Origin of the sequence: Paenibacillus sp. FSL R5-0766 (genome assembly GCF_037971845.1) — a bacterium.
In the GTDB taxonomy this organism is placed as follows: Bacteria; Bacillota; Bacilli; order Paenibacillales; family Paenibacillaceae; genus Paenibacillus.
The window spans coordinates 6,401,176-6,458,846 of sequence record NZ_CP150227.1 but is presented as its reverse complement, the minus strand read 5'-3'; the positions used below and the strand labels follow the sequence as shown (position 1 = coordinate 6,458,846).

Annotated in this window: 37 protein-coding genes (1 of these 37 running past the window's edge); 32 read left to right on the top strand and 5 right to left on the bottom strand. The window is 48.7% G+C overall.

All coding sequences use genetic code 11. The features are described 5' to 3' along the window. The 11 genes from MKY66_RS27885 to MKY66_RS27835 form a co-directional block, all read left to right on the top strand. A protein-coding gene (locus MKY66_RS27885; protein ID WP_076209717.1) for a Ger(x)C family spore germination protein crosses the window boundary here: on the top strand, positions 1-127 show its 3' end. Its footprint begins 1,073 nt before the window's first position; 127 of the gene's 1,200 nt are visible here — the last part of the coding sequence; its start codon lies beyond the left edge, outside the window; its stop codon occupies positions 125-127. After that, a complete protein-coding gene (locus MKY66_RS27880) occupies positions 120-341 on the top strand; it encodes a hypothetical protein (RefSeq protein ID WP_076209718.1) in 222 nt (73 codons plus the stop codon). The genes MKY66_RS27885 and MKY66_RS27880 overlap by 8 nt, the downstream gene beginning before the upstream one ends. Positions 342-395: 54 nt before the next feature. Further along, entirely contained in the window at positions 396-1,598 is a 1,203-nt protein-coding gene (locus MKY66_RS27875) for an endospore germination permease (RefSeq protein WP_076209719.1), read from the top strand. 131 nt (positions 1,599-1,729) lie between these two features. Next, positions 1,730-2,560 carry a uroporphyrinogen-III synthase gene (locus MKY66_RS27870; protein ID WP_076209720.1) on the top strand — a complete coding sequence of 277 codons (831 nt, stop codon included), beginning with the start codon at positions 1,730-1,732 and terminating at the stop codon, positions 2,558-2,560. A 168-nt stretch (positions 2,561-2,728) separates the two neighbouring features. Continuing rightward, positions 2,729-4,234, top strand: coding sequence for a cobyrinate a,c-diamide synthase (locus MKY66_RS27865; protein ID WP_076209721.1), 1,506 nt, complete (start codon positions 2,729-2,731; stop codon positions 4,232-4,234). A 178-nt stretch (positions 4,235-4,412) separates the two neighbouring features. Beyond that, positions 4,413-5,135 carry an SDR family oxidoreductase gene (locus tag MKY66_RS27860; protein WP_237177319.1) on the top strand — a complete coding sequence of 241 codons (723 nt, stop codon included), beginning with the start codon at positions 4,413-4,415 and terminating at the stop codon, positions 5,133-5,135. A gap of 42 nt (positions 5,136-5,177) precedes the next feature. Beyond that, positions 5,178-5,816 (top strand): ThuA domain-containing protein, encoded by a 639-nt coding sequence (locus MKY66_RS27855; protein ID WP_076209723.1) that lies wholly within the window; start codon positions 5,178-5,180, stop codon positions 5,814-5,816. A gap of 72 nt (positions 5,817-5,888) precedes the next feature. After that, positions 5,889-6,269, top strand: coding sequence for a phasin family protein (locus MKY66_RS27850; protein ID WP_076209724.1), 381 nt, complete (start codon positions 5,889-5,891; stop codon positions 6,267-6,269). Further along, positions 6,270-7,940 carry an AarF/UbiB family protein gene (locus MKY66_RS27845; RefSeq protein WP_076209725.1) on the top strand — a complete coding sequence of 557 codons (1,671 nt, stop codon included), beginning with the start codon at positions 6,270-6,272 and terminating at the stop codon, positions 7,938-7,940. Between the two features lie 520 nt (positions 7,941-8,460). Then, a complete protein-coding gene (locus MKY66_RS27840; RefSeq protein WP_076209726.1) occupies positions 8,461-9,912 on the top strand; it encodes a SulP family inorganic anion transporter in 1,452 nt (483 codons plus the stop codon). Positions 9,913-10,319: 407 nt separating this feature from the next. Beyond that, positions 10,320-11,927 (top strand): DEAD/DEAH box helicase, encoded by a 1,608-nt coding sequence (locus MKY66_RS27835; RefSeq protein WP_074092592.1) that lies wholly within the window; start codon positions 10,320-10,322, stop codon positions 11,925-11,927. A gap of 492 nt (positions 11,928-12,419) precedes the next feature. Here the strand turns inward: MKY66_RS27835 and MKY66_RS27830 are convergent, their stop codons facing one another. Then, positions 12,420-13,352 carry a hypothetical protein gene (locus MKY66_RS27830; protein ID WP_076209727.1) on the bottom strand — a complete coding sequence of 311 codons (933 nt, stop codon included), beginning with the start codon at positions 13,350-13,352 and terminating at the stop codon, positions 12,420-12,422. A gap of 408 nt (positions 13,353-13,760) precedes the next feature. Here MKY66_RS27830 and MKY66_RS27825 point away from each other — a divergent pair, with 408 nt between their 5' ends. The 19 genes from MKY66_RS27825 (at position 13,761) to MKY66_RS27735 (ending at position 46,072) form a co-directional block, all read left to right on the top strand. Continuing rightward, entirely contained in the window at positions 13,761-15,554 is a 1,794-nt protein-coding gene (locus MKY66_RS27825) for a vWA domain-containing protein (protein WP_076209728.1), read from the top strand. 224 nt (positions 15,555-15,778) lie between these two features. Next, on the top strand, positions 15,779-19,168 hold the full coding sequence (locus MKY66_RS27820) for a tubulin-like doman-containing protein (RefSeq protein WP_076209729.1): 3,390 nt from the start codon (positions 15,779-15,781) through the stop codon (positions 19,166-19,168). Position 19,169: 1 nt separating this feature from the next. Continuing rightward, positions 19,170-21,617 carry a transcription initiation factor TFIID gene (locus tag MKY66_RS27815; RefSeq protein ID WP_083656966.1) on the top strand — a complete coding sequence of 816 codons (2,448 nt, stop codon included), beginning with the start codon at positions 19,170-19,172 and terminating at the stop codon, positions 21,615-21,617. Positions 21,618-21,702: 85 nt separating this feature from the next. Further along, a complete protein-coding gene (locus MKY66_RS27810) occupies positions 21,703-22,986 on the top strand; it encodes a vWA domain-containing protein (protein WP_076209730.1) in 1,284 nt (427 codons plus the stop codon). 19 nt (positions 22,987-23,005) lie between these two features. Continuing rightward, positions 23,006-23,653: a beta-mannanase gene (locus tag MKY66_RS27805; RefSeq protein ID WP_076209731.1), complete on the top strand. Its 648-nt coding sequence runs from the start codon at positions 23,006-23,008 to the stop codon at positions 23,651-23,653. A gap of 90 nt (positions 23,654-23,743) precedes the next feature. After that, positions 23,744-25,003, top strand: a complete 1,260-nt coding sequence (locus tag MKY66_RS27800) for a hypothetical protein (protein ID WP_024632789.1) — start codon at positions 23,744-23,746, stop codon at positions 25,001-25,003. Beyond that, positions 25,000-28,218, top strand: coding sequence for a hypothetical protein (locus tag MKY66_RS27795; protein WP_076209732.1), 3,219 nt, complete (start codon positions 25,000-25,002; stop codon positions 28,216-28,218). The genes MKY66_RS27800 and MKY66_RS27795 overlap by 4 nt, the downstream gene beginning before the upstream one ends. A gap of 494 nt (positions 28,219-28,712) precedes the next feature. Beyond that, positions 28,713-29,597 (top strand): ABC transporter ATP-binding protein, encoded by an 885-nt coding sequence (locus tag MKY66_RS27790; protein WP_036667819.1) that lies wholly within the window; start codon positions 28,713-28,715, stop codon positions 29,595-29,597. Between the two features lie 239 nt (positions 29,598-29,836). After that, entirely contained in the window at positions 29,837-30,316 is a 480-nt protein-coding gene (locus tag MKY66_RS27785) for a glutathione peroxidase (protein WP_047840764.1), read from the top strand. Positions 30,317-30,723: 407 nt separating this feature from the next. After that, complete coding sequence (locus tag MKY66_RS27780) at positions 30,724-32,085, top strand: FAD-dependent oxidoreductase (protein WP_076209733.1); 1,362 nt, start codon at positions 30,724-30,726, stop codon at positions 32,083-32,085. A gap of 290 nt (positions 32,086-32,375) precedes the next feature. Further along, positions 32,376-33,227, top strand: a complete 852-nt coding sequence (locus tag MKY66_RS27775; protein WP_076209734.1) for a formate/nitrite transporter family protein — start codon at positions 32,376-32,378, stop codon at positions 33,225-33,227. 425 nt (positions 33,228-33,652) lie between these two features. Then, complete coding sequence (locus MKY66_RS27770) at positions 33,653-35,716, top strand: molybdopterin oxidoreductase family protein (RefSeq protein ID WP_143760285.1); 2,064 nt, start codon at positions 33,653-33,655, stop codon at positions 35,714-35,716. A 192-nt stretch (positions 35,717-35,908) separates the two neighbouring features. After that, positions 35,909-37,132 (top strand): MFS transporter, encoded by a 1,224-nt coding sequence (locus tag MKY66_RS27765; RefSeq protein ID WP_076209886.1) that lies wholly within the window; start codon positions 35,909-35,911, stop codon positions 37,130-37,132. A 288-nt stretch (positions 37,133-37,420) separates the two neighbouring features. Next, the gene (locus MKY66_RS27760; protein WP_076209736.1) at positions 37,421-38,968 is read left to right on the top strand and encodes a response regulator; all 1,548 of its coding nucleotides are present in this window, start codon (positions 37,421-37,423) and stop codon (positions 38,966-38,968) included. Between the two features lie 443 nt (positions 38,969-39,411). Further along, positions 39,412-40,377, top strand: a complete 966-nt coding sequence (locus tag MKY66_RS27755; RefSeq protein WP_017691858.1) for an ABC transporter permease subunit — start codon at positions 39,412-39,414, stop codon at positions 40,375-40,377. 15 nt (positions 40,378-40,392) lie between these two features. Continuing rightward, complete coding sequence (locus tag MKY66_RS27750) at positions 40,393-41,262, top strand: carbohydrate ABC transporter permease (RefSeq protein WP_076209737.1); 870 nt, start codon at positions 40,393-40,395, stop codon at positions 41,260-41,262. Between the two features lie 27 nt (positions 41,263-41,289). Then, complete coding sequence (locus MKY66_RS27745; RefSeq protein ID WP_076209738.1) at positions 41,290-42,939, top strand: extracellular solute-binding protein; 1,650 nt, start codon at positions 41,290-41,292, stop codon at positions 42,937-42,939. A gap of 92 nt (positions 42,940-43,031) precedes the next feature. Then, positions 43,032-44,807 (top strand): sensor histidine kinase, encoded by a 1,776-nt coding sequence (locus MKY66_RS27740; RefSeq protein ID WP_076209739.1) that lies wholly within the window; start codon positions 43,032-43,034, stop codon positions 44,805-44,807. Continuing rightward, a complete protein-coding gene (locus MKY66_RS27735; protein WP_076209740.1) occupies positions 44,786-46,072 on the top strand; it encodes an ABC transporter substrate-binding protein in 1,287 nt (428 codons plus the stop codon). Before MKY66_RS27740 ends, MKY66_RS27735 begins: the two co-directional genes overlap by 22 nt. A gap of 349 nt (positions 46,073-46,421) precedes the next feature. On the opposite strand, the gene MKY66_RS27730 is transcribed toward MKY66_RS27735, so the two are convergent. From MKY66_RS27730 to MKY66_RS27720, 3 genes are all read right to left on the bottom strand, one after another. Continuing rightward, on the bottom strand, positions 46,422-48,134 hold the full coding sequence (locus tag MKY66_RS27730) for an ABC transporter ATP-binding protein (protein ID WP_076209741.1): 1,713 nt from the start codon (positions 48,132-48,134) through the stop codon (positions 46,422-46,424). Positions 48,135-48,212: 78 nt separating this feature from the next. Then, on the bottom strand, positions 48,213-49,241 hold the full coding sequence (locus tag MKY66_RS27725; protein WP_076209742.1) for an ABC transporter substrate-binding protein: 1,029 nt from the start codon (positions 49,239-49,241) through the stop codon (positions 48,213-48,215). Positions 49,242-49,351: 110 nt separating this feature from the next. Continuing rightward, positions 49,352-50,998 carry an AraC family transcriptional regulator gene (locus tag MKY66_RS27720; RefSeq protein ID WP_076209743.1) on the bottom strand — a complete coding sequence of 549 codons (1,647 nt, stop codon included), beginning with the start codon at positions 50,996-50,998 and terminating at the stop codon, positions 49,352-49,354. A gap of 721 nt (positions 50,999-51,719) precedes the next feature. Between MKY66_RS27720 and MKY66_RS27715 the strand changes: the two genes are divergently transcribed. Together MKY66_RS27715 and MKY66_RS27710 are read left to right on the top strand one after the other, a co-directional pair. Then, positions 51,720-52,709, top strand: a complete 990-nt coding sequence (locus tag MKY66_RS27715; protein WP_076209744.1) for a LacI family DNA-binding transcriptional regulator — start codon at positions 51,720-51,722, stop codon at positions 52,707-52,709. A gap of 161 nt (positions 52,710-52,870) precedes the next feature. Beyond that, positions 52,871-56,263: a cellobiose phosphorylase gene (locus tag MKY66_RS27710; protein WP_076209745.1), complete on the top strand. Its 3,393-nt coding sequence runs from the start codon at positions 52,871-52,873 to the stop codon at positions 56,261-56,263. 81 nt (positions 56,264-56,344) lie between these two features. Here MKY66_RS27710 and MKY66_RS27705 read toward each other — a convergent pair whose 3' ends face one another. Next, a complete protein-coding gene (locus MKY66_RS27705) occupies positions 56,345-57,544 on the bottom strand; it encodes a methyltransferase domain-containing protein (RefSeq protein ID WP_076209746.1) in 1,200 nt (399 codons plus the stop codon). Between the last annotated feature and the right edge of the window lie 127 nt (positions 57,545-57,671).

Sequence of the window (57,671 nt, the reverse complement as noted above, 5' to 3'; positions counted from 1 at the left end):
AAAGGATCGCTGGGACGCCATATACCCTGATGTTGAGGTGGAAGTCATCCCCCATGTCATTATTGAAAATGTAGGGGTAGTCAACAAACCAATTGGTGTTGCAGAGGAGGATATTGTCCATGATTAAGCCGCTTATGTTTACCTACCTGGGAATGGTCATCGTAGTGATTTTGATGGATTTCAGACATATGAAGCAAGCAGCAGCCATTAATCGCTGGCTATCCTATGGTTTCATTGCAGTAGGGACAGGCATCTGGATCTACGTGACACACTTGAGTAAAACATTCTACGTTTCTGTGTGGATAAGTCACGTCGTTCAGCGATTATTACCACTTCCCTAGATTCTGTATCAGAGGACAGGTGATTGCTGTTATGCGCTCGGAAGGAGGCAGGTTATGAATCAGAAAGTGACCCATCGGCAGATGGTGCTTCTTATACTGATGCTCAGCATTACAGGAACGTTGATCCAGCCTCATGCGCAAGCTATTTTTTACGCGGAGCAGCACGCGTATCTCTCCTATGTGCCTGTTGTGCTTGTGATGACTGCATCGCTGTGGATGTTGAGCCGGGTTCAGCGGCGATTTCCTGAGAAGGATCTGTTCGAGTCGCTCATCGGACGATTCCCCTTACTGGGAAGATTAATGGGGTTTTTGTATATTCTGTTTTTTTTCTTTGTGTTTGCAAGAGATATCCGGTTAACAGGTGACTATATCAGTATCACATTGCTGGAGACGACACCGATCTCTATCATTGTGATGTCACTGATGATTATGGGCGTTTTTATCGTCCGAGGGGGATTGGGCTCCTTAATTGGAATGACAGAATTATATGTTACTTTGTTCCTGCTGAACTCGGTTATTTTACCTTTCATGCTCATTCAACAGATCGACATGGACAACCTGATGCCGTATTTTCATGTCGATGTTGCAGGCGTAGGTAAAGGGAGCTGGTACATATTTTCATTTTATGGCGAGATGATTGCATTGCCCTTTGTTATCAAGGGTAGTGATTTCCGTTTTAAGTCTGCGCTATGGGGAATTCTCATCTCTGGCGTTCTGATGATGCTAATTGTGGTGGAGACAATTACGTCCATAGGTGTTCCGATTGCTTCAAGACTGGTATACCCTTCTTATGAACTGGCAAGACAGCTGCAAATTAGTGACTTTCTGGACCGGTTTGACCTGGCACTGGCAGCAGCGACTTTGCCTACAATGATCACGAAGATTGCTTTTGACCTGTACTTTGTCTGCTGGGGACTGAAGCGGATGATTCCGAAAGTGTCGGGAAAGATGATGACAGGCCCGGTGGCCTTGGTTGGATTCGTATGTGCTTTCTGGTTCTTCCGAAACGCGATTCAGCTTAATCGTTTTACCCGGGAATGGACATGGATCGCCATTGTTTTCGAAGCGCTGTTCCCCATTGTGCTGTTCCTTTTTCTTCGTCCTCGCAAAAAGGATAAAAAAGAATCTACCCAACAGAGATCGAGAGACCAGTCAACGAAAGAGAAGCATGAACAGGGACATGAATCCTCTGATTCGGAGAAGAACGGAGAGAAAAGAGGGCAGGATTCCCATGGTGGGGAACTCCAGCCTTCCTGATGCATTCCATCAAAAATCCTTATAGATGAACGGGCAAAAAGAGGGGAAACACAGTTTCCCTTCACAGAAGTACCCTGTATACTGTAGTCAGACTGATGAACATTCGGCTGAACTAACGGGGGGGAACATGAATGGCTCAACATTTGGCAGGTGTGCGTGTAGCATTGACAGGACCACGAAAATCGAAAGAAATGTCCATACTGGTTGAAAAAATGGGTGGAATCCCGCTTGTGCGACCGGCACAGGGGACCGTATTCCTGGATGACCGGAGTATCAGGGACGGGCTGGTATCCTGGATCTCAGACCCGCCAGATTGGGCGGTATTAACGACGGGTATGGGATTGGATGCATTGTTTGAAATGGCTGAGGATATGGAAGTGGCGGGAAAATTACTGGATGTATTATCGCAATCCTCAATTGCGGCAAGGGGATACAAGACGGTGAATGCGCTCAAAAAGCGCAAGTTAACACCATTGGTACGAGATGATGACGGTAGCACGGATGGGCTCATTCGAGAATTCGCCCCACATGATCTCGCAGGGAAAAAGGTTATGTTGCAGCTTCATGGGGAGACAGCTCCCAAACTTGTCGCATGGTTGGAAGAACAAGGCGCACTCGTCAGACAAGTGCTTCCTTACCGCCATGTACCGCCAGAAGAGACAGAGCTGGAACAGTTAATGAATGAAATTCTAAAGTTCGAAGTAGATGCTGTTGCGTTCACAAGTGGACCACAGGTCAGATTTCTGACCCAATATGCAGCCTCCCAGGACAAGCTTGAGCCGATGCTTGCAGCCTTCAGACAAGGTGTAATTCCTGCGTCTGTAGGTAAAGTTACAGCAAACTCCATGCGTGAAGAAGGCATTGAGGCACTGGTCATTCCGGAGGAAGAGAAGATGGGAGCACTCATCGTTGAGCTTGGACGTTACTTTGCAGCAGGGCGTGCGGCCAAGATTAGAGATTAGTGGCCTGCTTTTAGATCAGTTCGACAAAAAGCTTTTGGCGTCGCTTCATGAATAAAGGGTGTGCATTAACTTAACCGCATCGCTATATGATGCGGTTTTGTTTAGATTATAGAATTTATACGTTTTCAGCGGAGCTGAAGGATTCGATAATCGCAAGAAAAGGTGGATATGACGATGACCATTGCAGATCGTAACGCGAGACCCCGACTGATCATTGCAGGCACCGGAAGTGGTGCAGGAAAAACGACAGTAACCTTGGGGCTAATGAGAGCACTCGCCCAGCGTGGTTTGAGTGTACAGGGGTTCAAATGCGGCCCGGACTATATTGATCCGACATACCATACCGCCGTCACGGGCAGACCGTCACGTAATCTGGATGCATGGATGACATCGGCTGAGTATGTGAGAGATACGTTCGAGAAGGCATCGGCGGGACATGATATTTCCATTATTGAAGGCGTTATGGGCCTCTACGATGGCAAAGATCCGCTTAGCAATACAGGCTCAACTGCAGAGATTGCTCTGGTCACGCAGACCCCTGTGATCCTGGTCGTGGATGTACGCAGCATGGCTCGCAGTGCGGCCGCGATTGTCCTGGGTTTTCAACAATTGGAACCTGAATTAAATATTGCCGGAGTAATCGTCAACCGTTGTGGAAGTGAGGGTCATTATACCATTGTGAAAAAAGCCATTGAGCAGATGTGCGGCATTCCGGTGGTTGGCTGGCTGAAGCGTGACGAGGACATGTCCATTCCGGAGAGACATCTGGGACTGGTACCTGCGATCGAGCGCGGTGAACTGGAGCCATTATTTCAGCGGGCTGCCGATGTGTTAATGGAAGGCACCGATCTGGACCTTCTGCTGGAACTGGCGGCAAGCGCCCCGCCGTTAAATGCAGAAGAAATGAGTCCTGCCATGACTGCCCACACGGATTCGGCTAATGCTGAATCAGGCTCTTATTCCGACCGAAATTTCAATTCAGTGATTCACGTTAATAATCGACATGTATCTTATGCGGTGCAGCCTGTCATTGCCATTGCGCGCGATGCGGCCTTTAATTTCTATTATTCTGATAATCTGGAATTGCTCGAAGCAGCCGGGGCACGATTACAATACTTCAGTCCACTCGCTGGTGAAGGTATTCCAACGGATGTGGATGGCATCTATTTGGGCGGTGGATTTCCAGAGGAATTTGCAGCAGAGATTGCGGGTAACCAGGGGTTCTTGGAAGGACTTCGACAGGCAGCACACTCCAACATGCCTTTATTTGCCGAGTGTGGTGGTTACATGGTGCTCGGGGAAACGTTGACCGACCGTGAAGGATTTAGTTTCGACATGGCGGGGATTATCCCCGCAAAGGTGCAGATGCAGAAGAAGCGAGCTGCGCTTGGCTATCGTGAAGCGAGTAGCGTTCAGGATTCCTTTTTGCTAAAAAAGGGTGAAGTACTTCGAGGTCATGAATTTCATTATTCGACAATGACCTATCGTGATGAAGAAACGATTCCTTATGCGTATGAGACCAAGGGGATGCGTGGCTTGAAGCAAGAGGGATATGCCGCAGGTAACATCGTGGCGGGGTATACGCACGTTCATCTGGGCTCTTATCCGGCAGCCGCTCGAAGATGGGTGGAGCACTGTCTAGCCTATCGGCAGGAGCGATATATGCAGAGATAATAGCAGCTTTTTATAGCTCAAATAGATAGCTGAATTCAATAAGCAAAATGGCTCTAATCTCGCTTTTACCTCATGAGTCTTTGGTCGTGAAGTTGGCGATCCCATTCTGAATTAAAGGTTTTCAGATGAATATGTGGAATGAATAAAAGACAGAATCATTATGCGAGGGAGGGACATCATGATGAGAACCGTATGTGTAACAGGAGCTGCTCGGGGATTGGGATTGGCTTTGACGGCACAGATGCTGAAGAGAGGGTATCTCGTGTATGCGGCCGGACTGGACGTGGAAGATTCCGAGGGAATTCGTATGCTTGCAGAAGGATATCCGGACCATCTGCGCGCCATCGAACTGGATATCGCGGACGACCTGTCGGTAGCTCTGTTCACGGAGACATTGAAGCTGGATACGAATCATCTGGATATGCTGATCAATAATGCGGCTATACTAGGGAGTATTACGGATCATATCCGCGGGCCGTTGAATATGGCGGAGATGGCTGAAGTATTTAATGTGAACACCTTAGGTACACTGCGTGTGACTCATTCCCTGTTACCCCTCCTTCTTCAAGGACAGGTCAAGCTGATTGTTGATATCTCTTCCGAGGCTGGAAGTATAGAGCAATGCAGTCGGGATGGGTGGTATGCCTATTGTATGTCCAAAGCTGCTTTGAACATGCAGGCCCGTCTTGTGCACAATGGTCTGAAGGATGAAGGCGGACAAGTGATGCTTGTGCATCCCGGTTGGGTACAGAGTTATATGAGGGGCGAATTGGATGTTTCTGCGGATCTCACGCCCGAGCAATCTGCACAGCATATCGCAGTACTTATCGACCGCCATGAACAGTTTAAAGGAGATCAACCCGCATATGTGGACTACAAGGGCAAGAAGCTCCCCTGGTAGTTGATTGATACAGTGAGGTGAACAAGAAAGGAGATTGATTGAATGGATCATCGTAAAAAAGCATTACTACTTGGCGATTATACACATCCGGATTGGCACCCGCTTCAAGGTGTGGATGCGGAGATTAGCCGAATTTTCCATGATACTATGACTGTGCAGTGCAGTGAGAATCGGAATATGCTGCTGCAAGAAAATATAACCGGGTTTGATGTATGTATCTCATACATGGACGATTGGAAGGGGAAAGTCTCTCCACAGCAGACAGCAGGTTTGTTGTCCTATGTAAGTAATGGAGGTGGACTGGTCATTATACATAACGGCATCTCGCTCCAAAATCGTTATGAGCTCAAACAGATGATCGGTGCCAAGTTCCTGCATCATCCGGCATATGCACCGCTTGAATTTACTGTAACGGCGGAAAGCCATCCCGTGACGGAGGGCATTTCGAGTTTCACAATGGAAGAAGAGCCGTATCAGTTCGAATTTGGTTCTTTTGCTGAAACGAAGATATTGCTGGAATATCAATCCGAAGATGGACCAAAACCTGCGGTTTGGGCGCATCGATATGGTGTTGGACGTATTGTTTATCTGATGCCGGGTCACCATGTGCCGTCTTTTGCACACGAAACGTACCGCAAGTTACTTCTGCAAGCAGGCAAATGGGCTGCACGTTACGTCTGATCGGACAGGCAACTTTGCATGCAGAGTATAAGGGGTATAATATAGAGATCAACGAAGAGGAGGATGACAAAAATGAGCGATTTGTTCAAAAAGGCGATCTCGTTAGGGCTTGGTCTTACTGTTGTAAGCAAAGAAAAAATTGAGAAAACCGTGGATGATTTGGTCAAGCGCGGGGAACTTGCGCCCGGTGAATCCAAAGCTTTGGTTGAACGTCTGCTGGAACGGGGCGATGAAGAGCAGGGTCAGTTCAAGAGAATGATTCAGGAGCAGGTCAAGCGAGTGCTTCAGGAAGCGGGTGTGGCATCCGAAAGTGATGTAACCAGTCTGGAACAGCGCGTTGCTGTTCTGGAGAAAAAACTTGCCGAACTGGGCCAATCACCACAGCTCCACCCTGATGAATCCCCGGCTCCACTTGAAGTTCCTCCTCCTCTCAAAGGAAACGAGATCGAGTAGATGGCAGTGCGAATTAAACATGTCGGCAGATACCGTGAAATTGCCATGGCGCTAGTGCGTCATGGCTTCGGTTATATGGTCGAGGAGCTGGGTTTGTTCCAGCTGCTGGCTCTGCCCAGACGGTGGATGTCGCGTGAAGCACATACCACCAAAACGCTGAGTGAACGCATCAGGCTTGTGCTGCAGGAGCTGGGGCCAGCTTTCGTTAAGCTGGGGCAACTCGCAAGTACAAGGGCAGATCTATTGCCTGAGTCTGTCATTCGTGAGCTGGTGAAGTTGCAGGATCAGGTCCCGCCGTTCTCTTCCGAGACGGCACGGGGTATTTTGGAACAGGAATTGGATATACCGCTGGAGGAGATCTTTTCCCGGTTCGAGGATACCCCTGTAGCTGCGGCCAGTATTGGACAGGTGCATCTGGGCAAACTTCGAAGCGGTGAGTCGGTAGCCATCAAGATTCAGCGGCCGGGTATATCGCGTATTGTGCAGCGTGACCTGGATATTTTGCGTGAGCTGACAGCCATGGCGGAGAAGCGCTGGGACTGGGTGAAGCAATATCAGATTCCGCAAATGGTCGAAGAATACGCTCAGGCGTTGATGGCCGAGCTGGATTATACGGTCGAAGGCCGCAATACGGAAAAGATTGCACAGCAATACCAACAGGACAACAAGGTGAAAATCCCGACAATTTACTGGGATCAGACTTCGTCCCGTGTGCTCACTATGGAGTATATCGAAGGTATCAAACTCAATGATCGTGAAGAACTGGTCAGACGCGGCCATGATCTGAACAACATTGCCGAGCGGCTGGTGGATTCATTATTGAATCAGATTTTTATTCAGGGTTTCTTTCACGCTGACCCACATCCGGGCAATCTGATGGTATTGAAGGATGGACGTCTTGCCTTTATAGACTTCGGTATGGTGGGCAGTCTGAGTGATGAGATGAAACAACAGCTCGCTTCGCTTATTATTGGATTAATGCGCAAAGATACGGACAGTATGATCCGGGCGATTGAAAAATTGGGCATGATGCCAGATGACATGGACCTGCGTGGACTTCATGTGGATTTGGACAAGTTGCGTAGCAAATATTACGATATTCCCTTTTCCAAGATTAGTGTGGGTCAGGCGTTAAATGACTTGTTCGGCGTAGCCCAGAGGCACCGGGTTGTCATGCCTGCCGATATTCTGCTGCTCGGTAAATCGTTGCTAACAATGGAAGGTGTCATCGAACATCTCGATCCTTCCCTGAGCATCGTAGATATGGCCGAGCCCTTTGGCCGGAAGCTGATCAAGGAACGTTTTAGCGCAGGAAGAATCAAGAATCGGTTGTTCCGCAGTGCGTCCGATATGGCCGAGAGTGTCATTGGTCTGCCAGGGCAGTTAAGGCAGTTATCATCCATTATTAGCAAAGGCAAGCTGAGGCTGGAGATCAGTGTCCCTGAACTGGATGCACTCATGCGCAGAATGGATCAGATCAGCAATCGGCTGTCCTTCAGTATCGTGCTGCTCGCCTTCTGTATCATCATGGTGGGCCTGATTATCGGTTCGTCGATCAGTCATCAGTCCACGATGCTGTGGGATATTCCGGTCATTGAGATTGGTTTCCTGGTGGCGATTCTGATGGTGGCTTTCCTGCTCTATTCGATATTCAAATCGGGAAGGTTCTAGCAATAGCATGACATTACAAGAGTACTCGCAAAGAGACTTTATCCAAAGGATCTTTGCGGGTTATTTTTTGTGAATAGAGAATTGGTGAGTAAATTATAGAAATATTAAGATAATAGAAGAAAAGGTTCTGTTTTTTCGCCTTAACTGTATTAGTACATATCCAGTCCTGTGACTATAATAATAGGTCAGTACATTAACGGACCCGGTTTTTCTGAGAGGGGAAAACCTATTGGCATCAGGATCAGTTCCTGATGTCACACGAGTAAGACAACTGAAGGCAGTAATGGAATATCAGCGGTACACACTGGAACGGAAAAGACGTGAGTGCTCATGAACCCGTCAAGGTTATACGGATGGGGAAGAATGGGTGCAGCTCAGGCAAGAGCATAGACGAATGATGCGGAGAGGAATCCGTTGTTTTGTGCTGTCCTGGGTAGTTGGTTAGTGTGAACGGCTTCCGTTACTCTTCAGCAGGATTGACCATTATAAGGAATACACGTAGGAGGAACGGCACTAACATATGAATACTTTAAAACAACAATGGTTTGGCAACATTCGCGGAGACGTGCTGGCAGGAATTACGGTAGCGCTGGCGTTAATTCCGGAAGCCATTGCGTTCTCCATCATTGCGGGTGTTGATCCAATGGTCGGGTTGTATGCTTCGATTACGATTGCGATTGTGATCTCGATTGCTGGTGGAAGACCAGGCATGATCTCGGCGGCAACAGGTGCCATGGCGGTACTGATGGTTGGACTCGTCAAGGATTATGGCGTGGAATATCTTTTTGCAGCGACGATTTTGACGGGAATTATTCAGTTTATTTTGAGTATTTTTAAGGTGGGGCGATTCATTACGTTTGTGCCTCATTCGGTACTGACCGGATTTGTGAACGCACTGGCTATACTAATCTTTATGGCGCAGTTAACCCATTTCACGGGAGCGAATTGGATCATGTATGCGATGGTGGCAGGTACGCTGGCGATCGTTTATATTTTGCCAAGGTTTTTCAAAGCCGCACCGGCTCCGCTGATTGCCATTATCGTGATGACGATCATTACGGCGATGTTAAATCTGGATGTGAAGACTGTCGGCGATATGGGGAACCTGACCAGTACATTGCCGATGTTCCACTTGCCTAATATTGCATGGACTTGGGACACGCTGATGATTCTACTGCCCTATTCATTCACTCTGGCACTCGTCGGTTTGCTGGAATCTCTCCTGACCGCTACCATTGTGGATGAGATGACGGAGACCAAGAGCAGTAAAAACCGCGAAGTACGCGGTCAGGGGATTGCCAACTTCATTAATGGTTTGTTCGGTGGTATGGCTGGGTGTGCCATGATTGGGCAATCGGTGATTAATGTGAAGTCTGGCGGACGCGGAAGATTATCCACGTTTACCGCAGGTGCGTTTCTCGCGATCCTGTTGTTGCTGCTCAGCGGAGTGGTGAAACAGGTACCGATGGGTGCGCTCGTCGGTGTAATGTTTATGGTGTGTATCGGAACATTCGACTGGAGTTCCATCAAAAATATTGCCCGTGTGCCTCGGGCGGAAGCCTTTGTCATGATCGTGACGGTGGCGATTGTGGTCTATACCCACGATCTGTCGATCGGGGTCATGGTCGGCGTTGTGCTCAGTGTGCTGCATTTTGGCTGGAAACAGACCAAGATCCGCGTACAGGCGAGCCAGGAGCAAGGACAGAAAGTATATCGGGTTCACGGACCGTTCTTCTTCGGTTCTTCGTCCCGGTTTGTGGACGAGTTCGATGCAGAAGCTGATCCGAAGGAAATCACGATTGATTTCGGAGGTTCACATATCTGGGACAATACGGCGGTTGTGGCTATTGGCAAAGTGAAATTCAAATACGCAAAGCTGGGCAAAACCGTGCACCTGCGCGGGTTGAACGAAGAGAGCACTCGCATTCTTGAACGGAGTGGATTTGCCACAGCTGGAGGGCACGGTTCGTAACTTGGTTTTGGACGAATTAGACAACGAATAGATAACATAAAAAGATACTTTTTAATCAGCGGCGCACTTTTTCCGGAAATCGGGGTGAGGGCGTCGCTGATTTTTATTAGAGCCTGAGGCATGCTAGGTTAATAAACCAACCTCAAACTCACTTGGTCGATACAAGTTACGCTGATCTTGGAATTTTGTGCTACAAGTTGGGTGGGTAACGCTGTATCCCCTTTTGTTTTGCTTGACTAACGTGTAAACTACAGGGTATGGAGAAGAAGAGCAACGAGTGGATTGCTTTTTAAAAAATTCATTTCATAATCATGATTGATATAAGGAAAACTAGTCTTGATGGCAGATACTGATACTGAGTCATTATGAAATGGACTTATCTAAATGAATATACAGAGGTGTAACGATTGGCAAACTTTGAACAACTGGGCATTCGCCCGGAATGGTGCGAAATCCTGAAACATCAGGGCATCGCCGTGCCGACTCCGGTACAGGAGCGTTCGATTCCGGTACTGCTGGGTGGACGCGATATTATCGCTGAGGCACAGACAGGAACAGGGAAAACGCTGGCATTTTTGCTGCCGATTATTCAGAAAATTAACGTATCCGACCGTTCGCCGCAAGCGTTGATTATTGCGCCTACGCGTGAGCTTGCGCTGCAAATTACGGAAGAAGCGAAGAAACTCACGGCAAACGACGATAAACTGCATGTGCTTGCCGTATACGGCGGGCAGGATGTGGACAAGCAACTGCGTAAATTGCAGAACGGAACCCAGATCGTTATTGGCACACCCGGGCGTCTGCTGGATCACCTGCGCCGTGGCACGTTGAAGCTTGATAATGTGAAAAAACTGGTGCTGGATGAAGCCGACCAAATGCTGCACATGGGCTTCCTGGACGATGTGGAGACGATTCTTAGTGAGCTTCCACACAAACGTCAGACAATGCTGTTCTCAGCAACGATGCCTAAGGGCATTCGCAACCTGGCGAAGACCTACATGAAAGATCCGGAAGATGTAAAAGTGTCTTCCCAATCTGTTATCCCGATCAAACAAATTCGCCAGCAAGTACTGGAATGCACGGATCGCGGTAAGCTTGAAGCGCTTCGCGGCATGATTGATACGTATCGCCCATACTTGGCGATTATTTTCTGCCGGACCAAGCGTCGTGCATCCAAGCTGAACCAAGATCTGCGTGAAGCAGGTTATGCAAGTGATGAACTTCATGGAGATCTGTCCCAATCCAAGCGTGAGAACGTAATGAAAGCGTTCCGCGATGCCAAACTGCAAGTACTCGTTGCTACAGATGTAGCTGCACGTGGACTTGATGTTGAAGGCGTTACGCATGTATTTAACTACGATATGCCGCATGATGCGGAAAGTTATATCCACCGGATTGGCCGTACGGGCCGTGCAGGCGGTACAGGTCTTGCTGTAACGTTTGCAACAGAGCACGACAGACCGGAACTTGCACGTATTGAACAAGGAATCGACCAGAAGCTGTCCCGTATCCAGTGGACAAGCGAAGGTCCAATTGCTTCAACTGGAGCAGCTAGACGTTCCATCAACAGTCAAGGGGATGACGAACGTTCAGGCGGACGCTCTTCCGGAACTGGCAGTGCCCGTCGCGGTGCAGGCCGTAACGATCGCAGAGATGGCGGACGTGGGGGGCGTGGTTCCCGCGGCGGCGAAGGTGGACGCAGTGAAGGCGGACGCAGTGGTGGTCGTAGCGGTGGCCGCAGTAGCGACAGCAGTCGCGGAGCAGCAGGTCAAGGTGGACGCGGTGCGGGTCGCAGTGGCGACGAGCGCAGCGCAGGTCGTGGTTCGGCGCGCAGCAGCGACAGCAGTCGCGGAGCAGCGGGCCAAGGCGGACGCGGTGCAGCTAGCAGCGGCTGGGCTGGCCGTAGCGCCGACAAGCGCACCTCCGGGCGCAGCAGCGAAGGCTCTCGCCGTCCGGAATCCGCAGGACGCGGACCGGCGAAGGGTGACCGTCGCGATTCTCGTCGCGGACGGTAAAGCCTTGGCGCAAGCGGCGATGTAGCCGCAATTGCGCAGGCACCATGCCATGCCAGAGTGATTGGCATGGCACATATGAGAGGGTTCGGGTACAAATGTACCGAACCCTCAGATCAAGGGTCGCGACGGAACCACGTCGCGGCCCTTTTTCACCAGGACAGATGCTCATTTCCGCTTATTCTTTTTGTCATCTGCGAGTGCCTGCTTGCGCGCCTGCTTGGTCCATGGAAGATGCCATTTAGGTATTCCCTATCTGGTTTTTCTTTCTGTCCGTGTACTTCGCATAGCACTTGGCAGACTGCCATAAAATTCAAAAACACCTCATCCTAGACCTAAGGATGGGGTGTTTTTGGATTAATTCTTATATCATTAGAATCATAACCTTCGATCTGTGGTGCTGACTCGCATGCAGGGGTGGATGATATTGTATTCGTCTATATACAGGGAGTGAGTTTGCACTAAACTACGTTTTTCTTTCTCAATATATCATCCCTACAGCTGAACATCTGCGTATTGATCCCGATATTTCTCGTTATACACCCGGCCTACCGACTCCGCCAATCCCCCTCGTGCCTTGCTCGGATAGCGTTCAATCGTGTGATAAAGTCTCATGAAGCGATCCTTGGGCATAAAGCGGGCGTAGCGGGTAATAAGACTAGGGAATAACTCAATATATTTGCTCTTGCGCACGGCAGCAGCAGCTACGGCTGTAAGTATCTGAATTCCATTGTGGAGCTGTAAAATATTCACTTCATAGGTTGCGATATAACGAATCGCATCTTCACGGATCAAATCCGGCTTAAGTCGTGCGATCTCACCGATATATTCAGCGAGCAGCCGCTCGAAACTGCGTAGTAGCAAGGGCTTGAGCTGCAGATCCATATCACTGCGCAGGACAAAGGATTGTAACAGCGCAACCTGCTGCAGTCGAATCCGGTCATTGTAGACGAGTGAGCCGATCTCGCGGAGCATCTCATAGGCAAGTGCTTCATCCTGCTTTCGAGCTTCGGCGACCAGAGCCCAGTTGCGGTTAATACCCTGGCGGATGAGTTCCTCATCCTGTTGCAACGTGCGCTTCAACTCGCGCTGCTGTTCTACCTCGAACGAACGTTTCTGCATGAAGATGAGTAAGGCCAGAAGCAGCAGGGAAACGCTGGCTGCCGCCATGGTCTGATCTATGGTCTCACCGAAATAGGTGGCAGCAGCACCGAACAATATGGTAATGAACAGGTCGCGTGCAATGCGGCGTTTCACACGGGAAGTCGCCTTCGACTGAACGGAGTTCAGGGTACCCCGGCCACAGGCCGTGCACTCCTCTTCCCACAGGCAGGTGTACTGTCCACAACGTGAGCAGACTTGCAACTTTTCATAGGCATAGGTCGTTCGATGAAATGGTCTTATGGATACAACTAGTTTAGTACTCATGCTCAATCACGCTCACCATTCAGAATAGTGTAGAGGGTACGATCCGTCTCTTCGCGGGAGACCGGTTTCCGCCGATGAAGGTGGAGTGCAAAACCCTTTATCATGACAAAAAGAAACAATATGGCGAGGCATCCGTATGTAACCATAATCCGTTCCCTTCTATAGCTTGGTAATCAAGCGCTGTTATATTGCAGTTTGCTGGCAATAACTATATCATATTTCCATAGTTGGTACTTTTGTGCCAGTTGCAGGCGTGAAATCGTCGATTTTTGTCAGTCATTACAAAACTGTAACTCAAGATAGGGGTGCTTTTCAGAATTTATTAGCAGACTGTTAAGATTTCCTTAAGGCTTGACGCCTATAATAAACTATTCCCATTTTAATCTCAAACGTGAAGGAGTACACCCAATGCTGCGGACACGCAAAATACGCTGGCTCAGTGGAACGATGGTTCTGCTGGCAATTCTAACGCTACTGTTACCTCAAGCGTTGCTGCCACAAGCTGCAGCGGCTCAGGCACAGACAAGCGGAATCGATGCGGTACTTGTAGCCGATGTAAGTAACTCGATGAATACAAGTGACCGTGACAAGATCAGTAATGAAGCCATGAAAATGTTTATTGATATGCTGCCCGTCCAGGGGGACAAGGTAGGGATTGTCGCTTATACCGATCAGGTGGAGCGGGAAAAGGCTATGCTTACGATTCAGTCCGATACGGACAAGAGCAGCCTGAAGGATTTTATTGATCAGCTCGGCCGGGGGCCATATACCGATGTCTCAGTTGGTGTCGCCGAAGCCGTGAACATACTGAATCATGGTGCAGACCCATCCCACTCGCCGATGATCGTGCTGCTGGCGGATGGTAACAATGACTTTAACAAAACCAAAGGCCGTACACAGGCACAATCTGATGCTGACCTGGCAAAAGCCGTGAAGGAAGCACAGGATCAGGGCATTCCGGTGTATACGATTGGACTGAACGCGGATGGCAAGCTGAACAAGAATGCACTCGCAGACCTGGCTCAGCAGACCGGAGGCAAGTCATTCATTACCGATACGCCGGATGATCTGCCACAGATTCTGAGTGAGATCTTCGCCGATCATGCCAAACTGAATGTGGTCAAGCTGCCCTCTGTAACGGGAAACGGCAGTTATCAGGAAGTTACCGTGAATGTACCGAACGACAGTGTATTGGAAGCAAATATTTCGATCATATCCTCGAAGCCGGTGGAAGTGCAATTGACGGACCCTTCCGGACAAGCCGTGGATATGAACTCGGATGCAGCCAAGCTCTCGACTTCGAAGAGTTATTCACTCGTGAAGCTGTTGAAACCCCAAGAGGGAGACTGGAAACTTCGGGTAAAAGGGGCTCCGAAAGACAGCATCGATATCAACCTGTTGTTCAACTACGATCTTCAGCTCGTTGTGGACCCAATTAAGACCAAGTCCTATACCAAAGGAGACAAGGTTGATCTTGCAGCCAAACTGGAGAATGGCGGTCAGCCGCTTCAGGATAATGATCTGTATACAGATATGAAGGCCACGCTGGTTGTGAAAGATGTAGATACAGGTAAAAGCGAGGAACAACCGCTGGAAAACACAGGTTCTGGTTTTGCCGGAACGTTTGAAGTACCAGACAATCATAACTATGAATTAGTCATCCGTGCGGAAGAAGACAGCTTCTACCGTGAAAGTGAGCCAATCACGATCAACGCGAGCGGAGCAGCTGGAAGTGGATCTCAACCAACAACGTCTGGCGGTGAACAGGACAAGCCGTTTCCTTGGTTGCCTGTCATCCTGGGTGTTGTAGCTCTGATTGTGGTCGGTGTTGGTGCATGGTTCCTGCTGGGCTGGCTGAAACGAAAAAATCGAGGTTTTGTAGGCCAGATGGTCGTGGAGATTCGTGATGAGAACACGGGAGATAAATCATATCCGCAATATAAAAAGCTGGTATCCTTCCGGGGCAGATTCCATCTGCATCAGTTGTTGCAACTGGACCCTGAGCTGAAGGAAACCGAAAAATACGTATTTACGCCCAGCAATGGGGATCGAATTATAATCCGTAACACCGCAGGCGGTACGCTGGAGAAATCCGGTCGTGCAGTCGATGCAAGCTCAGGCGTTGAACTGAAGAACGGTGACCGACTGAGCATCCCGCTGCAACAGGCGGACAAGACCATTTTGATTGAGTACCTGGTGTAAAAATGATTGCCAATAGAAGTTGGATCTAACCGTTTACACGAGAACGCAGAGGACAGAAAAAAGCTGGAGAAGCGAAGCGTTCGCCTTTATCCCCAGATTTTCACCTATGAAAAAGAGAATCAAAAAATCTGGGGATAACAGCGATCGGAAGGTTGTTCTGTCATCGGAGTGGCAAGTGTAATCATGTTGTAGTTCCGACTGCGTTAATCTAAGGAGGACATGGAATGAAACCGATTGTTAGAGAACATATTCAGCAACTGGATGTATCACTTGGCGGAGGTATTGTCAGTGAGAAGATCAGAGTTGATACAATTGATAACCCCATTCTGATTATCGGTCTGGGAGGAACGGGAATTGATGCGTTGCTGCGCCTCAAATATCAGATCAACCGTCGTTTCAAGCTGCCACAGGACCCGGTATCCAAGAAAAAAATGGACAAGCCGGACAATGTGGAGTTTCTGGCTTTTGAGACAAACGAACAGGATCGTGCCAAAAAGTATAAAGGGATCGGACTTGATCCGATCAATGAATTCGTATTGCTGTCCAATGCCGAGATTGGCGGACTTCTACAGAACCGCAGCGTGCTTGAACCGTACATTACGGACTGGCTGTCTCCCGAACTGAGCATCACGGATGGTATGAACGGCGCCGCAGGTGTACGTCAGGCTGGACGTCTGCTCCTGTTCACCAAGATTAATCAGGTCGTACAGGCCATCGATAAAAAGATCAAAACCTTATCCGTAGGCACCAACAAAAAACTGATGGTGTTCCTGCTGACAGGTCTGTCCGGCGGAACAGGCAGCGGCTGTTTCCTCGATATTTCCTATATCGTGCGCGGCATTATCGAACGGGATCACGGCTCTGCCGGGATTGACCGCGTGAATACGCTGGGCTATCTGTTCACGCCAGACGTGAACCTGTCCAACAAAAGCTTGAGCGAACACACTCGTGAATACATTCGTAAAAACGGATATGCTGCGCTCAAAGAGCTGGATTACTGGATGAACGTGGATAGCCGCGGTGAGCGGTTTACACAGAAGTACGGCAATATTTTAACAGTCAACTCACCACTGCCACCATTTAACCTGTGTCATCTGATCTCTGCAACCAATACCGAAGGCAAATTGCTGGAGAACGCCTACGATTACTGCATGAACGTCACTGCCGAGAACATTACCAACTTCATGGCAAGTGAGGAGAAGCAGTCGGGTGAGGAGTTTGCGATCCATGACTATATCAGCAACATCCGGACCAACATTGCACAGATGAACAAGGTGTACCCGGCTAACTATGATTACAACATCATCGGTGCATCTTCGGCTGTACTGCCAATTGAAGAGATGACCACGTATCTGGCGTATCGCATGTTCGACAAAATGAACACCATGTTCTCCAAAGCACCGAACCAGGAGGATACCGAGAAGTTCGCCCGCAAGCTGGGCATTGATCTCGAAAGTGTGGTCAAGTCCTTTGAAGCTCGCGTGCCAGAGCCGCTGCCTGGGTATCAGAACAGCGAGCGTTTATCCTATGGCAACGTGGTGAAATCACAGGTTGTGAATATGGACACCGAACTGGAGCAGAACTTCCTGGCCCGTGCCCGTGAAGAATATATCAAGGCGAAGAAACAACTGCCGGGTGAGATTGCGGGTCAGTTCACCGAACAGATCCGGCGTATGTTTTTGCATCCCGAACAAGGTCCGTTCTATGTCTCTCGTCTGATTTATACGGAAAAAGGTTTCTGTGTACTGAAGATGATTCAGTCGTACATCGAAACGCTGCGTGAGAATGCCTTCCGCATTCCGCGTGATATTGAAGCAGCTCAGGAGCAGTCCGAAGAGAAGCTGGGCGATGCAAAGAGTGCTTTTGTCTCCAAAGAGAAGAAAAAGAATGCTTATATTGAAGCAAAAATTCATGAGTACTGGCTGCACGCCGACGTGGAACGCAACGATCAGATGATCGAGTTCTATGAAGATCTGTATGAGTTGCTGAACCAGGAGAACAGCCGCATTTATAACGTATTTACCGAAACGCTGAACGCCCTTAGCTCGATATTCGCCAAGAACGGTGACCTGCTGACACGCGGCGAAGAACAAGCCGATCACAAAGGCAACAAAACATATTATTGGAACGTTGTAAGTGTGCCGGATATCGTCAGTGTGGTGGACGGGCTGTTGGATAAACGTGATACAGATGATCTGATCCGTGACTTCTCCCGTGAATTGCTGGAAAACTCCAGCCAGTGGGTGAAAGAAAACGAGATTGATATCGTCAGCTCCATCTCTGACTTCCTGAGTGAGAAATTCGGTGATCTGATTACCCGTTCCATGGAAGATTTCCTGGTGATCAAGTACGGTCAGGATGAGTCGGTTGAGAAATTCGTGGAACGTTTCATTGCTGGCAAGCTGGATGATGAGGCTGTTCCGGTGTTCAATCTGAGCAACAGTACAGGCAGTCTGCATTTCCCTTCATGGGGATTTGTATCGGTACCGGCACAGGCGCCAGGCATTTTGAAAGGGATTCGCAATTATCAGAACAATGCGGTAGGCAAATCTCATTTTACCGTCAAGGAAAGTGAAGTGCGTAACCGGATATTCTGGCTGAACACCCGCAACGGGGTACCGCTTTTTGTCTATACACCGCTCAAAGTTTATGAGGAAAGTTATGAACGTACCATTTTGGACAAAGAAGGCATTGGTCGTCACTTGGTGCAAACGGAGAAAAACAACTGGACCTATCTGCCGTCTCCGATTCCAGAGAAATCATGGGGAGATGTGTACGAGAACGCCCGCGTGAAGCAGTATAACGCCCGTGTGCGTAACGAATTCGAGCAGGCGCTTGGATACAACATTGTGACAGCCAAATCCATTGATGAGAATACAAGCAACCGGTATGCGATTGTGACAACAGAAGCGTTTGATCTGTCTGCCAAACTGGGAGCCTACGACATGCGTCTCACGTCCACAACGCCGAACCTCGGCGAAGTGAAGCGGGCGGTGATCGAGCTGAAACGTCTGCAATCCGAAGGGTTGCCACGTGTGGGAGTTAAGGATATTTTCGGCAGTATTAATGAAGATATGGCCAAAGAAAACCTGGTACGCTCCCCGCAGCTGATCGCGCGTGTACGTGAGGAACTGGCAAAGATGAATGCCATCTCGGCCAAAGTCGCCGAACTCGAAGGCATTCTTGCCCAGTACCAGGACGAAGAGCAGTGGTATGATCGCTTCATCGAAGCGTTATATACCGACACCATCGTCAAAAAAGGCGCGCTCTACGTCTATGACCGTGACCCGGAAGAAGATGCATGGGAGCCATTCGCTAACCTGATGAAGAGCCGTAACTTTGCCGAGTATGAAGTGTTTGACAACTTCCGCGGTCTGGTTGAGAAGGATCGCAGTACATTGCTGCGCAAAGCCTCCCGCCGAGATAACGATCTAACCGCTTCAGAGGATATCACCCCACTGCTGACGAAGCTGGATGATCTGGCTGCGCTGTTCATGGAATCGCGCGATCGTCTCGAATACGAGCGGGTAGAACTGGCTAACGGAGAAGACATCTATCAGTTCTACAGAACGATGTCGTCCAAGCTGAACGACATTCGCAGAAGGCTGAAGTAAGATGGCGGCCGGGATGGAGTTCAATTCGAACAATACCCTGAAGCGTGATCTGGAGAAGTATGCAGCGCAGTATGCAATAGAGCAGGAGCGTCAAGGCAGCCTGGGTGATGGACGCAGCAGTATCCATTACCCGGCGCTGTTCCTGTTTGTGGGTGATCTGGTTGCACCTGCCGTGTCTGCTGTGCAGGAGATCAATCAGCTGAAATGGGATAACGGAGACGGTGTAGTCTACGTTCAGATCGGGACAGAAGATCAGAAAGAGCATCCGGTTGAAACGAGGAATGTTGGCTCGTCCGATGACGGTCAGGTGACTCTTCACCGCTTGCCTCTGTCCGCTGGGCAGACAGAGCGACCATCCAAAACACGGCGTAAGGATGTACACCGCAGTTTCCACGAATCGGATCAGGTGCTCTTTGACCTGAATCGTACGCTTCGTCGGGTCAGTAACCGGATTGCCGAATATGGACGGTTATACTCGTCATTTGATCGGATTTACGTTACGGTGGTAACCAGGGCGGATGATCCGTTGAATGTATTGTTGCCAGAGCTCACCAAGCTGACGGAGACCATTTTGTCCCAAGCCTTCAAGTCGGTGCAGACGGATCTGCATGTATTGGTCAGCGAGATGGAACAGGTGGATTCCTTCGGGTATGCCAGCGCAGCAGGTCTCGCTTTTCTGCGGGAACTGGATTATATGCAGTCGCTGGACTACACGTTCAGCGGTAAACTGCTGGTGACGGAGGATGGGATCTCCATTCCGGTTACACATCCCGCGTCACCGTTGTTTGATCTAGTATATCTGTTGTCCGACAAAAATGAGCGCGGAACCGGCGTTCCCGGTGGCTGGATCGAAAATGCCGAGATCATCTGCCGCATCTGCCTGCTGAAGAACAGGAAGCAGGGTACAGATCACTCGGGTACCGTTTCAAGCACGGGAGCGAACACGTACAACAATACATCCTTTAAAAACAATATTCGTACCACCTCTGATCAGCACGGTTATGCAAGCGCGGGTTTTGCCGAGATCAGGCGGCCAAACAAGCCGATTGCACTAGCGGTTGTATATCACCTGTATCGGTATCTGCTCGCACGCATGCGGCAAGAGCCGGATTGGAGCATTAAGGACAAGCTCGCTTTCTTCGGACTGGACGCGCCCTCGGTGGAACGCAAAGTCGAAGGTCTGTTACCTGACGAAGATCTGGTTAGTGGCATGAGCGGCATCATGACGCATAACGTCAGTTTCTCCGATCTGAAGCCGCTCTCACTTCGTGAAGCGGAGAGAGCGTTGTTTGGACAAGGAGCTGAAGCGTACTTCCGCGATAACGTTGTCCGTCTTGTCGAAGAGCGTGTGCGCGAGCGCAGCTCTAGCGGTTCCCTGCGCCGTCAGGCTGAACATTCCCGCGCGGAGCATCCCGAGGTTGGTTACTTCCAGTGGGCTGCCTGGAGTGACAGTGAGCCTGGCAGTGTACGTGAAGCGCTGCTCGGACTGATTCGGGATAAATCGATGCAGCTTGAATCGGCACGTGCTCTGTTGGAGCAACGTCAGCAAGAGCAAGTGGAAGATCAGTCGTTCAAACGAGCGTTGTTCCGTGATAAACAGAATGTACGCAATCTGATTGACTGTATGCTGGAGCGAGTGTATGTACCGAAAGTGGAATTACTGCGACTGGAAAATGAATTACATCTGCTGCGTATCTACGATACGGAGATGGAAGAACTTCATCGTTTCAGTCGTCACGTCACAGCAGCACTTGAAGCGCTGGAACGCACACTGCGCGAGACAGCTGCCCAAAGTATCGCTGCTGCGGATGAATACATCGGCCAGAACGTGATGGAGTACTACGGCAAAGTGACAGAAGAGCTAATCATCGACCTGGAAGCCAAGCGCGGACGGGATGTATGGTTTGAGGACCGTTACATGGGAGACATGAACCGGCTCGCCACAGAAGGCGATGATCGTTTGCTGAAACGGCTGATGGAGGTATGTCACTCGTTGCTGCTTACGGCCGAGCCGTTGCAATTGCCATTTGAAGAAGAGCTGTTGCAAAGGGCCAATGTAACGATTGCCTACGGAGACAAAGACGTATTGACCCAGGATGATCTGTTCCGCAGGTTGTACCACACGCTGGAGGATCAGGCTGTTGTTCGGGTACGGGTATTCGATTATACGCAGGAACATCGGTATGAAGAAAAGTACTTCTTTGGCGACCATCATAGTGCTTTCATGGACTATGCGGCACATGCCGAAGAGACGTCACGCATCTACAAGTTGGGTGTGGTGTACGAAGAACGCAGCAGTGGTGTGGAGAAACTGAATCTGATGGGCGGTTTCCATCTGGAGGATCTTATGGTGTATCGGAACGGCAAGGTATATTATGACTCGTACACGGAGAATGGCTATGAACTTCACCCCGCAGGTCTGGCGGACAAGTTGTCACCCATTCGTTAAGACGCCGACGTTGTCATGACACCCTGCCTCAATCTTGTATTAACTCAGCCTGCTTAGGGCTGGTATGGAAAGGATGCATGTAGACATGCAGCGAAAAATCAATCTTCTCCTGGTCCTGTTCAGCCTGATTGGCGGGGCAGTGGGCTTTGCGGCAGGAGAAATCATGCTGCGTCAATGGCTTGGGGAGATGCCGCGTCTGTTGCTGATGGGATTATACTTTGGCGTACTGGCGCTGAGCGTTGGGTTGTTCTGTTTGATCGCAGAGATGATCTCACCCAAGCTGAATGGTGCTTCATGGAAGCTCCGGTATCTGGGACTGTCGTGGAAATTGCTTGTTCCGGCAACACTGGCTTTATTGTTTGTTGTTGGACTCGCCCTGCAATTGTTGTACCAGATCAATCCGGGCGGTGCGAAGCAAGTAAAAGATATCGTACTAATGATCGACAACTCGGGTAGCATGAATGATACAGATCCGGATAACGGACGCTTTGAAGCAGCCAAGACACTAATCAGCCAAATGGAGAGCGACAAACAGGTAGCTGTCATTACGTTTGATGACCAACCGCAGTTATTACAGCCGTTTATTGCGCTGGATAGTGAAGCGGCCAAGAATGAGGTTTATAGTAAAATCGATGGCATTGTCACAACTTCGGGCGGCACCAATTTTGATGCCGTGCTGCGGGAAGGCATGGAACAGATTCAGGGCAAACAGGACCCAAAACGCGGTACCGTCGTCATCTTGTTATCCGATGGCTTCAGTGAAGCGGACACGACCGATATTTTGTCCCAATATAACAACGAACAGATTGCCATTAATACAGTCGGCCTTAGTCTGGTAGACCCTTCGGGTACGGATTTGCTGCGTAACATTGCCCAGCAAACGGGTGGCATGTACTATGATGTACCGGATTCCGGTGGTCTGAATCTGGCATTCCAGCAGATCTACGATACGATTGATGAACGGACGCTGGTAACGGAGCGTACAGGCATGATGGAACATAGCGTTTATCTGGCGATTTTCCGTGTAGCAGCAGTGTTACTGATTGGAGTAGCATTGGGTGTGTCACTCGGACTCGTGTTTGATAACCGTCATCTCGCGCTCAGCTTTGGTATAGGCGGTGCGGTGTCGGGTCTACTGGCAGGGCTTCTGCTGGAGTGGGGACTCGACGGTTCGAACGTGGGGGATACATTCGTACGACTGGGTGCGATGCTCATCTTGTCAGGCGTATTGACCCTCTTCTCCTGGATTGTTCCGATTAAGGAGAACACGCCGCGGAAGAGCCGAGGTCGTCGTGAAGCTGGCGGCGGAACTTCTTCTGCCGAAGGGTTTGGTCAGAGACCAAGAGATACACGCAGCAAAGGATTCTAACGTCGGGAGGTCAATGGAAATGCGGTTTACGGATGCAGACCCTTCGACACCCTTGATTCGAAAACTGACACTTGCGGTGGACGAAGGGCGTTGTACACTTCGCTGGCTCTGGCCGGAACGGGTAGAAGCTGTGTATGTGGAACGGCTGGAGCTGGATATGATGAGCGATGATCGTACCGGGGAAGAGCCTGCACAGGGCAAGCTGAAGCTGTACACAAGAGAGGAATATAAGGCGAGCAATGGTTACACGGATCGGATCACAGGTTTTGGTGCCATCAAGTACACCGTGTATGTGTGTCAGATGGAGGAAGAGGGTCCTGTACTGATCCGTCAACGAGACGAGGACAACATGGTGATTGCAAGCGCAGGGAAGGCGGATATCCGCTTTTCCATTCGCTACAAGAGCGGTTTTTTTCAGAAACGAAAAAGTGTATTGATCACCGTCACAGCGGAAGTACCTGTTCCAAAGGAAGCCCTCTGTTATGTTCGCAAACAGGGCGGGGTTCCGCTGAATAAGGAAGATGGTACGGTGTACCCTTTTGTGAGTGATTTTGCTCCCGGAAGAAATGAGATGCCGCCCGTTGAAGTTGCCAAGGATGATTATGTGCGATTATTCTTCACGGACGGACCGAAATATGGAGCCGCCTATCGGCTTATATCAGACTAGATAGTTGGACTAGCGATTGGGCGGTTACTCTGTCATCGTAGTGCAAGTGTAAATCACCTTAGTCTGACTGATCAGGGGAGGGGAGTGGCTATGAGCTTTTTTAGTCGGTTTTTGAAGAGACAACAGCCGGAGGAACGTCCGCTGTTTTACGATATTGTATGCCCTTATTGTTTCAGCAAGTTTTCACCAGAAGAGGTGGTGTTCCGCGCCGCCCATCACCGCGATGATGATGAGGACTACGCACTCGGGGAAGATGCGAAGTTGAATCGGTATCGTGAAAGATTTGGACTCGACACGGTATTTGATATGGAGGCCGTATTGGCACCTCATGATGTACCGGAGGAACACCGTATTTATTCCGATAACATCGTGATGGGTCTGAACGATCGGTACGGTGTAGTTACACGCCGCCGGTTGTGTCCGCAGTGTCATAACGAGCTACCTGTTACGGCGGGTAAAGCACCGAGCAATATCATATCCATCATTGGTGCATCCCAGGTAGGGAAATCCGTCTATATGACTTCATTAATTCATACATTGCAGCATTATACGGCCGATCATTTTGACGCGGCTTGCATGCCATTGAATGCGGAGATCAGCCGTCGGTTCCGTGCGGATTATGAAGAACCGTTGTTTGAACGGGGCGACCTGCTGGATTCCACGCAGAAGGAAAAGTTGCAGGAGCCGTTTATCTTCCAGTTTGTGTTCAAGGATGAAGATAAAGCGCCGCTGACACTGGTTTTCTTTGACGTTGCAGGTGAAGGTATGGTGGAGCAGGATTATCTCGGACTTCACGGGCAGCACATCAAGAACTCGGCAGGTATTCTGTTTATGGTGGACCCGCTTCAGATTCGTTCGATTCGGGACAAAATCCGCATTAACCTGGGCAATGAGCCGGGAGAGTGGACACCACGATACGATGAGCCACGTGACGTGGTACTGACGATGTTCGGAGATTTTATCGCGTATCAGGACAAAGCCAAGACCAATATTCCAACAGCGGTTGTGCTCACCAAAAGCGACATGCTGCATTCCCTCAAGGATGAAGAGGGCGATTATATCAAATCCAACAGTAATGTCTTCCGCAACATGGTGCACCGCGATTGGTTCGACTTAACCGAGTTCGAGAATATCGACGGGGAGATCCGGCGTTTTATCGAGAAAGTGGATCGTCCGTTCAAGGGCACGATGGATGTGTACTTCAAAGATACAGCCTATTTCGCAGTCTCTGCGCTGGGTAGCAATCCGGTGGATATGAAATTGCAGGGTGTGGTTAGCCCGATCCGCGTGGATGAACCATTCCTGTGGCTCCTGTACAAGCTGAAGTACATTGAGGGGAGAGTGGGATGATGCGTTCTTCCGTAACCCCGCCCATTGAACAACAGTTGTATACCCGAGAGCGGCGCGGGGTGTTTCGCACAACAGAGGGGTTTGATACGGTTGCGGCATCGCCGGGACTGGACCCTTCTTTTATCAAAAAAGTGCTTCACCCCTACTGTGTCTATGACGCTCCAGCGGAGCTAACAGGCCGTAGCGAGAAGGACGAGACGAAGTTTCCGGCTTCCATTCACCTGCTTCATCTGGAGAGTGGGGAGACAATCCTTGGGCAAAATGTGTACCAGTCTGCGGATTTCACCGGGCTGCGCAGTGCCTTTTTTGCACATAATTACGTCTTGTCTCCCGAACGTTCGGAAGAGCAGATGAAGCAAGGCGGCTGGCTGGATGCCGTGTTCGCCACGTCATATGACATCGAACAAGGTACAGTTCTGCCAGCACTTGCTGAATTGCCTATATCACCTAGGAGCGGACAAGGTGGGGCGACCGATGCTGGCGTAGGATCACCAACCCAAGTGCTGAGCACCTTGAAAATGAACGAAGTGCTGTTCAAGCGCCTGCTCTATGCGGTAATGCAGTCTGTAGCGACACGTAGAAAAGTATACATTGCTCTGGACCTTCCCGCAGAGGAAGTGACCGCAGGGGCCAAAGGATTGTTACGTTTGCTGTACACGGTTTTACCATACGCATTCCGGCGGCAGCTGGGATTCATGACGTTTGCCAAGGAGCCACAGGCCAAGAAGGGCATTCACGTCCAGTTTGTAGAGCGAGGAACGTTACGTCCAAAAGACCGGAATACGGAGAAGGATTTCACCTTTGATCTGGTATCCGGCAGAGTGACACATGCGGATGCATCTGTGGCGAAGTTAACTTATGCGGAATTCGCTTGGGCCTTATTGCAGGAACCTGCGGCGGCGGATGCGTTCTATACGTTTGCGGATGAAATGTTATCCGGCATGGAGCCTGGACGGGAACATTCCATTGAAGCCTATGGCGAACTTGCAGTGTTCTATGGTCTTGAACAAGGCATGGAAGACCTCTATCTGGATAATAAAAGTCATGTCCTGAGTGGCTTGCTGACCTATTTGAAGCCGGATGGTGGATTACAGCAACGTTCCCGTCTGAACGAGCTGTTCCTGACCTTGCTCAGCAGGGAACTGGACAGCGTGAAGCGGGAGAACGTACCCGAAGAAGACGTCGCAGCTCGCATTGGCGAATATTTCAGTGTTGCCACGCCCGTGGTGCAATCCCGGATTGTGGACTATTTCATCTATGGTGTGAATAATGCCCGCGCCCAGAAGCGTATGCGTGCTGTGCAGGAATTGTATGCTGTGCTGGATCGGGATCCGCAGCTGAATCGGGCTTTCTTTGATAAAGTGCTGGCCAATGAATCGCTTACCAAGCTGTTGTTCGAGCCTTATCTGGACAATCAGCTGAAACGCACGGAATCGGCAGCGAACGTTGTGGAAGTGATCCGAAGATGGGTTACGTCCCATCCATCTGCGATCCACTACAGCTTCTTGCAGGAGCGGACAGCCAATGAGCTGCGTGAACGGTTATGTTCTGCGCCTAATCCGGTACAATCTGCGAATGAAGCACTCCAACGGGTTAGCATACTCGATAGGGTATCTGTGGAAGGCACTTATGATACAGGCATTACGGCACGAATTGGTCAAACTGAAGCTACAGCCCGCCCTAATCGAAAAGGGGGATCTCCGTCTGCCAGTCAAGATCCGGCATATCAGGAGGAGTTAACCCGCCTTGCAGACAAGCTCGCTTATGTCATTAACTTGTTTATGATTCAGGATCTCGATCTGGATCGGGTTAACCGTGAACAGTTGTTAAGCGTCGATATTTTGCAGCATGGTAATGAGGTTCGGGATTGGGCGGCACGTCAGGGCTCTGATGTATCTGCTCGAACGAACATGATGCTGGCTGCGAGAGTGTGGCTTAGTGGCGAGGGGAATGAAGAAGAGGCATTGGAGGCACTTTCCCTGGCAGAGCGCAATGAACTTCAACGCTGGACGCGTCGCTGGCTTGCCGGAGAGCTGCAGGCTCATCCGGGGATCGCGGCATATGAAGCTTTGCCGATGGCTTTTTATCGGGGAGGAAGCGGCAGCAATCGGTTGGATTATCCTGGCCTGATTGAATTCATCCGCACCAATGCAAGTCGTGCTGAAGGGCTGTATCCATTCTTCGAATGGTCAGGAGATCATCGAATGTTTGTCCGGGGTTCCAATGCGCATAAAGGATATGCGGATGCCATCGTGGCGTATTTCAAAGCCCATGACCGTGAAGCTTTCAAGTCGAAATCAGCTTTCAAACCGTATTACGTGAGAGCCAGCAAGACAATGAAGCCGGTCTATGATCGTGCGAAGACGGAATTGTCCTCTCCACTGGTGCGGATGCTAACGGGTAAAAGGAAAAATCTGTTCGGATTAATCCTCTTGATCCTGGTTCTTGGTATTGCTGGCGGTACATATGCATGGATGAAAGATTCTGTAGAGCCGCCAGCGGCATCCCCTCCATCTACCCAGGAGCCTGTCATACCGGCTGAACCGGAGGTGCAGCTCGCGGAGCAGATTGCTTATATGATTCCTGCGAGTGAACAGGAGGGTACGGAGTCACCTGCTCAACTGGTGATCCGTTTCAGGAATGATACGGGAAGCACTGAGTTTGAGCAAGGCCCGCTGCAATTGACGATGAAAGATGACAGCACGCAGGAGTTGGATGCTACAGGTAAGTGGGAGAGTTTTAATCGGAATGAAGAGCCTGATACCCAAGATACCTCCGATGGTGGTTCAGGAAGTACTTCCGAAGAAAGCACAGATGGCTCATCAGCGGGAAACTCGGAGAACACAGAGCAGACGGAGGATGGCGATCAGCAGGCCGATCCTTTAACATCGGGTGATTCCACTCCAGATCCTGCTACCGATACAACAACGGGTACAGGAACGAATACATCGTCTAATGCTGCGAGTGGAGACACGGATCAAGGTACGGATGCAGATCATGCTACTGGTTCCACATCGCCTGACACATCTGTATCCAATGAACAGGATGCGGATGCGACCACTCCTGCACCGATGTCTATTGGAGAGGTAGATCGTCTCTATCCGTATGGATTGCAGATCGATCTTCCAGCGAATATGGATGCCGAGAGCATTGTCAGTGTGAAGAGTACGCAGGGCAATATGACGGTGATCCAATTGATGCCGCAGCCTAATTAAGCTGTAAATCATATTATTTGAGCATGTTGCATAGATTCATTAAGTGTCTTTTGATCCAATAATGAAAAATGCTGACCTCATACCTTATTAAACGAGCGTATGTGAGATGACCTTGAACTTTAGATTTCAAGGTCATCTTTTTTTGTTTGATATGGCGGATATAGCAAACGCATGAAAAAAACTCACACATTCACAATTCAGACACAAAATTTGCGATTCAAGAGTTTGAAAAACAGTCAGAAGTGATAAAGTGCGCGGAATGAATGAGAAAAGATATCATGTGTACTTGGGGAAAGAGCGGGATTTCTGCTACAGAAAGACTAAATAAAGCACGAAAAGAGAAGAAAATTTGGTTTTTTATGTTGACAAATGATAATGATTATCAGTATCTTTAGTGTAGAAGATATTTGCGTCGGAAATCACAGAATTACAATTTCGTTTTTGTTGTCATAGCCGGATTACATAACCGGGATAAATGAGAGAGGGATGATCGCATGTTTCGTCTGGAGACGACCAAGCTGGATATCGCTTATGAGGAAAGACTAATTGTAGAGGATCTGAATATTCAGATTCCCCAAGGGAAAATTACAGCACTTGTTGGAGCCAATGGTTCAGGGAAGTCAACCATCCTGAAAACGATGGCACGTATTATGGCTCCAAAAGCAGGTAATGTATTGCTCGACGGGAAGTCCATCCATAAACAGTCCACGCGTGAAGTTGCCAAGCAACTTGCGATTTTGCCACAGAATCCAACAGCCCCTGAAGGTCTTACCGTTACTGAACTGGTATCGTATGGTCGCTTTCCTTATCAAAAAGGATTTGGCTCCATGCGTGCGGAAGACAAACGCATGATTGAATGGGCTATCGAAGTGACAGCCATGACTGAATTCCATGATCGTCCGATTGATCAACTGTCCGGTGGACAGCGTCAACGTGCCTGGATTGCTATGGCACTTGCACAAGAAACAGATATCCTTTTCCTGGACGAGCCGACTACGTTCCTGGATATGGCTCACCAGCTCGAAGTATTGCAATTACTGGAGCAACTGAATGCCACAGCCAACCGTACCATTGTTATGGTTGTGCATGACTTGAATCATGCTTCCCGCTACGCACATCACATGATTGGTATCAAAAAAGGTAAAGCCATCGCTCATGGTTCACCTGTGGAAGTTATGAACTCAGATGTACTTCGTGAAGTATTTAACATTGAAGCAGATATCGTGATTGATCCGCGTTCCGGTGTACCGCTCTGCTTGCCTTACGCTCTTGCAGGCGAACGCCAGCAATCGAAGACGCCAGAGCAGCTGGTCATGAACAGTGCCATGGTTCATGCTGGAGGACGGACAGAACCACGTGTCCAAGCGACAGGAAGTTAATAAATTGGGCTATATGTGGTCCTTACATTATAGAATGAAGCCGCTGTGCGCTATTGCACGCGGCTCTTTTGCATTCATGGGGGATTTGCAATGCATGGGAGCAAAGGGGACGGGTAGACCCGGGATTTGGTAATCGCATCGGATCAGGTCTATAATAATAAGACAGGCTGTGAGTTCATTGGTTATGCCAACATGCTCGCAACAGCCCAAACCAACATATGTCATGGGAGGAATCAGTCATGTCCGTATATTCATATCAGGCGGTAACCACCGCGAACCAAGAAGTCTCACTGGATCTGTATCAAGGTAAGGTATTGGTCATTGCCAATACAGCCAGCAAGTGTGGGCTGACCCCGCAATACGGTGAATTGCAAAAGCTTTATGATCGTTATCGTGATCAAGGCTTGGTTGTACTGGGTTTCCCTTGTAACCAGTTTGGAGGGCAGGAGCCAGGTACAAGTGAGGAAGCGGAATCATTTTGCCAGATTAACTATGGTGTGAATTTCCCGGTGTTTGCCAAGGTAGATGTGAATGGTGAGGACACTCATCCCCTGTTCCAATACCTGAAGGAGCAACAACCTGGCGTAGGTGAAACAAGCGACATCCAATGGAACTTCACCAAGTTCCTTGTTAACCGCGAAGGTGAAGTGGTAGGTCGTGTTGAACCGAAAGAATCTCCGGAGACAATGATTGCAGATATCGAGAAATTACTCGGTTAATACATGAACGTTTAAGAAGCCTGTCCTTGCATAAGCAAGGATAGGCTTCTTTGATTATTTTATATACGGAGCTTTATTCTCTTCACAGGTAGAGTCGGATCCCTAGACACCTCTAACTTTATGTGTTCATCCAGGGATCGCGGAAGCCATTACATAGCATAAACTCAATCAAATCCGGGGACAATGAAATCAATACAATGAAGGGAAAAAGGCTAAAAATACAGGGGATGACCTCCTTCGACAAACTTTTTTTGCTCAACCTATTGCAATGTGAAAAAGATCACATTATAATGAGTTTATAAAGTGAAATAAATCACATACACAGTTTCGAATAAGAAGTGAAATATTTCACAACTACAATAACGTTATATTCAAACTCATTTATATATTTCGAGGAGGAACTTTTAATGAAAATCGCAGTTATCGGATGTACACACGCAGGGACCGCAGCCATCGTAAATACCGCTAAATTGTACCCGGATGCTACCATCACGGTGTATGAGCGCAATGACAATATCTCCTTCCTATCTTGTGGCATTGCGCTCTACGTAGGTGGGGTTGTAAAAGACCCTGACGGTTTGTTCTATTCTTCGCCTAATCAACTGGCAGAGCTTGGTGTTGAGACCAAGATGCTTCATGAAGTAACAGCAGTAGATGCCGAGGGTCATACCCTTCAGGCTAAAAACCTGCAAACCGGGGAAGAATTTGAAGATACGTTTGACAAACTGATCGTGACAACGGGTTCATGGCCTGTCGTTCCAAAGCTTGAAGGCATCGAGATGGATAACATTTTACTTTGCAAAAACTACAATCACTCCAACACGATTATTGAAAAAGCCAAAGATGCCAAACGTGTTACTGTTGTAGGTGCAGGATATATCGGCGTAGAGCTGGTGGAAGCTTTCCAAATGAATGGCAAGGAAGTTACCCTGATCGACAGTGTGGACCGTATTTTGAACAAATACCTGGACCCTGAATTCACAGATGCGATCGAAGATACGTTGACTGGACGCGGCATCAAGCTGGCTCTCGGTCAAACGGTACAGAAGTTTACTGGTGAAAATGGCAAAGTAACTAAGGTGATCACGTCCAAAGGAGAGTTTGAAACCGATCTGGTTATTCTGTGCATTGGTTTCCGTCCAAATACAGAGCTGCTCAAAGGCCAAGTGGATATGCTACCAAACGGCGCAATCATCGCGGATAAATATATGCAAACGAGTCAAAAAGACGTCTTCGCTGCGGGTGACAGCTGTGCTATTCATTACAACCCAACAGGCAAAGCAGCGTACATTCCATTGGCGACTAACGCCGTACGGATGGGTACACTCGTAGCCCGTAACCTGGTTCGTCCTACGACACCGTATATGGGTACACAAGGAACATCGGGTATCAAAATTTATGAGCAAAATATCGCGGGTACAGGGATGACGGAAATGTCTGCTGCTGACGAAGGTCTGATTGTGGAATCTGTCGTACTGGAAGACAGCTATCGTCCGGAGTTCATGCCAACGGCTGAGAAACTGTTGCTCAAAGTAGTATATGAGCAGGCTACTCGTCGGATCGTGGGAGCACAGGTGATGTCTCAGGTTGATCTGACCCAATCGATTAATACAATCTCGGTCTGCATCCAAAATAACATGACCGTAGATGAGCTGGCCTTCATCGACTTTTTCTTCCAGCCGCATTACAACAAACCATGGAACTTCCTGAACACGGCTGGTCTGCAAGCACTGCCTCCAATAGAAGTAAAAGCACCAGCAATGGTGTAAGGAAGCAGAATAGATGATTGAACAGAGAGCATGTTATATAGGAAAAAGAAGACTGGCGAGTATATCGTCAGTCTTTTTTGTGATTTTTTAGCTTCAAAAGGCCTTACTATACTCTTGCTGTCATAACTATTCCAAGACACTCTTAAGTATCTTTTTAAACAACATTGTGATAATTTGCACAAAGTTATGTTTAGGACCGAGATACAATTAGGATGTGGTATTCAACGCATAACTAATGAATTTCAGATGGTTTTATCCAATGATGAACAATGAAGGAGAGGATGAATGATATGGCAGCAAAAACACCTCTTGAGGTTGCACAATATACGGCGCAAACAGGAATGAAGAAGGCTCAATATCCGGTGTCTTCTGTACTGGTGCTTAGTTTTCTGGCAGGGGCTTTTATTGCGCTGGGTTTTCTATTGGATATTCGGGTAATTGCTTCTGCGCCAGCAGAGTGGGGGAGTCTGGTCAATCTGATTGGAGCAGCAGTGTTCCCGGTTGGATTAATCTTGGTACTCATAGGTGGTGGTGAGCTGCTGACAGGTAACATGATGGCAGTTCCACTTGCGACAATTGCACGAAAATTATCCGTGGGTAACATGTTGAAAAATCTAACCTTAGTGACGATTGGTAACTTTGTTGGAGCTTTGTTTGTCGCGTACGCGTTTGGACATGTGCTGGGTCTGACCGGAGAGGGTGTATATCTGGCGAAAGTGGTGGATATGGCTGGGCATAAGCTGCATGATGGCTTCCTGCAAGCTTTCATCTCTGGCATCGGCTGTAACTGGCTGGTGGCACTTGCCGTGTGGCTATCTTATGCATCCGATACGATGAGTGGCAAGGTACTGGGCATTTGGTTTCCAACGATGGCATTTGTGGCGATTGGATTCCAGCACGTTGTGGCCAATATGTTCCTCATCCCGGCGGCAATCTTTGAAGGACATTATTCGTGGGGTCAATATGTGATGAATTTCATTCCGGTATGGCTCGGGAATCTGACTGGTGGTGCTCTGTTTGTAGCTGCAGCCTATTGGGTGGTGTACCTGCGCCAAGCTGAGCCAAAAGTGAAACCGGAGGTAGCAACGTCGATCGAAGCTGTGGAGACGGAGGCTAGAGTGATGTTGAGCAAACAAGCATAGCGGGCATAGCGAGGTATGTATACACGTATATTAGAAGTGAAGACGATTCTGATCTTGCTCGGTTCATGGCGAATATGCTGTGACGGAGCAGGGCGGGATCTTTTTTTTGTATGGGGTTCTTGTTGGAGTTTAACGCAAAATAAATTCGCCATGACAAGGTTCGGGGGAACGAAACCTGTTCATGGCGAATTTCGGGAGTGGTCCATGATATGGCATGAGGAGGAAGTGGGGAAACACTAGCCTAATGCCTTATTTTTAATTTACCCCTGAATTCTGAAATTGAATCAAACTCAAAAACATTTTTTTGAAAATAATTTAAAGCCGCTATAGCGGTGAATATGAAGCAAAAACATACTGTTCTCTTTACGCGATAACCTCGAAGAAGATATGATATAGGGATAGCTTTTAAAGAGGGGAGCCTTACGATGATCGATCAGGAGAATGGTATATTTGCGGCGGTGTGCCCGCTCGACTGTCCGGACACTTGTGGTCTGTTATTACATAAAGAGAACGGCAAAATTGTGAAGGTGGCAGGTAATCCGGATCATCCGATCACCAAGGGTGCCATCTGTAATAAAGTCAGAAATATGACCGAGCGGGTGTATCACCCCGAGCGTCTAAAATATCCGATGAAACGTGTAGGAGCCAAAGGTGAAGGCAAGTTCGAACGAATCAGTTGGGATGAAGCGATTTACGAGATTACGACCAAATTCACAGCATTGTCCGAGACTTACGGACCGGAGAGCATCCTGCCCTACAGCTTCTACGGCAACATGGGCATTCTCGGCGTAGACGGGATGGATCGGCGTTTCTTCAATGCGCTAGGTGCGAGTATGCTGGAGCAGACCATCTGTAATGCAGCCGGAAATACCGGCTGGAAATATACGATGGGCGCCAACCATGGAACGGTGCCGGAAGATACGGAGCATGCGGATCTCATTCTGGTATGGGGCGGAAATATCGTCAGTACGAATATGCACCAGGTCGTTTTGGCGGAGAAAGCTCGTAAGAAGGGCGCCAAGATCGTCGTAATTGACGTTCATCGCAATCGTACGGCTCAGTGGGGCGACTGGTTTATTCCGCTGTACCCGGGCACAGACAGCGCACTGGCGCTGGGCTTGATGCATGTACTGTTCGAACGGGGACTGACGGATGAAGCCTTTATGCAAAAGTATACGGTGGGGCATGAGGCACTGCGTGATCATGTCCGCAGTTACACCCCTGAACGCGTTGCACGCATTACGGGCGTGCCGGAGGAGACCATTGTGAAGCTGGCCGAATTATATGGCAACGCACAAGCAGCTCATATTCACATCGGCAATGGCCTCCAGCACCATGATAACGGTGGGATGAACGTGCGTAGCGTTGCATGTCTGCCTGCCATTACAGGGCAATGGCTGAAGCAAGGGGGCGGTGCCGTTCGCACTAACAGTTACGCGAGCACAAATAGCGACGCGCTCGAACGTCCGGAGCTGCGGCAGAATCCGGAGCCGCGAGTGGTGAACATGAACCGGATTGGTGAAGCGTTGCTGGAAGCAGAGCAGCCAATCCGAGCGATGATGGTTTACTGCAGCAATCCACTGGTGGTGGCACCGGATACCGAGCGGGTGGAGCGAGGTTTTGCACGGGAGGATCTGTTCACGGTTGTGCATGATCTGTTCATGACGGATACGGCGAAGTATGCAGATATCGTATTGCCAGCCACGTCTTCATTTGAAGCGACAGACCTGTACACCTCTTATTGGCATCAGTACGTTCATCTGCAAGAGCCGGTAATTGCACCGATTGGAGAGAGCAAGAGTAATGTCGAACTGTTTTCCCTGCTTGGACAGGCCATGGGGTATGACCCTGTGATCTTCGGAGAAACGCCGGAACAGATGATTGAGGACGCACTTCAGGGAACGGGCAACCCCTATATGAATGGAGTCACATTGGAGGGACTCAAGGAACATCGATTCGTGAAGCTGGATATGACGCCATATGCTGCATATCTGGACCAGCTGCCCACGCCTTCAGGCAAAATCGAATTGTATTCGGAGACGATGGAACAGAGAGGGCTTCCGCCGCTCCCTACCTATAGTGCCCTAGTTGAAGGATATGATGGGGAGCATCCGGCTGGACCTGCCGATACGTATCCGTTGATGTTCCTGTCGCCGCCAAACCATAATTTCTTGAACTCCACCTTTGGTAATTCAGCCAAACATCAACGTTTGGAGAAGATGCCTCTATTACAAATGCACCCCGAGGATGCTATCCGCAGAAACGTGGAGGATGGAGATGCAGTAGTCGTATGGAATGATCGTGGGCGCATCGAACTGACTGCCAAGGTGAGTGAAGCCATGCTGCCGGGAACAGTGATTAGCCAAGGCTTATGGTGGGATGGTGACGGGAAGAAGCAGCGGGCGAATTCACTGACATCCAATCGGTTGTCGGACATGGGGAACGGGGCTACCTTCTTCTCGGCCACTGTTGAAGTGAAGCGTCAATGAGTGTGCTTGCGGCGTAATTTTTTTGAGGTAAGATGAACAAAGGCTAGAATTTGAGCAGGATTAAAGAGCAATTGATGTTACACTTCATAAAACCTTCGCTCTGGCTGGTTATGGTTATGCCGTCAGGGCAAAGGTCTATTTTTTATGGTTATTTGTTTGTGCAGAGGTACTAAGGAGAATGAACTAGAGATGATGAGATGGCTGGATAACTATCCAAAAGAAGTGAGAATATTTTTATTAGCAAGTCTGGTTAACGCAACCGGCAGTGCCTTGATGTGGCCGCTGACCACCATGTATGTGTTTGATGAGCTTGGACGAACGATGGCCAACGCCGGTTTTGTGATCCTCATTCAGTCCCTGGGTGGCATCTTTGGACAATTGCTTGGTGGTTCGTTGTACCATCGGGTGGGCGTGAAGAAGCTGATCATTGGTTCACTGGCGCTTAATGCGTTAGGTTTGTTTGCGTTGCCGTGGATTAGTGCGTATTGGGTCATATTTATATGTGCCATGGGCTGGATTGGGCTGTTCAGTTCATTGTCGCTGCCAGCGATTCAAGCCTTTATTGGCTTCCGGTTTGCGGAGCGACGCGGTGAATTATTCAATATTATCTATGTGGCGAACAATATCGGGGTGGCGATTGGTACGGCGCTGAGTGGTTTTCTGGCTGACTTTTCCTATCACCTCAGCTTTGTACTGAATGGGGTAACCTCAGCCGGGTTTGCGATTTTCTTCTGGTATTATCTGTCGCGGGTTGAACCGGATCAGGGGGAAGTACATCTGACCAAACGGAAAACCGTCCCCGATGGGCCGGGCGTCTGGGCATTGCTGGGTAATACCCGACTATATCTGTTTATGAGCTTGGGCGTGCTCTTCCTGTTATTCGGTAACTCCATCTGGAACACAGGTGTGTCACCCTATATCATTTCTGAGGGTATGGAAAAAAGAATGTACGGTCTGCTCTGGACCCTGAACGGGGTGCTGATCTTTGTGGGCCAACCTTTTACCAGCTGGGTGAAACGGACCATGGCCCGTACCTCCACGGCCCAGATGACGGCGAGTGCGGTATTCTATGGCATGGCCTACATTGTCATGATTACCATGTACAGCTATCCGGGCATGGTGCTTGCAATGGTACTTGCCACGTTTGGAGAGATGTTGATCTCCCCTGCAACGCCTGCATTTATCTCCGAGCATGCTGGCAGGGCGGCACCTTTTTACATCGGGATATCGGGTGGGATCGGTGCGGTTGGACGGGTTATCGGCCCCTATGCGATGGGGGTCATGTATGACAAAGAGGGACTTATTCCTGTAGCGTGGCTGGCAACAGGCACAGCGGCGATTGCTGTACTTGGTTTTGTATTGCACGCGGTGTTGAACCGTAATCGTGAAGTGAAGGAGTATGGGATGGATACGTAACGCAGTTTCGTAATTTCTTTTCCTGTACCGTACCCATACCCTGATGATATTGTAAAATGAAGCAGGCTAACCTTCACCCCAGTAGCGGGGTGAGGGTTGTTTTGTCTTTAGAGAGACTAACTCCAATAGCCGTGCCAGCGAATGATTTTCCCGATGAGATGAGCCAGGAATGTTCAGAAATCAGACTTGTTAGAGTGCATTCCCATGTCAATCAACGTCCTCCCCTCTATTTGTGCATATTGCCCATATAATAGAATGGAACTGGTTAAAGGCAGGAGGATGCATACGATGTATAAGGTTTTGTTGGTCGATGATGAATTTATGATCTCGGACGGGATCTCCAGTGTGGTGAACTGGTCCCGATTAGGAACAGAACTGATCGGCATTGCTCAAGATGGATTGGAAGCGCTTGCTTCAATCGAGCGGCAACGCCCGGATATTATCATCTCGGACATTCGTATGCCGGGAATGGATGGCTTACAGCTGGTTGAAGCAGTGGCGGAGAAGTATCAGGATATCTCATTCATCATGCTCACGGGTTTTACGGAGTTCGAATATGCGAAAACGGCCATGCAGTATGGGGTGAAGCACTATTTGCTTAAGCCCTGCAGCGAGGAGCATCTTGTACAGGCTATCAGTGAATTGGTCAGTGAGAAGCGAGAGTTAACCGATCAGGAGCGTTTTGTGCAGTCGATCCAATATAATCTGGAGCGTGTACTGCCACATGCCAAGGAGTATTTTCTGAAAGAATTGGTCACCAACAGAACATACGGGGTCAAGGAATGGAAGTATTTCGAGGAATTATTCGATGTACAGTTCCAGGATCAGCGTGTGCGGTTGTTGCTGGTAGAGATTGAGGGGGATCATGAGTATTTGCACTTGTTCGCGGTTAAGAACATTGCCGAAGATATTTTTCACAACCCAATTTTAAGTGCCACGGTTGGGGGGCATGTGCTACTAATCATGGAGGACAAGTTGTCTGAAACGCAGTTGTTCCATAATATCGATGAGATTCGCGCCACATTTACCCGATATTATCATGATGATCTCACGATTGCGCTGAGCGAGCCAGAAGATCTTTCGCAGGCACGCCATTTGTACATGCAGACGCTGGTTTATCTCAATTACCGATTCTATCTCGGTGAGGGTAGTCTTATTATGGAACGGGATATTTACTCTCCCGGGGAGCACAGTCTTCCTGAATTCGAATACGATCCGGAGCGGATGGTTACTGCAATCAAGGCCGGACACTGGCAGGAAGTTGGAACAGAGCTGAACCGGATGTTTCAGCTGCTTGCCAGCTTGCGGTACGATATCTCCCAAACGAAGTCCTATCTTATTCAGATGTTTATGGAGATGATTCGACTCAGTGGCTCTGCCGAGATGAAAAGGTATATGGACCAGTTGCCAGGCATGATTGAATCCAGCACCCTGCATTCTTTTCAACAGTTTCTGCTTGCCGTCGCCAAAGAAATCACCTTGCGCCGCTACGAACAACACCGCTCCAGACAATCGCAGATGGTAGGTAGTGTGAAACAGCTGGTAGAGAAGCGCTACAGGGACGAGACATTAACACTCCAGTCCATCGCTGGGGAAATATACATGAATCCAGACTACATCGGCAAAATGTTCAAAAAAGAAACCGGTGAGAAATTTACGAACTATGTGTTAAGCTACCGCATCCGTAAAGCGTTGGAGCTTCTGGATCAGAACGGGAACTGCACTGTATCCTCGCTTGCCGAGCAGACAGGGTTTGGTGCCAACTGGCCGTATTTCAGCAAAATGTTCAAGAAATACACGGGTTTCTCCCCTTCCGAGTATAAAAAAGTACCTTAAGACAGCGTTGCTGTCGCTTCTACAGCATTGAATTAAACATTTACACGAAAACGGAGAGGACAGAAATAACACGAAGAAGCGGAGCGTTCGCCTAAAAGCTTTCTAAAAGAAAGCTACATCGGAAGCATATGCTATCCCCGGATTTTCCCTTCAGAAAAGGGAATCATAAAAATCTGGGGATAACAGTGATCAGAGGGTTGTTCTGTCATCGGAGTGGCAAGTGTAAATATTCTTTAGCTCGATTTATATAGATAGCAACCTCTACATCTAATCTGTGATCGGGCCCTGTACGCCATTCATCGGCAGCAGGGTCTTTTTTTGTCGGACGGAACTCGGTTTTGAACATCCATTTATCGGAAATGAGCATGGGAAGAAAAGGCGCTCGCTTCTATCATTAGAAGTGTCATGTTAGTGAATGAACATCGAGAGTGGAGGTTGAGTGGATGGAGCTGAATCGAAGCCGGGGGATTGAACCTGGGCGTTTGAAGCCAGCTGGCAAATGGAGTTCGGTGAAAAAGGAACTTGTCCGCAACAGATACGTTTATCTGATGCTCGTTCCTGTGGTAGCCTACTATCTGATTTTCAGCTATGGGCCAATGTACGGGCTACTGATGGCATTTCAGGAATCCTACAACCCGATCAAAGGAATCTTGGCAGGGGAATGGGTCGGATTTGACAACTTCACCATGTTTTTTGAAAGTTATTATTTCTGGCGACTGATTAAGAACACACTGATTTTGAGTTTTTACAGTATTGTGTTTGGTTTCCCGGCTCCGATTCTACTAGCACTGCTGCTGAATGAAGTCCGGAAAAAGTGGTTCAGAGGCGCAGTACAGACCATTAGTTATATGCCGCATTTCATCTCGGTTGTCGTTGTGGTTGGAATGTTGAAAACGTTCTCATCTTTGGACGGTGGGTTATTTAACGTCATTCGTGACTTTTTCGATCTGCAGCCAATTATGTTTCTGGCGGAAAAGGATATGTTCCGTCCGATGTACATCCTGTCCAACATATGGCAGGGAGCAGGCTGGGCCTCAATTATCTTTTTGGCAGCACTAAGCGGGATTGATCCACAGTTGTATGAGGCTTCCAAAATTGACGGCGCAGGCCGCTGGAGACAGCTGTTACATATTACACTGCCGGGCATTATGCCAACGATTGTGATCATGTTAATTCTGCGCATGGGGGCGGTCATGAACGCGGATTTTCAGAAAATATTGCTGATGCAAACGGCACCGACCTATGAGACATCGGATGTCATATCCACCTTTGTTTATCGATCCGGTATTTTGGAGGGGAACTATACGTATTCAACCGCCATCGGACTATTTAACGGCGTCATTAATTTCGCGCTGCTCATTATCGCAAACGCGATCAGCAGAAAGCTTAACTCAACCAGTCTATGGTAATCGGAAGGTGAAGCGATGAAACAGTCTATAGGGGAACGACTTTTTGATGTATTTAATACACTGCTGCTCTTGGTGATCATGGTTTTATGCTTTTACCCGATGCTGTACGTGTTCAATTCTTCAATCAGCGACCCGGACCAGATGCTGCGTTCCCGTTCACTGATGCTCATTCCTGAAGGTTTTCAGCTGGGAGCGTACAAGTCGGTATTTCAGGATACTCGCATCTATACGGGATATATGAACACCTTGTTCTATGTTGTGGTGGGTACTGCCATCAATCTGCTGATGACTTCGCTGGCTGCATATGGGCTGTCACGTGGTGATCTGATGGGCAGAAAAACGTTGATGAAGTTAATTACGTTCACGATGTTCTTCGGCGGGGGTATGATCCCAACTTTTCTGCTAATTCAGAATCTGGGCATGGTGGATACCCGTTTTGCGCTTATTATTCCGGGTGCCATCAGTACGTTTTATTTCCTCATTATGAAAACAAACTTTGAAGGCATTCCGATCAGTCTGATTGAATCGGCGAAGCTTGATGGCGCCAATGACTTTCTGATTTTGTTCCGAATTGTACTGCCTTTGTCAAAGCCAATCCTGGCGGTTATGATGCTGTATTATGCGGTTGACCATTGGAATGATTATGTCGGACCGATGCTCTACCTGCGCAGTCAGGAGTTGTATCCGATCCAGATTATTATGCGTGATATTTTGATCAGCAGCAGTACGGAGGCCATGGGCGCTGGCGCTGATACCGGCTTTGCCATTGGGGAGAACATCAAATATGCAACCATTATTATCTCCACGCTGCCGATTATGCTGGTATATCCGTTCATCCAACGTTATTTTGTTCAGGGCGCTCTAATCGGTGCTGTGAAACAATAAAAAATGTATCCTATGGAGGCGAATTACGTGAAAAAAAGAATGGGGTCCATCTTGTTGTCATCGCTACTTACCATGTCTTTACTGGCGGGCTGTACGGGTGATAATGAACCAGGTAACGCAGAGCCAGCAGAAGGAACAGAACCTGCGGTGCAGGCATTAACCGAGATTCCGCTACCGATTACAAGTGAGCCATTTACCATTGACTACTGGCGCGCCAATGATGCCAAACTGACAGCTTCCTTAAACAATTTTGGCGATATGGCGGCTTATAAGGAAAAGGAGAAGCTGACGGGTATCCAAGTGAAGTTCACACATCCTCCGCTTGGACAACAGCGTGACCAATTCAATCTGTTGATCTCCACGAAAGAGCTACCGGACGTCATTTATTATAACTGGGCGGATGCCGTTGGCGGACCGGAAAAAATGATCAAGGACGGCCGGATCATCCGGTTGAATGAATTGATCGACAGTTATGCACCAAACTTGAAGCGGATTATTGAATCCGATCCGGATGTGAAAAAGCAGATTGCACTCGACGATGGAACGATCTATATGTTCCCGCTGCTGAAGCTGGATGCATTGAAGCTGAATGCCACTTCCGGTTTAATTATGCGCCAGGACTGGCTTGATGCATTGAACCTTAAGGTACCTACCAATATCGATGAGTGGTATACGGTACTTAAGGCATTTAAGGAACAGGACCCTAACGGCAACGGTAAGCCTGATGAGCTTCCTTTCACCGGAAACTGGGGGCCGGGTAACCTGACCAAGCTCCATGATTTTGCAGCGGCCTTTGGCGTGATTGGTGGCTTCCAGATGAATGGAGACAAGGTGGAGTTTGGACCGATTCAGCCGGGCTACCGTGATTTCTTGGAGACCATGGCCAAGTGGTACAAGGAAGGGCTGATTGATCCCGAGATCATGACCAATGACGGTAAAGCGTTCGACTATAAGGTTACCAGCAATCTGGCAGGTGCATATCAGGGTGGTGTATTCAGTGGCATGGGGAAATACTTCAATCTGATGAGAGATACCGATCCGAACTTTAACGTAACCGGCGTACCATGGCCCGTATCTCCGGATGGAACTTCTTATGCTACCTTCAATCTGGAGAATAAGGTACTTAGTTATGGTGAGGCCATTACGGCTTCCGCAGACGAAGACAAATTGAAATACATTGTACAGTGGATGGACTACAACTATAGCGAAGAGGGTAGTGATCTGTTCAACTTTGGTATCGAAAATGACAGCTATGTTCGTGACGGGGAAGGTGTCAAATTCACAGATACCATCATTGATAATCCGAACGGTCTAACGTATGACCAGGCACTGGCTTCCTATGCCTTATCCATTATGGACGGTCCAATCAATCAGGATAGTCGTTATCTGGATGCATTATTATTTGACGATGGACAGCGTGCGGCAAATGCGGAATGGATGAAAGCAAGCTCAGCATTAACGCTTCCCCCAATTCGTTTGTCAACAGATGAGGTGACCACAAGTACGTCCATTATGAGCCAGGTGAATACGTATTTGAATGAGACGATGACGGCCATCATTAGTGGACAGAAACCGATCACCGAATTTGACACCATGGCTGAAACAATCAAGAGCATGGGCATTGACCGGGCGATTGAGGTTCATCAGGCGGCCTATGATCGATATCAGTCCAAATAATACGTGAGAAATCGAGCGCTAAAACTTTGGGAAAACCTTCCTGTATGTGATATACCTAGTAGTATCACGTGGTTCAAAGGAGCGCTTTGGTCATGACAGCCTACCGCAAACTCAGCATCAAAATGAAAATGTTTCTGATGATTATGTTCATGATGGCGTTTATCATCATCCTCGCGTTTGGGTCCTTATATTATACGTACTCCGTTTATGACAAACAGCTGTTTGATAAGTCGTCCCGACTTCTGAACCTTTCTTCGTCTACAGTGGATGTTGAACTTCAGAAGTTGGAAGCGTTATCATTAAATATGATCTCCGATACGCAGATTCAAAGAGCCTTGAAGTCGTTGCTGGATGACGATAGCGCATATTCAAGCTTTATTGAACGAAAGAAAATCACGGATCGGTTATGGGAGCATATCAGTGGGGCTGCACGTTATGTGCAGTCCGTTCATCTGATTGATTCCAGGGGAAGAGTCAATAAATATGGCGAGACACTAACCGTATCCCAGGAAAAATACGATCGGATGATTGCGGCTGCGGAGCAGGCCAATGGTGCAGTGCGCTGGCTATACCCGGATGACGATGACCCGATGCTGGTTATGGTCCGTCAGGTGCGAACTTACGAACCGATGACCCTGGAACCGGTAGGCATACTGTTTCTGCGTATTAATATCGAGCGACTCGTTGAGGAGTATGCGGGCATCGACAGCCAGGACAGTGACATTATTTTAAAAGCAGGCAGTGAGGTGGTTTATCCTTATCGCCAGCTTTCGGAAGCGGTGTCCGCGGGGCTGAATCCACTTTCAGGCAGTGGGGGATATGAGATCAAAAATCTGGATGGGAGGGAGATATTCCTTTCCCAGAAAAAATCCGCCTACACCGGCTGGGTTTATTATAATATGGCCTCTTATGATGAAATTTTTGAACGTATTATATGGTTGAAAAATATACTAATTGTCGTTTATCTTATCGCCATTCTGGTTGTTCTCGCACTTGGTATGGTGTTCGCACGCAGTCTGACAAGGCCAATCCGGCAGCTCATCAGTCAGATGAAGGAGGTTCAGTATGGCGATCTGGAGAATATGGACGCCAATCTGTCCATTCCAACACACCAGCACATGGATGAATTGGGATTGTTACAACGTACGTACCGACTGATGATTACACATATTAATACATTGATCAAAGAAAATTATGCAAGCCAACTGGTCATTAAAGAAACAGAGTTCAAGGCGCTACAGGCGCAGATCAACCCCCACTTTCTGTATAATGCGCTGGATTCGATCCATTGGCTCGCCAAAAAGAACAGGCAGGAGCAAATCTCCAGTATGGTGTTATCACTCGGATATTTGCTGCGTTCCTCCATCAGCTTCAAGCAAAATATCATTACCATTGCCGAAGAGCTGGAGATCGTCAATCATTACATCACCATTCAGACCTACCGTTTCCGGCAGCGACTGGATTTCCGCTTAGATGTGCCCGCTGCCTATCTGGGGTGTGCCACTCCAAAGTTGACCCTACAGCCATTATTGGAGAATGCCATTCAATATGGTTTGGAACCACAGGTTGGTTCATGTCTGATTCGAGTGTATGCCGAGATATCCGGTGGCAAGCTGGCCCTTATCGTGGAGGATCACGGTCCTGGCATGGAACCCGAATATGTGGAACAGGTGCTGCGCGGTGAAGTGAAAACCAGAGGAACAGGTATTGGTCTGCTGAATATCAGGGAGCGGGTACGTCTGGCTTTTGGCGAAGAATATGATGTTCTGCTGGAGAGCAAGCCGGGGCGTGGAACGAGAGTAACGGTGCTGCTGCCACCCCCATCACCAGGTAAGGAGGAGAAGTTATGGGAAGATGGATGCGAATGATAGGCATGCTCTGCCTTATGCTGACTCTTCCTGGCTGCGTGAACCAGTTGGATCAAAGGCCAGGCATGATTGTGGAAGAAGAGCCGATAACGCTGCGAATCGCTTGGTGGGGTGGGGAGTTTCGCAACAATGCAACGATAGCCGTTATCAACCTGTATGAGAAGTTGAATCCACATGTGAACATCGAATACGAATATAGCAGTTTCAACGAATACTGGAGAAAACTTGCACCACATGCAGCAGGCAATGCGTTGCCCGACATTATCCAGATGGACATCTCCTATCTGTCCCAGTACAGTTCGCTGCAACTGTTGGAGGATATGACGCCGTACATGCAGAGCGGGCTGATTGACACGACAGATATTGAGAAGGAACAGTTGGAGAGTGGTAGCCTGAATGGAAAAACCTATGGTCTCAGTTTAGGGGTTAACGCCATGCTCAGCATCTATGATCCGGAAGTGTTAAAGGCCAATGATATTGAATTGCCAACGGATACGTGGACATGGGCGGATTTTGACCGGATGGGCGAGCAATTGCTCGGGAAAGGCATCTATCTGGGAACCTATTTTACGCCGGAACAGTTTTTCGCGTATTACTTGAGACAGTATGGTTCCAAGCTATACGCGGAGGATGGCAAGAGGTTGGGTTATGAGGATGATGGGCTATTTATTGAATACTTTGGCAGGATGCAGCAGCTCGCAGAGAAGAAGCTTATTTTTGCACCGGATATCTGGACATCAGATATTGGCCAGCCTGATAACGACCCGTTTTATCTGGGAGAGGCTTTGTTTAGCTGGGGGTATTCCAACCAATTTATCAGCACCGCTCAGCGTTATGGCAAACCCTTAACCATCTCCCCAATGCCTGGGCCAAACAGCCAGAATGGATTGTTCTTGAAGCCAGGCATGTTTTTCTCCATGGCGGGTAATTCCAGACATAAGGAGGAAGCTGCCAAGTTTATCAGCTTTTTTGTGAATGATTTGGATGCCAATCTGCTGCTCAAAGGGGAGCGGGGTGTGCCCGTCTCATCCAGTGTCAAAGAGCGGATGAAGCTGGTGGTTGAACCGGAGCTGGCGCAGGTGTTTGATTATATCGATTGGGTTGCGGATAACAGCACTCAGATGGACCCGCCTGATCCCGTAGGTGCGCCAGAGGTCACTGCGGTGTTACGTGAGTTGTACGATCTCCTGTTGTTTGGCAAAATTACGCCTGAGCAGGCGGCGGTGGAATTTCGTGAACGGGCGAATGCCATTCTGGATAGGTAGTTATATAAATTGAACTAAACGCCATTTACACTTGCCACTTCGATGACAGAACAATCTTCTGATCGCTGTTATCCCCAGATTTTTTTGGATTTCCTTTTTCAAAGGGTAAAATCCGGGGATAGCGTATGCTTCCGATGTAGCTTTCTTGCAGAAAGCTTTTAGGCGAACGCTCCCGCTTCTTCAGGTTATTTCTGTCCTCTGCGTTCTCGTGTAAATATGTAGTTCAATTTATATAACGAATAGTAAATATAAAACAACCTTCACTCTAGGACAGAGGGAAGGTTGTTCTGTTGTTGTGATCATGCATTTAAGCCTACAAACCACTTGGTCTCACTTTTAAGCCTCGCCTTTAACCAAACTGGGCTTGATGCAGTCGGCTGTACGAGCCTTTACGCGCGAGAAGTTCTTCATGACTTCCTTGTTCAGCGACGGTGCCGTTCTCCACCACCACGATGCGATCGGCATGTCTAATGGTCGCCAGTCGATGGGCAATCACCAATGTCGTACGGCCCTGAGCCAGCTCGGACAAGGCCAGTTGAATGGCAGCTTCCGTCTCGGTATCGAGAGCGGATGTAGCTTCATCCAAAATGAGAATAGGTGGGTTTTTCAGGATCATTCTTGCGATGGATAAACGTTGCTTCTGTCCGCCGGACAATTTCACGCCACGTTCACCGATCATGGTATTGAGTCCATCTGGCTGGGATTGTACCAGCTCTTCCAATTGGGCCCTGCGAATGGCTTGCCAGATTTCTTCATCGGAAGCATTCAGTTTGCCGTATGCAATATTTTCACGAATTGTTCCGTCAAACAGGAAAATATCCTGCTGCACAATCCCGATATGGGAGCGCAGTGATTCCAGCGTCATGTCCTTCACCGGAATGCCATCGATGGAGATATGTCCTGCATCCACATCGTAGAAACGTGGGATCAGACTGCATAACGTCGTTTTACCTCCGCCCGAAGGTCCAACCAGAGCAACCGTCTGGCCTGCCTGGATATCCAGATTGACCTGAGACAGCGTAGGTTTGTGTTCTCCATAAGAAAAGGTAACGTTATGGAAAGCAATATCTCCTTTGACATCCGGAATCGGTTTCGCCTGTGGTGTATCTTCTACATCCGGTACAGCTTCAAGAAGCTCCAGGTAACGTCTGAATCCGGCGATGCCTTTGGGATACGTCTCGATGACAGAGTTAATCTTCTCGATCGGTCCGAGGAATACATTGGAGAGCATCACAAAAGCGATGAATTCCCCGTAGGTCATACTGCCTTGAATGACAAACCAGGTTCCACATACCAGTACAAACAGCGATACAAATTTCATCAGGATAAAACTGAGTGAAGAGTTCCAGGCCATAATACGGTAGGTGATTAGTTTTGTAAGCCGGAAACGTTCGTTGTTCTCAACGAAACGTCCTACTTCATGTTTTTCATTGGCAAAAGCTTGTACCACACGGATGCCGCTCACATTATTTTCTACCCGTGCGTTATAATCGGCGATATCCGCAAACATGCGCTTGAACGCCTTGGACATTTTGCGACTGAAATACAGTGACAGGTAGATCATCAGCGGAACGATGATGAACGTCATCACGGCGAGCTGCCAGTTGATCCCCAGCATAATCCCGAAAGCTCCGGCGAGTGTCATGAGGGCAATGAACAGGTCCTCGGGTCCGTGATGCGCGATCTCACCAATATCCATCAGGTCGTTGGTCATGCGGGAGACCAGATGTCCGGTCTTATTGTTATCGAAGAAGCGGAAGGACTGTTTCTGTACACGCTGGAACAGTTCACGCCGCATATCGGATTCGATGTTAATGCCAAGTTTGTGGCCCCAATAGGTCACTGCATAATGGAAAATGGAACTGAGCAGGTAGATGCCGAGCAATCCAACACACGCCGCTAAGATCATGGACCAATTGCCAGCCGGAAGCAGTTGATCGACCACCCGGTTAACGGCGAGTGGAAAGGCCAGCTCCAGCAGAGCGGCAGCGATGGCACAGGAGAAGTCCAAGATAAAGAGTCTTTTGTAAGGACGATAATAAGACATAAAACGGCGAAGCATATGTAAGTCCTCCTCGATATCACACAAATGCCCGAGCAGGATCATTAGCCTGTCCGGACACCTGGATTCATCCTTATGTTATTTACGGTTTTGCTTGGCACGTTCTACGATCATATCGGCGAATTCTTCAGCCTGACCTTGAATTGCAATCGGATCGAAGTACCAGTAACGGTCTTCCAATAATTCATACACCTGATTGTTTTTCACAGCCGGCAGGGATTGCCAGATGGCATCACCTTTGTAATTTTTATTGTTCTCTCCAACGGTCAAGAAGATATGATCACCTGCATAATCACCAACAACTTCACGCGAAATTTCTTTCCATTGGGTATCACCCATCAGTTCTTTTTTGGTGATTTCGAGTGGGGCAAGTTGCAAAGCACTGTAGACCGCTTGTCCTCCTCGACCAAAATTGTCTCCATATCCATAATAACTCTTGTCGGATACTTCAAGGATGGAGAAGGTTTCCTCCGGTTTAATGACTGTTTTCACCTTAGCACGAGCGGCTTCAATCCGTTCATCGTACGTTTTCAGCCAAGCTTCGGCTGCTTCGGATTTGTTCATCAGCTCTCCGAATCCCCGGATTTCGTCATGTACATTGGTGAATGTACCATACGGAATGACCACGGTCGGTGCGATTTTTTTATAACTTTCAATCTCTTCGGCTTGATCAGAGTAGGTAATGATCAGATCCGGGTTCAAGGCAATAACCTTCTCCATGGATACCGCCGCCCGATCACCAATACTCTCTATGCCCTCCACCTGATCGGCATAGAACGGGTTTTCCAAATAATATTGAACAGCCCCAACGGGTTTCACACCCAGTGCGAGCAGATCACTTACGTACATATCGGTAACGATTCGTTTCGGTTCAGCCGGAATTTCAACATCCCCGCTTAACGACTTGTAGATTCGTGTGCCATTCGAATTATCCGAACCGGACGACGTGTCTGTGTTTGTCTCGGTAGAGGCTGTTGTCGTTTCGGTTCCCGCTGCCGATGTCTGTTCAGTCGCAGTCGAGCCTGTTCCGCTGCTACAAGCAGCCAGAATCATAATGATGGCGAGCATAAGCAGCAAGCCGGAAAAGCGTTTTTTTGCAGCAAACATATTTTTGTTCCCCCTGTGTATAATCAATAATGATTATTATTCTCATTAATAACATAGAGGAAGATGTGATATTTGTACATGGACAACTATGATCACTACTGCATGGACAATTATGATGTGAGGTGACGCATGATATGCTGCAACTGCTCCATAACGGACAAGGGATCGAATCCATAGAACATGTCGGCATCAATCTCGTATACACGTCCTTCACGAACGGCGGAGAGGGTGCCCCAAGATTCCTGATTCAGCAGGTTATCGAGCATTTCTCGTTCGGCAGGTTCCTCAGGGAAGGCGACAAACATGTGATCTGCGGCATACAAGTGAATCTCGGACAACGGAACATGAACGTACCCCGTAAGTAACTGCCCATCCTGCTCCATACGTGACGGCGGAGTGAAGCTCAGCGATTGATACAGCACATGAGAAGCTCTGCCCCAGCCATGACCATAGATATAAGCCCCGTCTTCTCCAATCATAAACATGCAAACGGCGGACCCTCGTGTTCCATCCATCTGTTGGTCCAACGTATGATTGGCTTCTTGCTCAAGTTGATGATATCGTTCTAACAACGCTTGTGCATTCGACTCCAGCCCGGTAATTCGGCCCAAATGAAGAAGCTGCTCTTGCCAATCGATTTCCTCAAAAGGCATCAGGATAGTCGGTGCGATCAGACGTAGTTCATCGGAAGCGGGATGCGGTGCATATCCGACAATGACATCGGGCTGAGCGTTTGCAATCAGATCCGTATGTCTAACCAGCTCATATTCGGAATGTTGCTCAAATGGTTCATGACCATCCTGACCATGTTCACCCAGTTTCTCTTCCATCCAGCTGGCTACGGCGCCCATGTGAGGAGTGTGGCCCAATGCCAGAAGCGAGGCTGTATAATTGTAAGTCAAAGATACAATCTTTTTGGGCATTTTTCGGTAGTGTGTTGGTGCTGATCCAACCATCTGTTTGAATTTGCGGCTCAGATAGAAGGTGTCCCTGTAGCCTGTCAGTTGTGCAATTTCCTGTAGGGTAGGGTTCGCGAACAACAGATGTTCTTGAGCCATCCTGATTCTGAGACGGGTCACATATTCAACAAACGTAAGACCTGTATGTTTCTTGAACTCCCGTGAAAAATGCTCAGGGCTCACATTTGCATCCCGTGCCAATTGTTCGCGGGTCAGCGGATGGGTATACATCTGATGGATATGTCTAAGCACGGCATCAAGCCAGGAGTGATCTTCATGAGCAGAATGAGCCACATGATCCCGCAAAATATCCAGTAACTCATAGAAAAACATATGTGGCCTGAAGGGGCTGGAATCACGGCCTGCCGTACTGGCTTGAACCAGCTCTACTGCCCTGTCGGTGAGAGTACGACTCGCAATGGGAGCTGGTATCCCGAACGGCCAGAACAGCTGTTCATTCTCAGTGGAATCAAAAGCAATAGCAATGCCCTGTACTGGCGACAGGGAGCCGCGTTTGTTCTCGTGCTGAAGCAGGCTTCCGGCTTGCCGAACGACTGCGGAGCCCGCATTTAATGTCAGTTTCCCCTCTGCACTGATCAGCCTGGCCTGGCCAGCAGTAATGACGTATAGCACATGAAGAGTGCTCCACATCTCATCTATGCGGGAGAATGCCTCGCGGTCGTGAAGCTGCACCAGATGGCACAGCTTGAAGAGGGCAACAGGTACGGACTGAATCTTCTGCAAGGAAATGGGACGGGACAGCGATTTTTTATGATAAATAGGCTTGGAAATATTCATTAGATAACTGTCTCCTTACATAAGTCAGCAGTGGCATTATTCGTCTCATGCCCCTGGTGTGCTGGCGTAATTCTCGGATCTCGACTATTATGCAGTATATACTATAAACAGAGTGACGTGGATGGACAGATTGAACAAATCAACTTTTTATTTGAAAAATAGATAAAGTGGTTGAAATCGCTATCAACACCGACTATAATGAAAATGTCGAAACGTTTCAATCTGGCGTTTACTGCCAGTTTCATTGTATTAGGCACGAACTGTTTATAGAGCGCCAGATTGAAAGACGTGTCATGACCATCACTAATGGTATGTATTGGAAGGGGACGCATTCAACCGTGGCCCCATAAGGATGGGAACGAGGATTTTTTTGAGAAAACCTCGAAACGTTTCGATTGACATCCATCGCTATGATATGTATAAAGATTAATAAACGATAATGAAGGATTTAGTGGTTGTTCTAACCATGTACCGTATAAAATGTAGAGAACCTTAGAATTTGTTCTATATAAATTGAACGAAACATTTACACAAAACGGAGAGGACAGAAATAAGCTGAGGAAGCAGAGCGTGCGCCTTTATCCCCGGATTTACCCTTTATAAAAGGGAAATAAAAAATCTGGGGATAACAGCGATCGGAAGGTTGTTCTGTCATCGGAGTGGTCAGTGTAAATATTGTGTAGTTCAATTTATATATAGTATTAGAAGGAGCGAACGTCGAATGGCAACGATTAAGGATGTGGCAAAGCTGGCAGGTGTAGCACTCTCGACTGCTTCCTATGCGCTGAGCGGGGATAGCAAGGTTAGTGCCAAGACCAAGGCTAAAGTGCTTGAGGCAGCACGAGAACTGAATTACCGCAAGAACGGCTTTGCCATGGACCTGAAACGGAGCCGGACAAACACGATCGCTTTGATCCTGACCGATCTGTCGGGCCCGTATTACTCGGAGTTGATCCGTAGTGTACAGGATGTAGCCCTCGCGAACGGGTATGACCTGATTGCGTGCAGCTCCATGGGTGGACGGGACTCAACGGCAGTGCGATTTTTGCGTGAAAAAAGAGTAGATGGAGCCATCATCCTGGCGCATAACATTCATGATGATATTCTGGTAGAATCTGCCGGTCATCGTTTTCCGATCATTGTGATGGATCGTCAGCTGTCGAGTGACCATCTGGTCAACGTGCTGGTAGATGGAGAGCAGGGCGGTTACCTTGCTACCCGCCACCTGATTCAGGCAGGACATCAGAAGATTGCATATATCAGCGGTCCATCCAACTCGTATGACAACGCACTCCGTTACCAAGGGTTTCTGCGAGCGATGCGGGAAGCGGGACTTGAAGAAAAGTCCAAATGGCGTCTGAATGGTAATTTTGTACGTGAGGGCGGATACAGCGCAACTAAGATGATGATCATGCAAGGCGATCTTCCCTCAGCGGTATTTTACGGTAACGATGAGATGGCGATTGGCGGCCTAAAGGCATTGGAAGAGCGTGGTGTATCGGTGCCGGATGATATTTCCGTGATCGGTTTTGACGATATTCAGTTGTCCGAATATGTGAATCCACCACTGACAACGATACGCCAGCCGAAGCATGAAGCCGGGTCGCTCGCCGGACATCTGTTATTCCAGATGCTCAATGGCGAAGCGGTTGACCCTTCATATACGTTAACGATTAACATGATCGAGCGCAGCTCTGTACGTTCGGTTTAGACCGAGTCTGAACAACAAAGAACTGCCTGCATGCTGAAGTAAAAGTTTAATGATGGGGTTATCGTCCGGACGGGCTGTAAATGGCCGGTTTGAAGAGGCCCCTATTCTTTTTCAGATTTATCGAAACGTTTCGATTTTAACTAATTCAAGGAGTGAACCTTATGACAACGATGATTAATGAACCGATCCGGTTAAGTGCCGGAGAGTTATCCTTTACCTTTTTGAACAGTGGCGACCTATACCAGGCTACATCCGGCACAACGATGTTGAACCAGTTGCTCAGCAACCAGATTGATGGATCTCTGAATAACCTGTACCTGCGTGTACATGAGGGAGAGAATATCAACTCGTTCCCGTTGCTCGGTGTACGTTCGAACAGCAAGGTGATTACAAGCAAGGCACAATCCAGCAACCAGTTGATCTGGGAGGGCACAGTCCAGCTGGAAGGTAGCGAAAAAGGCATTGGCTATCAGGTCGTATTTACGGCTACACCGCAAGGTGTCTGGTTCTGGGATGTGAAGCTCACAGGACAACAACATAACGTAGATGTGGTATACGGACAGGATGTTGGGCTTGCAGATCCAGGTGCGGTACGTAGTAATGAGGCTTATCTGTCACAATACATTGACCATACGGTGTTTGAAGATGAGGCGAAAGGCTATGTCGTTTGTTCCCGTCAAAACCAGCCTCAGGGCGGTGCATTTCCATATATGCAACAAGGTTCCCTGACCAAAGCAGTTGGTTACTCCACAGATGGATTCCAATTCTTCGGTCTGTCATACAAGGAAACGAATCAACCAGAGAGCTTGAATCGACCAACGCTGGCGAATGAGACGTATCAGTATGAATTTGCCTACACGGCGCTGCAATCTGAACTGCTGAATCTGAACGGAGAAGCACAGGTAGTGTTTTATGGACTAGCGAAGCCTAATCATGCCGAAGGAATCTCTTCACTGGAATTCGGGGATGAAGTTACCGCAGCATGGAATGAAGTACAGGCTCAGACTGTGGAAAACGGTGATACGTTGGAACAGGTGAAACTGTCCTCCTTCCTGGGTGAACCACTGGTAACACTCGATCTGACGCAAGATGAGATTCATGAGCTGTTCCCTGATCGTCATCAGGAAGAGCACAGTGGTGAGGAACTGTTATCCTTCTTCACAGGCAGCTATGAACATATCGTTCTGAAAGCAAAAGAATTGCTCGTAGAGCGTCCGCATGGTCACATTCTGATGAGTGGTGGCAATGTGCAACTTGGAGCACAGGTTATTACGACAACGTCGTATATGTACGGTATTTTCAACTCACAACTCGTTATTGGTAACACCAATTTTAATAAAATGATCAGTAATGCCCGCAATGCATTAAACGTGCCGAAAACGGCGGGACAACGCATCTATGTGGAAATGGACGGACAATATCGCCTGCTGACGATGCCTTCCCTGTTCGAGATTGGCTTCAACTATGTACGTTGGATCTACAAAACGGCATCCGATACGATCATCGTGACGAACTACACAGGGGCACACACCACCGAAGTGAGCATGAACGTACGCTCCACAAGTGGCATAGCATACCGTTACCTGGTAACAAACCAGATTACGATGAATGTGAATGAATACGAGTATCCGTTGCATATGACGCAGGATGGCGATACTTTGATCTTCAAGGCTGATCCACAAGCGATTAGTGCAGGGACGTACCCAGATCTGCAATACCGCATGTCGGTGGACGGCGCAGCTGTGAATGTAGGGGACGAAACGTTGCTGGCAAGTGGTATCCGCAGTGGTTCCGCATCACTGGTTACGCTTAGTCTGGAAGCAAGTGCTGAATGGACGCTGAAGGTACAAGGGGTATTGGAAGGTCAAGCGGACAGCGGAGTGGTAGCAGGTTCAAGCCTGACGTTTGAAGAGGAAGTGCAGGCATACCGCGAGTTCTTCGCAGGTGTGATGAACGGGTTCCGTTTGTCCCGTGGAGAAGGTCAGAGTGCAGAGGATCTGTTCAAAGTAAATGCGCTGGCTTGGTGGTACACCCACAACATGCTGGTTCACTACTCTGTGCCTCACGGTTTGGAGCAGTATGGCGGCGCGGCTTGGGGTACACGGGATGTGTGCCAAGGTCCGGTGGAGTACTTTATGGCAACGCAAAAATATGAGCAAGTTCGCGATATCATCAAAATGGTTTATACCCACCAATATGAAGATGATGGCAACTGGCCGCAATGGTTCATGTTTGATAAATACTTTGCGATTCAACAGGAAGAAAGTCATGGCGATATCATCGTATGGCCGTTGAAAGTATTGGCGGACTACCTGACAGCGACTCGCGACTATGCAATCCTGGATGAGAAAGTACCTTATACCGTGAAGCATAGCTTCGGGTTCACGGAAGAGACGGCAACGGTGCTGGATCACGCGAAAAAAGAGATCGAATATATCCGTTCGCACTTCCTGCACGATACGTTCCTGTCTTCCTACGGAGATGGCGACTGGGATGATACGCTCCAACCAGCCAATGCACAGCTCAAGCAATACATGGTGAGCAGTTGGACTGTGGCATTGACGTATCAGTCCGTGAACGTGCTCTCGCAAGCGCTGAAATTCAAGGATGCGGACTTTGCACAGGAGCTTGACGTGCTGGCTCAAGGCATCCGTGAGGACTTTAACCGTTACATGCTGGGCACAGATGTGATTCCAGGCTTTGTATACATGGAAGAAGCCGACCAAGCGAAGCTGATGCTTCATCCAACGGACACAGAGACAGGCATTCAATATCGCCTGTTGCCAATGACGCGCAGCATGATTGGTGAGTTGCTGAATGCGGAGCAAGCAGAGTCTCATTACGCATTGATCCGTGAACAGTTCTTGTGCCCGGATGGCGTGCGTCTGATGAATCGTCCAGCTCAATATGCTGGTGGTGTAAGCACACACTTCAAACGTGCAGAGCAAGCGTCTAACTTCGGACGTGAGATTGGTTTGCAATATGTTCATGCTCATATCCGTTATGTGGAAGCGATGGCGAAGCTCGGGAAGACAGATCAGGTGTGGAATGGTCTTGCGATGATCAACCCGGTTGGTATCGGCGAGGTTGTACCTAACGCGGAGATTCGCCAAGCGAACTCATACTTCAGTAGTTCAGACGGTAAGTTTAATACGCGTTACGAGGCACAGGAGCATTTTGACCAGCTTCGTAAAGGGACTGTACAAGTGAAAGGCGGATGGAGAATCTACTCCAGCGGCCCTGGAATCTACATGAACCAGCTGATCTCCAATGCACTTGGCATTCGTCAAGAGGGCGGCGATCTGGTCATTGACCCGGTATTGCCAGCTGAGCTGAACGGCATGCAATTCGAATTTGAGTATGCGGGTGAGCCGGTGACGTTTATCTATCACTTGAACGAAGGTGCTGTGAGCCGTGTAGCGGTGAACGGTAAGGACATTCGTACCGAGCGTACAGCGAACCGTTACCGTCAGGGTGGGGTCTGCATCTCGCTTGATGAGTTCAGACAAGCACGCAGTGCAACTGAGCGTACGGTCGTTGATATCTATATGTAATCTCACAGCATGATGTACACCAAGGTCATCCTCCTTTATTCAAAGGCGGGATGGCCTTTTTGCCATATGCTCTTACGATTGTTACCGCAGTGGAACTGCCAGCAACGTATGCAACAGCTCATTATGCCGCACATGCTTGGTTACGTAGCCCTGTTGCTCCAGCCAGCCGCATAGCTCACTGAGCAGAGGGAAGTGACGTTCGCGCAAGGCGCGCAGCTGTTCCTCGTGTCCTGTGGTCTCTGCCTGTCGAATATAGGAATCACGGTGAGTCGCATCAACAAACATCAGATCGGTTAGACCGATACGTCCGCGCGAGGTTAATACCCGCTGCATCTCCTGTAAGGCCAGTCCTTGCTGGTCTGGACTCAGATGATGGATGGCAAAGCTGGATACGACAAAATCGAAGGAATGATCGGTAAAAGGCAGCGCCAGAAAATTACCAAGTTTCACATGCATCTTGGGATATTTGGTACGACATCTGCGTAGCATCTCCCGGGATTGGTCGATTGCAGTCATGTCTGCGCCGTGCTGTAGCAGTTTCCCAGCCAGATTACCTGTGCCTGTACCAATATCCAGTCCTTTCTCACCAAGGGCGGGAGAGATCCAATGAGCTGTCTGTTCGAGCGCTTCGTCATAGTTATGATACAGATAAAAGGAAGACTGTACCGTATCATTGGAGTCGCTCTGCGTGGAATGATCTGCATCCTGGTGTGGATGTGCAACTTCATTCTCATCGCTTACAGGGGAGGCGTTGTCCGAATGATGATTGTCCTCTGAATTGGGATGTCCAATACTGCCTCTGCCTGCCGCCTCCACTCGCTGATCATGGATGGCTGCCTGCGTATCATAATTCCACCGATCATGCCAGTTCTGCCGGGCTTCGCGCAGGCGACGGGCACTGTCCGCGAGATCGTGCAGATGGCTGACATCCAACGGGCCGTCCTGACGATTCAGGTCAATCATGCGCTGGGTTGTATCCATCATACGTTTGAGCTCAATCCACTGGGCATACATGACGGCCTGTTGCAGCTCCAGATATTCTTCCAGCCGCTGCTGATTCCCTTGATCAATCTCTCCGAGCGCATGTGTAATATCCTGTAGCGACATGCCAATCTCACGCAGTGCAGCAATGGTCTGAAGCCGCCAGATATCATTCTCCGTATAGGTACGATAACCGTTACTGGACTGTTTGGCGGGTAGAATTAATCCTTTTTCTTCATAAAAACGAATGGCTCTCGCCGATATACCAAGCCTGCTTGCTGCCTCTTTGATATTCATCATGCATCCCCTCCTTATCGAATCAGTATAAAGCATGACGTTACGGCAAGGTTAAGTGTTTATTTCATTTTGCGAAAAGGTTCAATACCGAGTGGAATTTTAGTCAAAGCTGAGGCTATGCTACAATATA

Bases quoted from the DNA above. Each gene is read 5' to 3' on its own strand.
- MKY66_RS27860 (WP_237177319.1), top strand. From the start codon at position 4,413: ATGATGAGAACCGTATGTGTAACAGGAGCTGCTCGGGGATTGGGATTG.
- MKY66_RS27760 (WP_076209736.1), top strand. From the start codon at position 37,421: ATGTATAAGGTTTTGTTGGTCGATGATGAATTTATGATCTCGGACGGG.
- MKY66_RS27720 (WP_076209743.1), bottom strand. From the start codon at position 50,998: ATGAATATTTCCAAGCCTATTTATCATAAAAAATCGCTGTCCCGTCCC.
- MKY66_RS27795 (WP_076209732.1), top strand. From the start codon at position 25,000: ATGATGCGTTCTTCCGTAACCCCGCCCATTGAACAACAGTTGTATACC.
- MKY66_RS27790 (WP_036667819.1), top strand. From the start codon at position 28,713: ATGTTTCGTCTGGAGACGACCAAGCTGGATATCGCTTATGAGGAAAGA.
- MKY66_RS27785 (WP_047840764.1), top strand. From the start codon at position 29,837: ATGTCCGTATATTCATATCAGGCGGTAACCACCGCGAACCAAGAAGTC.
- MKY66_RS27775 (WP_076209734.1), top strand. From the start codon at position 32,376: ATGGCAGCAAAAACACCTCTTGAGGTTGCACAATATACGGCGCAAACA.
- MKY66_RS27770 (WP_143760285.1), top strand. From the start codon at position 33,653: ATGATCGATCAGGAGAATGGTATATTTGCGGCGGTGTGCCCGCTCGAC.
- MKY66_RS27870 (WP_076209720.1), top strand. From the start codon at position 1,730: ATGGCTCAACATTTGGCAGGTGTGCGTGTAGCATTGACAGGACCACGA.
- MKY66_RS27825 (WP_076209728.1), top strand. From the start codon at position 13,761: ATGCTGCGGACACGCAAAATACGCTGGCTCAGTGGAACGATGGTTCTG.
- MKY66_RS27875 (WP_076209719.1), top strand. From the start codon at position 396: ATGAATCAGAAAGTGACCCATCGGCAGATGGTGCTTCTTATACTGATG.
- MKY66_RS27750 (WP_076209737.1), top strand. From the start codon at position 40,393: ATGAAACAGTCTATAGGGGAACGACTTTTTGATGTATTTAATACACTG.
- MKY66_RS27845 (WP_076209725.1), top strand. From the start codon at position 6,270: ATGGCAGTGCGAATTAAACATGTCGGCAGATACCGTGAAATTGCCATG.
- MKY66_RS27765 (WP_076209886.1), top strand. From the start codon at position 35,909: ATGAGATGGCTGGATAACTATCCAAAAGAAGTGAGAATATTTTTATTA.
- MKY66_RS27800 (WP_024632789.1), top strand. From the start codon at position 23,744: ATGAGCTTTTTTAGTCGGTTTTTGAAGAGACAACAGCCGGAGGAACGT.
- MKY66_RS27830 (WP_076209727.1), bottom strand. From the start codon at position 13,352: ATGAGTACTAAACTAGTTGTATCCATAAGACCATTTCATCGAACGACC.
- MKY66_RS27805 (WP_076209731.1), top strand. From the start codon at position 23,006: ATGCGGTTTACGGATGCAGACCCTTCGACACCCTTGATTCGAAAACTG.
- MKY66_RS27705 (WP_076209746.1), bottom strand. From the start codon at position 57,544: ATGATGAATATCAAAGAGGCAGCAAGCAGGCTTGGTATATCGGCGAGA.
- MKY66_RS27725 (WP_076209742.1), bottom strand. From the start codon at position 49,241: ATGTTTGCTGCAAAAAAACGCTTTTCCGGCTTGCTGCTTATGCTCGCC.
- MKY66_RS27755 (WP_017691858.1), top strand. From the start codon at position 39,412: ATGGAGCTGAATCGAAGCCGGGGGATTGAACCTGGGCGTTTGAAGCCA.
- MKY66_RS27815 (WP_083656966.1), top strand. From the start codon at position 19,170: ATGGCGGCCGGGATGGAGTTCAATTCGAACAATACCCTGAAGCGTGAT.
- MKY66_RS27850 (WP_076209724.1), top strand. From the start codon at position 5,889: ATGAGCGATTTGTTCAAAAAGGCGATCTCGTTAGGGCTTGGTCTTACT.
- MKY66_RS27740 (WP_076209739.1), top strand. From the start codon at position 43,032: ATGACAGCCTACCGCAAACTCAGCATCAAAATGAAAATGTTTCTGATG.
- MKY66_RS27855 (WP_076209723.1), top strand. From the start codon at position 5,178: ATGGATCATCGTAAAAAAGCATTACTACTTGGCGATTATACACATCCG.
- MKY66_RS27730 (WP_076209741.1), bottom strand. From the start codon at position 48,134: ATGCTTCGCCGTTTTATGTCTTATTATCGTCCTTACAAAAGACTCTTT.
- MKY66_RS27735 (WP_076209740.1), top strand. From the start codon at position 44,786: ATGGGAAGATGGATGCGAATGATAGGCATGCTCTGCCTTATGCTGACT.
- MKY66_RS27820 (WP_076209729.1), top strand. From the start codon at position 15,779: ATGAAACCGATTGTTAGAGAACATATTCAGCAACTGGATGTATCACTT.
- MKY66_RS27865 (WP_076209721.1), top strand. From the start codon at position 2,729: ATGACGATGACCATTGCAGATCGTAACGCGAGACCCCGACTGATCATT.
- MKY66_RS27840 (WP_076209726.1), top strand. From the start codon at position 8,461: ATGAATACTTTAAAACAACAATGGTTTGGCAACATTCGCGGAGACGTG.
- MKY66_RS27880 (WP_076209718.1), top strand. From the start codon at position 120: ATGATTAAGCCGCTTATGTTTACCTACCTGGGAATGGTCATCGTAGTG.
- MKY66_RS27710 (WP_076209745.1), top strand. From the start codon at position 52,871: ATGACAACGATGATTAATGAACCGATCCGGTTAAGTGCCGGAGAGTTA.
- MKY66_RS27780 (WP_076209733.1), top strand. From the start codon at position 30,724: ATGAAAATCGCAGTTATCGGATGTACACACGCAGGGACCGCAGCCATC.
- MKY66_RS27810 (WP_076209730.1), top strand. From the start codon at position 21,703: ATGCAGCGAAAAATCAATCTTCTCCTGGTCCTGTTCAGCCTGATTGGC.
- MKY66_RS27715 (WP_076209744.1), top strand. From the start codon at position 51,720: ATGGCAACGATTAAGGATGTGGCAAAGCTGGCAGGTGTAGCACTCTCG.